The sequence below is a fragment of the Enterocloster sp. 210928-DFI.2.20 genome (assembly GCF_020554465.1).
In the GTDB taxonomy this organism is placed as follows: domain Bacteria; phylum Bacillota; class Clostridia; order Lachnospirales; family Lachnospiraceae; genus Enterocloster; species Enterocloster bolteae.
In genome coordinates, this window is sequence record NZ_JAJCHK010000034.1 from 1 (window position 1) to 56,736 (window position 56,736).

At 50.0% G+C, this 56,736-nt stretch carries 53 protein-coding genes, 8 tRNA genes and 2 pseudogenes (1 of these 63 only partly in view); 47 read left to right on the plus strand and 16 right to left on the minus strand.

What is annotated here, in order from left to right:
• Positions 1-88 precede the first annotated feature (88 nt).
• The 7 genes from LI015_RS22645 (at position 89) to LI015_RS22675 (ending at position 814) form a co-directional block, all read left to right on the plus strand.
• Positions 89-160, plus strand: a tRNA-Glu gene (locus LI015_RS22645).
• A gap of 19 nt (positions 161-179) precedes the next feature.
• Positions 180-252, plus strand: a tRNA-Thr gene (locus LI015_RS22650).
• A 42-nt stretch (positions 253-294) separates the two neighbouring features.
• Positions 295-368: transfer RNA gene (locus LI015_RS22655), tRNA-Ile, on the plus strand.
• Between the two features lie 45 nt (positions 369-413).
• Positions 414-487, plus strand: a tRNA-Asp gene (locus tag LI015_RS22660).
• 36 nt (positions 488-523) lie between these two features.
• Positions 524-596, plus strand: a tRNA-Val gene (locus LI015_RS22665).
• 41 nt (positions 597-637) lie between these two features.
• A tRNA-Leu gene (locus LI015_RS22670) sits at positions 638-721 on the plus strand.
• 13 nt (positions 722-734) lie between these two features.
• Positions 735-814, plus strand: a tRNA-Leu gene (locus LI015_RS22675).
• A 173-nt stretch (positions 815-987) separates the two neighbouring features.
• Here the strand turns inward: LI015_RS22675 and LI015_RS22680 are convergent.
• From LI015_RS22680 to LI015_RS22690, 3 genes are all read right to left on the minus strand, one after another.
• The gene (locus tag LI015_RS22680) at positions 988-1,329 is read right to left on the minus strand and encodes a sporulation initiation factor Spo0A C-terminal domain-containing protein (RefSeq protein ID WP_007038294.1); all 342 of its coding nucleotides are present in this window, start codon (positions 1,327-1,329) and stop codon (positions 988-990) included.
• Positions 1,330-1,761: 432 nt separating this feature from the next.
• Positions 1,762-2,643, minus strand: coding sequence for an aldose 1-epimerase family protein (locus LI015_RS22685; RefSeq protein ID WP_227126429.1), 882 nt, complete (start codon positions 2,641-2,643; stop codon positions 1,762-1,764).
• Between the two features lie 3 nt (positions 2,644-2,646).
• Entirely contained in the window at positions 2,647-3,717 is a 1,071-nt protein-coding gene (locus LI015_RS22690; protein ID WP_002570683.1) for a LacI family DNA-binding transcriptional regulator, read from the minus strand.
• A gap of 441 nt (positions 3,718-4,158) precedes the next feature.
• On the opposite strand from LI015_RS22690, the gene LI015_RS22695 reads away from it, so the two are divergent.
• From LI015_RS22695 to LI015_RS22810, 24 genes are all read left to right on the plus strand, one after another.
• Positions 4,159-5,322: an ABC transporter substrate-binding protein gene (locus LI015_RS22695; protein ID WP_002566091.1), complete on the plus strand. Its 1,164-nt coding sequence runs from the start codon at positions 4,159-4,161 to the stop codon at positions 5,320-5,322.
• 20 nt (positions 5,323-5,342) lie between these two features.
• Positions 5,343-6,176, plus strand: a complete 834-nt coding sequence (locus LI015_RS22700) for an ABC transporter permease (protein WP_002570681.1) — start codon at positions 5,343-5,345, stop codon at positions 6,174-6,176.
• Between the two features lie 15 nt (positions 6,177-6,191).
• Positions 6,192-6,977: an ABC transporter permease gene (locus tag LI015_RS22705; RefSeq protein ID WP_002566089.1), complete on the plus strand. Its 786-nt coding sequence runs from the start codon at positions 6,192-6,194 to the stop codon at positions 6,975-6,977.
• A complete protein-coding gene (locus tag LI015_RS22710; protein WP_002570680.1) occupies positions 6,965-7,726 on the plus strand; it encodes an ABC transporter ATP-binding protein in 762 nt (253 codons plus the stop codon). The genes LI015_RS22705 and LI015_RS22710 overlap by 13 nt, the downstream gene beginning before the upstream one ends.
• Before the next feature lie 13 nt (positions 7,727-7,739).
• On the plus strand, positions 7,740-8,498 hold the full coding sequence (locus LI015_RS22715) for an ABC transporter ATP-binding protein (RefSeq protein ID WP_002591231.1): 759 nt from the start codon (positions 7,740-7,742) through the stop codon (positions 8,496-8,498).
• Positions 8,499-8,525: 27 nt separating this feature from the next.
• Complete coding sequence (locus LI015_RS22720) at positions 8,526-9,542, plus strand: zinc-dependent alcohol dehydrogenase (RefSeq protein ID WP_118019620.1); 1,017 nt, start codon at positions 8,526-8,528, stop codon at positions 9,540-9,542.
• 13 nt (positions 9,543-9,555) lie between these two features.
• Positions 9,556-10,410, plus strand: coding sequence for a class II fructose-bisphosphate aldolase (locus LI015_RS22725; protein WP_002570678.1), 855 nt, complete (start codon positions 9,556-9,558; stop codon positions 10,408-10,410).
• A gap of 39 nt (positions 10,411-10,449) precedes the next feature.
• Positions 10,450-11,607, plus strand: coding sequence for a class II fructose-bisphosphate aldolase (locus tag LI015_RS22730; RefSeq protein WP_038294509.1), 1,158 nt, complete (start codon positions 10,450-10,452; stop codon positions 11,605-11,607).
• Positions 11,608-11,647: 40 nt separating this feature from the next.
• Positions 11,648-12,841, plus strand: a complete 1,194-nt coding sequence (locus tag LI015_RS22735) for a diphosphate--fructose-6-phosphate 1-phosphotransferase (RefSeq protein ID WP_117626811.1) — start codon at positions 11,648-11,650, stop codon at positions 12,839-12,841.
• Complete coding sequence (locus tag LI015_RS22740; RefSeq protein WP_002570676.1) at positions 12,838-13,677, plus strand: triose-phosphate isomerase family protein; 840 nt, start codon at positions 12,838-12,840, stop codon at positions 13,675-13,677. The genes LI015_RS22735 and LI015_RS22740 overlap by 4 nt, the downstream gene beginning before the upstream one ends.
• A 40-nt stretch (positions 13,678-13,717) precedes the next feature.
• On the plus strand, positions 13,718-15,220 hold the full coding sequence (locus tag LI015_RS22745) for a lactate racemase domain-containing protein (protein ID WP_195633310.1): 1,503 nt from the start codon (positions 13,718-13,720) through the stop codon (positions 15,218-15,220).
• Positions 15,221-15,488: 268 nt separating this feature from the next.
• Entirely contained in the window at positions 15,489-16,565 is a 1,077-nt protein-coding gene (locus LI015_RS22750) for an ABC transporter permease (protein WP_227126430.1), read from the plus strand.
• Positions 16,565-17,347: an ABC transporter ATP-binding protein gene (locus tag LI015_RS22755; protein ID WP_002570674.1), complete on the plus strand. Its 783-nt coding sequence runs from the start codon at positions 16,565-16,567 to the stop codon at positions 17,345-17,347. The genes LI015_RS22750 and LI015_RS22755 overlap by 1 nt, the downstream gene beginning before the upstream one ends.
• Before the next feature lie 85 nt (positions 17,348-17,432).
• The gene (locus tag LI015_RS22760; protein ID WP_002566078.1) at positions 17,433-18,686 is read left to right on the plus strand and encodes an ABC transporter substrate-binding protein; all 1,254 of its coding nucleotides are present in this window, start codon (positions 17,433-17,435) and stop codon (positions 18,684-18,686) included.
• A gap of 442 nt (positions 18,687-19,128) precedes the next feature.
• Positions 19,129-20,877: an ABC transporter substrate-binding protein gene (locus LI015_RS22765; RefSeq protein ID WP_227126431.1), complete on the plus strand. Its 1,749-nt coding sequence runs from the start codon at positions 19,129-19,131 to the stop codon at positions 20,875-20,877.
• A gap of 39 nt (positions 20,878-20,916) precedes the next feature.
• Positions 20,917-21,897, plus strand: coding sequence for an ABC transporter permease (locus LI015_RS22770; RefSeq protein ID WP_227126432.1), 981 nt, complete (start codon positions 20,917-20,919; stop codon positions 21,895-21,897).
• Positions 21,894-22,730, plus strand: a complete 837-nt coding sequence (locus tag LI015_RS22775; RefSeq protein WP_227126433.1) for an ABC transporter permease — start codon at positions 21,894-21,896, stop codon at positions 22,728-22,730. The genes LI015_RS22770 and LI015_RS22775 overlap by 4 nt, the downstream gene beginning before the upstream one ends.
• Before the next feature lie 44 nt (positions 22,731-22,774).
• The gene (locus LI015_RS22780; RefSeq protein ID WP_002566074.1) at positions 22,775-23,707 is read left to right on the plus strand and encodes an oligopeptide/dipeptide ABC transporter ATP-binding protein; all 933 of its coding nucleotides are present in this window, start codon (positions 22,775-22,777) and stop codon (positions 23,705-23,707) included.
• Positions 23,704-24,312, plus strand: a complete 609-nt coding sequence (locus tag LI015_RS22785) for an ABC transporter ATP-binding protein (protein WP_227126434.1) — start codon at positions 23,704-23,706, stop codon at positions 24,310-24,312. Before LI015_RS22780 ends, LI015_RS22785 begins: the two co-directional genes overlap by 4 nt.
• A gap of 85 nt (positions 24,313-24,397) precedes the next feature.
• Positions 24,398-25,141: a nickel pincer cofactor biosynthesis protein LarB gene (larB, locus tag LI015_RS22790; RefSeq protein ID WP_002566072.1), complete on the plus strand. Its 744-nt coding sequence runs from the start codon at positions 24,398-24,400 to the stop codon at positions 25,139-25,141.
• Position 25,142: 1 nt separating this feature from the next.
• A complete protein-coding gene (gene larC, locus LI015_RS22795; RefSeq protein ID WP_227126435.1) occupies positions 25,143-26,555 on the plus strand; it encodes a nickel pincer cofactor biosynthesis protein LarC in 1,413 nt (470 codons plus the stop codon).
• Positions 26,556-26,587: 32 nt separating this feature from the next.
• Positions 26,588-27,454, plus strand: coding sequence for an ATP-dependent sacrificial sulfur transferase LarE (larE, locus tag LI015_RS22800; RefSeq protein WP_002566070.1), 867 nt, complete (start codon positions 26,588-26,590; stop codon positions 27,452-27,454).
• 328 nt (positions 27,455-27,782) lie between these two features.
• Complete coding sequence (locus tag LI015_RS22805; RefSeq protein ID WP_002570667.1) at positions 27,783-28,841, plus strand: inorganic phosphate transporter; 1,059 nt, start codon at positions 27,783-27,785, stop codon at positions 28,839-28,841.
• Positions 28,842-28,858: 17 nt separating this feature from the next.
• On the plus strand, positions 28,859-29,482 hold the full coding sequence (locus LI015_RS22810; protein WP_002565636.1) for a DUF47 domain-containing protein: 624 nt from the start codon (positions 28,859-28,861) through the stop codon (positions 29,480-29,482).
• A 130-nt stretch (positions 29,483-29,612) separates the two neighbouring features.
• On the opposite strand, the pseudogene LI015_RS29070 reads toward LI015_RS22810, so the two are convergent.
• Positions 29,613-31,136, minus strand: a pseudogene (locus LI015_RS29070) (serine hydrolase).
• 257 nt (positions 31,137-31,393) lie between these two features.
• On the opposite strand from LI015_RS29070, the gene LI015_RS22825 reads away from it, so the two are divergent.
• Complete coding sequence (locus LI015_RS22825; protein WP_002565634.1) at positions 31,394-32,209, plus strand: NPCBM/NEW2 domain-containing protein; 816 nt, start codon at positions 31,394-31,396, stop codon at positions 32,207-32,209.
• Positions 32,210-32,414: 205 nt separating this feature from the next.
• Here LI015_RS22825 and LI015_RS22830 read toward each other — a convergent pair whose 3' ends face one another.
• The 5 genes and pseudogenes from LI015_RS22830 to LI015_RS22850 form a co-directional block, all read right to left on the minus strand.
• A complete protein-coding gene (locus LI015_RS22830) occupies positions 32,415-33,731 on the minus strand; it encodes a C69 family dipeptidase (protein WP_227126438.1) in 1,317 nt (438 codons plus the stop codon).
• Positions 33,728-34,624: a DMT family transporter gene (locus LI015_RS22835; protein ID WP_117626820.1), complete on the minus strand. Its 897-nt coding sequence runs from the start codon at positions 34,622-34,624 to the stop codon at positions 33,728-33,730. The genes LI015_RS22830 and LI015_RS22835 overlap by 4 nt, the downstream gene beginning before the upstream one ends.
• Positions 34,617-35,953 (minus strand): annotated as a pseudogene (locus tag LI015_RS28295) (MFS transporter). The gene LI015_RS22835 and the pseudogene LI015_RS28295 overlap by 8 nt, the downstream one beginning before the upstream one ends.
• A gap of 256 nt (positions 35,954-36,209) precedes the next feature.
• Positions 36,210-36,341, minus strand: coding sequence for a helix-turn-helix domain-containing protein (locus LI015_RS28880; protein WP_227126439.1), 132 nt, complete (start codon positions 36,339-36,341; stop codon positions 36,210-36,212).
• A gap of 8 nt (positions 36,342-36,349) precedes the next feature.
• On the minus strand, positions 36,350-37,852 hold the full coding sequence (locus LI015_RS22850; protein WP_227126440.1) for a sigma-54 interaction domain-containing protein: 1,503 nt from the start codon (positions 37,850-37,852) through the stop codon (positions 36,350-36,352).
• A gap of 109 nt (positions 37,853-37,961) precedes the next feature.
• Between LI015_RS22850 and LI015_RS22855 the strand changes: the two genes are divergently transcribed.
• Positions 37,962-38,207 carry a helix-turn-helix domain-containing protein gene (locus LI015_RS22855; RefSeq protein WP_002565629.1) on the plus strand — a complete coding sequence of 82 codons (246 nt, stop codon included), beginning with the start codon at positions 37,962-37,964 and terminating at the stop codon, positions 38,205-38,207.
• Between the two features lie 45 nt (positions 38,208-38,252).
• On the plus strand, positions 38,253-38,642 hold the full coding sequence (locus LI015_RS22860; protein ID WP_227126441.1) for a DUF6933 domain-containing protein: 390 nt from the start codon (positions 38,253-38,255) through the stop codon (positions 38,640-38,642).
• On the opposite strand, the gene LI015_RS22865 is transcribed toward LI015_RS22860, so the two are convergent.
• The gene (locus tag LI015_RS22865; RefSeq protein ID WP_002565627.1) at positions 38,615-39,013 is read right to left on the minus strand and encodes a hypothetical protein; all 399 of its coding nucleotides are present in this window, start codon (positions 39,011-39,013) and stop codon (positions 38,615-38,617) included. The two genes, LI015_RS22860 and LI015_RS22865, sit on opposite strands and share 28 nt — an antisense overlap.
• Positions 39,014-39,160: 147 nt before the next feature.
• Between LI015_RS22865 and LI015_RS22870 the strand changes: the two genes are divergently transcribed.
• On the plus strand, positions 39,161-39,394 hold the full coding sequence (locus LI015_RS22870; protein ID WP_038281423.1) for a helix-turn-helix domain-containing protein: 234 nt from the start codon (positions 39,161-39,163) through the stop codon (positions 39,392-39,394).
• A gap of 233 nt (positions 39,395-39,627) precedes the next feature.
• Here the strand turns inward: LI015_RS22870 and proC are convergent, their stop codons facing one another.
• Positions 39,628-40,461 (minus strand): pyrroline-5-carboxylate reductase, encoded by an 834-nt coding sequence (proC, locus tag LI015_RS22875; protein WP_227126442.1) that lies wholly within the window; start codon positions 40,459-40,461, stop codon positions 39,628-39,630.
• A 284-nt stretch (positions 40,462-40,745) separates the two neighbouring features.
• Between proC and LI015_RS22880 the strand changes: the two genes are divergently transcribed.
• The 4 genes from LI015_RS22880 to LI015_RS22895 all read left to right on the plus strand — a co-directional run bounded on the left by LI015_RS22880 (position 40,746) and on the right by LI015_RS22895 (position 44,978).
• A complete protein-coding gene (locus LI015_RS22880; RefSeq protein ID WP_002565623.1) occupies positions 40,746-41,741 on the plus strand; it encodes a dipeptidase in 996 nt (331 codons plus the stop codon).
• Positions 41,742-41,780: 39 nt separating this feature from the next.
• Entirely contained in the window at positions 41,781-43,217 is a 1,437-nt protein-coding gene (locus tag LI015_RS22885; RefSeq protein WP_227126443.1) for a YfcC family protein, read from the plus strand.
• A 241-nt stretch (positions 43,218-43,458) separates the two neighbouring features.
• Entirely contained in the window at positions 43,459-44,013 is a 555-nt protein-coding gene (locus LI015_RS22890) for a helix-turn-helix domain-containing protein (RefSeq protein WP_002565621.1), read from the plus strand.
• Between the two features lie 32 nt (positions 44,014-44,045).
• Positions 44,046-44,978, plus strand: coding sequence for a DMT family transporter (locus LI015_RS22895; protein ID WP_002565620.1), 933 nt, complete (start codon positions 44,046-44,048; stop codon positions 44,976-44,978).
• Positions 44,979-45,703: 725 nt separating this feature from the next.
• On the opposite strand, the gene LI015_RS22900 is transcribed toward LI015_RS22895, so the two are convergent.
• A tRNA-Pro gene (locus tag LI015_RS22900) sits at positions 45,704-45,777 on the minus strand.
• Positions 45,778-45,855: 78 nt separating this feature from the next.
• On the opposite strand from LI015_RS22900, the gene LI015_RS22905 reads away from it, so the two are divergent.
• The 4 genes from LI015_RS22905 (at position 45,856) to rlmD (ending at position 52,294) form a co-directional block, all read left to right on the plus strand.
• Positions 45,856-46,656 carry an HAD hydrolase family protein gene (locus LI015_RS22905; protein ID WP_227126444.1) on the plus strand — a complete coding sequence of 267 codons (801 nt, stop codon included), beginning with the start codon at positions 45,856-45,858 and terminating at the stop codon, positions 46,654-46,656.
• 102 nt (positions 46,657-46,758) lie between these two features.
• Complete coding sequence (gene lpdA, locus LI015_RS22910; protein WP_002565618.1) at positions 46,759-48,183, plus strand: dihydrolipoyl dehydrogenase; 1,425 nt, start codon at positions 46,759-46,761, stop codon at positions 48,181-48,183.
• 174 nt (positions 48,184-48,357) lie between these two features.
• Entirely contained in the window at positions 48,358-50,187 is a 1,830-nt protein-coding gene (locus LI015_RS22915) for an aminopeptidase P family protein (protein WP_227126461.1), read from the plus strand.
• Positions 50,188-50,653: 466 nt separating this feature from the next.
• Positions 50,654-52,294 (plus strand): 23S rRNA (uracil(1939)-C(5))-methyltransferase RlmD, encoded by a 1,641-nt coding sequence (gene rlmD / locus LI015_RS22920; RefSeq protein WP_227126445.1) that lies wholly within the window; start codon positions 50,654-50,656, stop codon positions 52,292-52,294.
• A gap of 74 nt (positions 52,295-52,368) precedes the next feature.
• Here the strand turns inward: rlmD and LI015_RS22925 are convergent, their stop codons facing one another.
• The 4 genes from LI015_RS22925 to LI015_RS22940 form a co-directional block, all read right to left on the minus strand.
• On the minus strand, positions 52,369-53,574 hold the full coding sequence (locus LI015_RS22925; protein WP_227126446.1) for a tyrosine-type recombinase/integrase: 1,206 nt from the start codon (positions 53,572-53,574) through the stop codon (positions 52,369-52,371).
• 188 nt (positions 53,575-53,762) lie between these two features.
• Positions 53,763-54,698, minus strand: coding sequence for a hypothetical protein (locus tag LI015_RS22930; protein WP_002566861.1), 936 nt, complete (start codon positions 54,696-54,698; stop codon positions 53,763-53,765).
• A 21-nt stretch (positions 54,699-54,719) separates the two neighbouring features.
• Positions 54,720-55,421: an ImmA/IrrE family metallo-endopeptidase gene (locus tag LI015_RS22935; RefSeq protein ID WP_227126447.1), complete on the minus strand. Its 702-nt coding sequence runs from the start codon at positions 55,419-55,421 to the stop codon at positions 54,720-54,722.
• Positions 55,422-55,426: 5 nt separating this feature from the next.
• Positions 55,427-55,750: a helix-turn-helix domain-containing protein gene (locus tag LI015_RS22940; RefSeq protein WP_002589185.1), complete on the minus strand. Its 324-nt coding sequence runs from the start codon at positions 55,748-55,750 to the stop codon at positions 55,427-55,429.
• A gap of 160 nt (positions 55,751-55,910) precedes the next feature.
• Between LI015_RS22940 and LI015_RS22945 the strand changes: the two genes are divergently transcribed.
• The 4 genes from LI015_RS22945 to LI015_RS22960 form a co-directional block, all read left to right on the plus strand.
• Positions 55,911-56,120, plus strand: coding sequence for a transcriptional regulator (locus LI015_RS22945; RefSeq protein WP_002589184.1), 210 nt, complete (start codon positions 55,911-55,913; stop codon positions 56,118-56,120).
• Between the two features lie 88 nt (positions 56,121-56,208).
• A complete protein-coding gene (locus tag LI015_RS22950) occupies positions 56,209-56,409 on the plus strand; it encodes a helix-turn-helix domain-containing protein (RefSeq protein WP_118019323.1) in 201 nt (66 codons plus the stop codon).
• Positions 56,406-56,672, plus strand: a complete 267-nt coding sequence (locus tag LI015_RS22955; protein ID WP_227126448.1) for a hypothetical protein — start codon at positions 56,406-56,408, stop codon at positions 56,670-56,672. Before LI015_RS22950 ends, LI015_RS22955 begins: the two co-directional genes overlap by 4 nt.
• 15 nt (positions 56,673-56,687) lie before the next feature.
• Positions 56,688-56,736, plus strand: partial view of a hypothetical protein gene (locus LI015_RS22960; protein ID WP_227126449.1) — the start only. It continues 173 nt past the right edge of the window; only the first 49 of its 222 coding nucleotides appear in the window; its start codon is at positions 56,688-56,690; its stop codon lies off the right edge, out of view.

Consider the following 56,736-nt stretch of genomic DNA (forward strand, 5'->3'; position numbering starts at 1 on the left):
AGCACGCGGCTGTTAACCGCGCTGTCGTAGGTTCAAGTCCTACTCGGGGAGTTTTAGTGGAAGTCCATGGCGACCACTACCTTATTCAGGCCCCATGGTCAAGCGGTTAAGACATCGCCCTTTCACGGCGGTAACACGAGTTCGAATCTCGTTGGGGTCATTTGACCAGTTTATGATACGCCGATGTGGCTCAATTGGCAGAGCAGCTGATTTGTAATCAGCAGGTTATCGGTTCGAGTCCGATCATCGGCTTTTACTGTAAAACAGTAAACAATGTTAGAGATTATATAGTTCGGACCTTTAGCTCAGTTGGTTAGAGCAACCGGCTCATAACCGGTCGGTCCTGGGTTCGAGTCCCCGAAGGTCCACTCTTCCTAACTAAAGCAGAATGAGAACTATATTATCTAAATAATGGCCCGGTGGCTCAGCTGGTTAGAGCGCCGCCCTGTCACGGCGGAGGTCGACGGTTCGAACCCGTTCCGGGTCGTTTGCATTTTATAATGCGATACAACATATGCAATTTGGGGTCTTAGCTCAGCTGGGAGAGCATCTGCCTTACAAGCAGAGGGTCACAGGTTCGAGCCCTGTAGGCCCCATTTGTTTTATATCTGCATATAGCTGTGTCATGTAACAATCTGCGGGTGTGGTGGAATAGGCAGACACAAGGGACTTAAAATCCCTCGGTAGCGATACCGTGCCGGTTCAAGTCCGGCCACCCGCATTTTTTTATATTTGCGGCTGTGGTGGAATTGGCAGACACGATGGGTTTAGGTCCCATTGGGAAACCGTGCAGGTTCGAGTCCTGTTAGCCGCATACGTAAGAGTCCTGTGTTTGCAGGGCTTTTTTTATTTCTAAAAAGACACTATATAGGAGCGCAGCAAACAGACCCGATGGTCACCGGGCCTGGCCTCCCTTCTCTTTTTATGATTTTGTAAAATTATGCCCTTAGAATAAGCAGACGGATACCCTAAATATATTTTACAGAATCAGTCGTAATAGTGTTCTACAACATAGTGAGAGAGCGCATCAATGAAGGCGCCGTTTCGAGGCTTCTGTTCCAACTCAAAGCCGAAGACCTGATTCAGAAGAGTACGGTCTCCATGCAGCCATATGGTGCTGATGATGGTGCGGATATTGCGTTCCACACAGCCAATGGATGTATGATATTCCGCGGATATTTCCACGTAAAGCCCTTTGGAAATGTAGATAAGCAGTTCCGGATTGGCAATAGCGCGGATGACACCATAAACTGTGTAGCGGAACCCCACGTAGGAGTTGTTGACGCCGAGGCGCCGGAGCAGGTTGCAGGTTTCTCTTTCGTATTTCATGATGATTCCTCCAGATATCGTTTGACTCCTGTAAAGTTAAACCGGGTATGGGGGTTTTATCAAGTTAGACAGGACGACAAAAAACGATAAATTATGTCGCTAAATGTCGAATGATTAGCCGGGGAAATTCGCAGGTTAAATAGTAGGGGATAAAGGGCGGTATGATATAACTGAGTATAGCAAAAGTAAGGGTTTAAATCCATCTCTTATGACAGCTGCGCTCCCTGCATATGACAGCATACGCAGGTGCTGTGTCCATTGTGGAATTTTTAAAAATTCTGCTTGTGGGATGACGTAGAAACTGCTTAGTTTCAGAAGGGGTATCCGCGGAATAGGGCGCGTACGCAATTCAAAGGATAAAACCGGCTCTGCACTTAGGGAAATGGACTGCAGAGCCGGTTTTATAGTATGATTATTTAATTTGGAGAAAATTTATCCCAGGATTCGTATGGTCATGATATAGCTGCAGCTGTCCCCTGGACAGAGACGCTGTATGTGGTGCCTATGGGAGAGCTGGTCGTCCTCATTCTCATAGATGCCGGAGCCGTTCCAGGGCTCTACGCAGAGGTATGGGGCCGGCTCCGGATATAAGGTCCAGAAAGCAACGGTTTCAAAGCCGGGAAACCCCACCTCCACGCCGTGGCCGGTGGCAGGATTGAGGATGGATACCGCCCGGGAATTCAGCTTGTCAAAGAATACGGCATCATTTTTAAACATTTCGCGCTTCAGCGAAAGGGTACGGCCCCTCAGCCTGGTTCCTGGTTTGGAGGGAGAAAAGTGCAGCTGCTCCAAATCGTAAGGGATGCTGACGGTGTTTTCTTCCTTTTCAAATACCAGCTGGTAATCCTCAAAGGCAAAGCCTTCCTCCATGGGACAGTTAAATCCCGGGTGTGCGCCGATGGCATACCACATGTCGCGCTGGTCTCTGTTTTCCACCTGATATTCCATAAACAGAATGCCGTCCTTCAGCTCATATGCCAGGGAGAGGCAAAAGGCGTAAGGGTATGCCCTATGGGTGTCCGGTGTGTCATCCATGGAAAATATGGCCTTTGCTGGGGACTTCTGTGACACATCAAAGTCCCTTTCACGGCAGAATCCGTGCTTTTCAATGGCGTATATGCGGTCCTCCAGTATAGTCCTGTCATTCCGGCAGTTGCCTACTACGGGAAACAGGAGAGGGGAGCATTTTTTCCAGTATTTCGCGTCACGCTGCCAGATGTATTCACAGCCGGAAGCATCCTTCAGGGAAATGAGCTGGGCGCCCGTGGAGTCAATGACAGCAGTTGTTTTGGAATCCGTAAGTGTAATAAGCATGGTTTAGTCCTCTTTTCTTGGCATTGTATGTTCATGTTCCGGGCCCTGCGTCTTTTCGGCGTAGGGGGCACAGCTTTCCCTGTTTGCCAGATAGAAGGGAAGGTTCATCTTGATAGGAAGCTTGTGGCCTTCCTCAATCCGGTCAATGAGGATTTTTGCTGTCATCTGTCCCATCTCTTCCACGGGTATGTGGATTGTGGTGAGCATGGGGGACAGATACTGGGCTGTGTCTATGTCGTCGATGCTGATGACGGAGAGGTCGTCCGGAATCACCAGACCGGCTTCCTTGATGGCCCTCATGGCGCCTATGGCTGTGTTGTCATTGCAGCAGAATACGGCGGACACGTCGGTTTTGCGGGACAGAAGCTCCTTGGCCCCCTTGTATCCTCCCTCGGAGGACAGGGGAACGTTGACGATGTAGGACTTGGCCGGCCTCAGATTATGGGCGCTAAGGGCAGCGCAGTAGCCTGTGTACCTATCCTCAAACTGTGTTTCCCCTATGAAGCCGATTCTCGTATGGCCCAGTCCAAGGAGGGTATTCATGGCGGCCAGGCTGGCCTGGTACCCGTCGCAGATCACCTGGTCGTACTTGGCTTCCAACAGGTTGAGCCCTGTATAGGCCACGCAGTTAAAGTATTTCTTTAAAAAGCTCAGGGTCTGTTTATCGCACCGGCCAAGAACCACCACGCCGTCCACATGGTTATCCGTTATGAGGCGGAACGTATTGGGGTGGTGAATGTCAATGCCGGTAAAGGAGTACTTTAACACGTAGTTGTGTTTGAAGGCTTCCTTTTCGATGCTGCGGGCCAGTGTGGAGAAAAACAGGTCTGAGTTGGAATCTTCGGCCCTGGCGTAAAGGCAGGCAATGGAGCGGGTGGGGGAGTCAGCAGCTTTAGCTGCGCCTGTCTTCAGACTGCGGGCCGTGGCGTTGGGGGTATAACCGGTGCGGCGGACAATCTCCCAGATGCGGTCCTGGACTTCCTTGCTGGCAACATTGGTGCTGTTTTTGTTTATGACCCGGGAAACGGTGGAGATGGATACCCCTGCTTCCCGGGCGATTTCTTTTAAAGTCATGTCTACCCTCCTCTTACGGGGCATTGAAGGCAAATGTTTCAATCTATTTGCCTTTAGTATACAAAAAATGGACATGGAATACTATAAAATAATACACAAACGTTTGCGTAAAAAAATGCCCGGGAAAAACCAGGGAAAGAAGGGCAGAATCATGGAATATCAATGTTTTTTTAAAGGGTTTTGGTACGCAAACGTTTGGTTTGAATTGCCTTGCCTTGAAATGGTCATATTGCTATAATGACTTTGCAAGTTGGGTAATAAATAGTCAAAAATAAATAGTGTACCGCAAATACATGCTGCTTGATTGATGTAAATGTTAACTATTTAACTAAAATAATGATAAAAATATGCAACTTTTATAAAGGATAAAGGCGGCTGTTTATTACGCAAAAACATGTAGCAAAAATAAGAGAACCATTTGGGGACAGGAGGTCAAACGTTATGAGAAAATCATTAGTAAAGACATTGGCAGTCACAATGGCAGCAGTCATGTGTGCCGGGATGGTATCAGGCTGCGGAGCTGGTTCAGAATCCAAGAAAGCGGATACACAGGCTGAGGCATCGGGAACAGGTGACAGCAAAACAGCGGACAAGAGTTACGAGCTTACGGTCTCAGGCATTGGGGGCAGCCTTAATTATCTTCCTATCTACATTGCGGAGCAGGAAGGCTGGTTTAAGGAAAAAGGACTGGATATTGAGGAGGTGCTGTTCACCAACGGCCCGGTACAGATGGAATCTCTTTCATCTGACGGCTGGGATATCGGCTGCACCGGCGTGGGCGGCGTGTTTGCCGGCGTTCTGGGATACGATGCGCTGGTCCTTGGATCCAGTAATACGGACGACGGAACACAGTATGTATTTGCCAGAAATGATTCAGATATCGTGAAGGCCGGCAAGGGACATAACAGTCTGAGCGATGAGATCTACGGGGATGCGGACAGCTGGAAAGGAAAATCCATCCTGTGCAACACGGGCAGCGTTACCCAGTATGTGCTGATTAAGGTACTGGAAGGCTTTGGACTTACGGTTGACGATGTGAACTTTATCGCCATGGACCCGGCTACGGCTTACAGTGCATTCCTGGCAGGCGAAGGCGACGTGTGTGTGCTGACAGGAGCAGGGGGAACCTTCAAGATGCTGGCTGAATCCGATAAGTATATACCTGTGGCCAGCGGTCCCATGGCGGATTCCGGTCTGATGTGCAGCTTTGTGGCAAATAAGAACAGCTATGCCGATCCGGATAAGTATGAGGCCATGAAGGTGTTTATGGAAGTGTACTTTAAGACCATGGACTGGATGAAGGAGAACAAGGAAAAGGCCATTGACTACTGCGTGGACATGAACGATGAGAACGGAAGCTCCATGGACAGGGAGACAACCGCAAAATATCTGGAGGCCGATACATATTACACACTTCAGGAGGCATGCGGCATGTTAAATGACAAGGCAGAGGGTTCCGACCATTCAGTTATGGACCAGAGGCTTTTAGACGTACTTGATTTCTTCATCAGCGTGGGCAACTATAAGGAAGGCGACCAGGAGAGATTCGTGGGACATACAGATGGAAAGCTGTTAAATGAGGTTCTGACCGAAACCGCAAATTAAAAAGGAGTTGAGATACCGATATGGCAACTGGAAATGAGAAATTAGAGGCTGGCCTTTTGGCGTGGAAAAAGCAGAAATCAAAGGAAGGCCTGAATTACGCCCTGTTAAGCGCGGCAGGCATCATCACGCTTCTGGCCGTGTGGCAGCTGGTAGTAAGCCTGGGTCTTGTCAATGAAAGGATGCTTCCCGCACCCACTCAGATTTTTGAGACCCTGATGTATAAGTTTGCGAATAAGGCCCCGGACGGCAACGTCCTTTGGGTGAATATACTGGCCAGCCTCCAGGTTGCCTTATCCGGTTTCCTGGCAGCCATCATCATCGGCGTTCCCCTGGGGCTGGTCATGGGCTGGTGGACCTATGCGGACCGTTTCATCCGTCCCATCTTTGAGCTGGTGAGGCCGGTTCCCCCCATTGCCTGGATACCCCTGGTAGTGGTGTGGATGGGAATTGGGCTGAAGGCAAAGGCTCTCATTATCTTTTTTACCGCCTTTGTGCCGTGCGTCATCAATTCCTATACAGGCATAAAGCTGACCAACAAGACGTTAATCAATGTATCCAGGACCTTCGGGGCCTCCAATGCGGAGATATTCTGGAAAGTGGGGGTGCCTTCCTCCCTTCCCATGGTATTTGCCGGAATCCGTGTGGCATTGGGAAATTCCTGGTCCACCCTGGTGGCGGCAGAGATGCTGGCAGCCAGCGCGGGACTGGGATATATGATTCAGATTGGCCGTACAGTGGCCCGCCCGGATATTGTAATCGTGGGTATGGTGGTGATTGGCGCTATCGGAGCCATTCTTTCAGGATTTTTGTCCAGGGCGGAAAAATATTTCCTGCGCTGGAAGGTAAACAGGTAGGAGGGAGTAAGGAATATGGATGTAGCAAGCAAACAGCAGAAAACACTGAAAAACGTCCTGTACTACGGCCTGCCTGTACTGGCAATCCTGATGATTGCCGTGGGTTGGGTCCTGTTTTCGGGCAGTCACCCGGAGCTGATGCCCGCCCCGGCCGACGTATGGGCGCGTTTTGTGAAAACATTTACCAAACCCATTGCAAAGACCTCCCTGGCAGGACATGCATGGGCCAGCTTAAGGCGTGTACTCATGGCACTGCTTATCGCATGGGCCTTTGGTATTTCCTTCGGCATTCTCATTGGGTGGAATAAAAAATGCAAGGCATTCTTCGGCAGTATATTTGAGGTCATCCGCCCCATTCCACCCATTGCCTGGATTCCCATTGTAATCATGTGGTTCGGCATCGGAGAATTTCCAAAGGTGCTGCTGGTGTTCATCGGAACCTTTGTGCCGTTAGTCATCAACACCTCCACGGGGATTGAGATGGTGGATAAAATCAATCTGGATGTAGGCCATGTATTTGGCGGAAATAACAGGCAGATACTGACGGATATCGTTATCCCCACAGCCCTGCCCTCCATCTTTGCCGGAATACGGACCTCGGTCAGCTCAGGCTGGACAACGGTGCTGGCGGCTGAGATGTTAGGAGCCCAGAAAGGACTGGGAGCATTGGTGACCAGAGGCTGGCAGGGAAGCGATATGGCCCTGGTACTTGTCTCTGTCATAACCATTGCAATTATTGGCGCCCTTTTGTCACTGGGGCTTCAGAAACTTGAGAAGGTGGTGTGCCCGTGGAACAACTAAATAAGCGAATGGAAATAAATGGGATATCCAAGACGTTTTACAGCGATAAGGGATATTTTACAGCCATAAAGGATGTGAGCTTTGATGTAAACGACGGCGAATTCCTGGTAATCCTGGGACCGGGGCGCTGCGGCAAGACCGTGTTACTCAACATCATTGCAGGACTGGAGCAGCAGACCGAAGGAAAGGTTGTGTACAACGGCAGGGAGTGGAAGGGCGTAAACCCGGAAATCAGCATGGTATTCCAGAAGCTGGCCCTGATGCCCTTTAAGACGGTTATGGAAAATGTGGAGCTGGGTCTTAAATTCCGCGGCATGTCCAAGGGACAGCGCAGGGAGATTGCACAGCATTACATAGAGCTGGTGGGCCTTAAGGGATTTGAGAAATCCTATCCCACCCAGCTGTCGGGCGGCATGAAGCAGAGGGTGGGAATCGCCAGGGCGTATGCGGCGGATCCCAAGCTGTTAATCATGGACGAGCCCTTTGGACAGCTGGACGCCCAGACCCGCTATCAGATGCAGGAGGAAATCTTAAGAATCTGGGAAAAGGAAAAGCGTACCGTCATATTTGTCACCAACAATATAGAGGAAGCCTGCTATCTGGGAGACAGAATCATCCTGCTCAGCGACTGTCCGGCCACGGTAAAGGAAGTATATCCCATCAGCATACCCAGGCCAAGGGATATGGTGAGCGGGGAATTCCTGAAGCTGCGTACGGTTATTTCCGACAACACTGATTTAGCAATTTAATAGGAGGACAAAAATGCCTGAAAGAGAGGATACCCGGCCCATAAAAGTCGAGGTCAGGAATCTTACAAAGCGATTCGGCGACCTGCTGGTGCTGGACGATATGTCATTTAATATCCGTAAAGGCGAGTTCGTGTGTGTAGTAGGGCCTACAGGCTGCGGAAAGACCACATTTTTAAACTGCCTTACCAGGATTCATATGCCCAGCGAGGGCGATCTGTATATAGACGGGGTCCCTGCGGACCCGCGCAAACATAACATTTCTTTTGTATTTCAGGAGCCAAGCGCCCTTCCGTGGCTGACCGTGGAGGACAACCTGGCCTATGGACTTAAGATTAAGAGAATTCCCAAGGCTGAAATCGACCGCAGGGTGAACCAGATACTGGATCTGATGGGACTTCAGGAGTTCAGGAAGGCTTATCCGGGCGAGCTGTCCGTATCAGCGGAGCAGAGAATCATCATCGGACGTTCCTTTGCCATGCAGCCCGACCTGCTGCTGATGGATGAGCCATATGGACAGATGGATGTGAAGATGCGTTTTTATCTGGAGGATGAGGTTATACGTCTGTGGAAGGAACTGGGGAGCACAGTGGTATTCATCACCCACAACATAGAGGAAGCCGTGTATCTGGCGGAGCGCGTGCTGATTCTCAGCAACAAGCCGGCGAAGATAAAGGAGGAGGTACGGATTGACCTGCCAAGACCCAGGGATATCACATCCTCCCAATTTATCGAATACCGCAACTATATAACTGACAAGATTAAATGGTGGTAGAAATATAGAATCAGGAGGATTGAAAACATGAAGGTATTATGTCTGCCGGAGCCAGGAAACCTGGTGATAAAAGATTTGCCTATGCCGGAGCTGAAAGAAGGACAGGCAATCGTAAAGATGGAAATGTGCGGTATCTGCGGTTCGGATGTGACTGCTTACAGGGGAGTGAACCCCACCATGCGCTATCCCATTAACGGGCTGGGCCATGAGGGCGTGGGCATCATCCAGGAAATCGGGGAGAATGACAAGGGGTTAAAGCCGGGAGACCGTGTGGCCCTGGAACCCTATGTACCCTGCAACAAGTGTCATATGTGCGCGGCAGGGCGTTTCAATAACTGCGCGGATCTCCATGTGTGCGGCGTACATAAGGACGGCATGATGTCCGAATATTTCCTTCATCCGGTGCAGCTTTTATATAAGCTTCCCGATGAACTGACCTTTACCCATGCAGCCCTGGTGGAGCCCTTAACCATCGGCCTTCACGGGGCCACCAGGGCCAGAGTATCAAGGGGAGAGCATTGTGTTGTGTTCGGCGCCGGTATTATTGGCCTTATGGCTGCATTTGCCTGTATTAATTACGGCGCAACCCCCATACTGGTGGATGTGCTGCAAAAGCGCCTGGATTACGCAAAGGAGCTGGGAGTACCATGCACCTTTAACTCCAAAGACGGAAATGTGGAGGAATATCTGCGGGAGGTGACAGGCGGTAAGCTGCCTGAGGCCATGATTGATTGTACGGGAGCGCCGGTGATCCTGGAGAACATGCATAATTATGTGTGCCATGGAGGACGGATTGCCCTGGTGGGATGGCCCCATGACCCGGTATTGATTAACACGGTGCGCCTGATGCAGAAGGAAATCGACGTATGCCCGTCCAGAAACTCCAACGGGAAATTCCCGGAGGCCATCAGTCTGGTAAACGAGGGCAAGGTACCCACAGACGCCATCATAACAAAAATGATTGAACTGGACCAGGTGGAGGATACCATAAAGGATATGATTCAGTCCCCGTCCGATTATCTGAAAGTCATCGTGAACATCTGAGAAGGAGAAAAGCATGCTGACAACCACTTATGAAATGCTTCAGAAGGCTTATGAAGGACATTATGCGGTTCCCGCCATCAATACCCAGGGGGGAACCTATGACATCATACGGGCCGTATGTATGGCTGCGGAGGAGCTTCGTTCCCCTGTTATATTGGCCCACTATGTGAATACCGGGGCCTATTCAGGCCATGACTGGTTTTATGAGACGGCAAAATGGATGGCCGGCAAGGTATCTGTGCCGGTTGCAATCCATCTGGATCACGGGGACAGCTTTGAGCGCTGCATGGAGATGCTGAAGCTGGGATTCACCTCTATTATGTTTGACGGTTCCGCCCTGCCTGTGGAGGAAAATGCGGCTGCCACAGAGGCAGTGGCCAGGGTGTGCAGGTCCTTTGGCGTGCCGCTGGAAGCGGAAATCGGCGAGCTGTGCCGCCTGGATGACAGGGGAAACAAGATAGGCGCATCCAATATTGCGGATCCGGATGTGGTGAGGCAGTATCTTAAGCTCTGCCATCCCGATTCACTGGCCATCGGCATCGGCAATGCCCACGGGTTTTACAACGGCCCTGTGGATATCCGGGTGGAGGTGCTGGAGGAGTGCAGGAAGTTTACAGATATACCCTTTGTTCTTCACGGCTGTACGGGTATGGATGAGGAGCTGGTGAAGCGCTCCATTGACAGCGGAGTGGCCAAAATCAATTTCGGCACCCAGGTGCGCTGCCAGTATGTGAACTATCTGAAAGAGGGGCTGGCTGAGGGGAAGGACCAGGGCCATGCCTGGAAATTATCACAGTACGCGGAACTGCGGCTGCGCGAAGATATAAAAGACATTATCCGGCTTGCAGGTTCTAAGGAAAAGGCATGACGCTGCAGGGGATGAAACGTCGGAAAAGGAAGGTAAAATATGACATTGATTCCATTGAGGCCTCTCATGGAGGCTTCTGTTAAACATGGATTTGCCCAGGGCGCTTTCAACGTCAATGCGGTGGCCCAGGCAAAGGCTGCCATCCAGGTCCATGAGATGTTCCGCTCCGCTGCCATACTGCAGGGGGCCGACCTGGCAAACGGCTTTATGGGGGGAAGATGCGACTTTATGAACGCGACCCTGGAGGATAAGAAAAAGGGCGCTGAAAATATTGCCGGGGCCGTGAAAAAATATGGGGAGGATAGCCCCATACCCATTGTCCTTCATCTGGACCATGGGCGGGATTTTGACTCCTGTGCGGCCGCCATAGCAGGGGGATATACCTCTGTGATGATAGACGGGTCGTCCCTTGCCTTTGATGAGAATGTGGAGCTGACCCGGGAGGTGGTGAAATACGCGCATGCAAGAGGCGTCAGCGTGGAAGGGGAGCTGGGAGTGCTGGCCGGGGTGGAGGACCATGTGTTTTCAGAGGGATCCACTTATACCAATCCCTTAAAGGCAGTTGAATTTTTCAGGAAGACCGGCGTGGATGCCCTGGCCATATCCTACGGAACCATGCACGGGGCTTCCAAGGGAAAGAATGTAAAGCTGCGCAAGGAGATAGCGGTGGCCATCCGGGAGTGCCTGAATCATGAGGGTATTTTCGGGGCACTGGTATCCCATGGCTCGTCCACGGTTCCGGCCTATATTGTGGATGAAATCAACGGGCTGGGAGGCACGCTGACCGGCACCTATGGAATTGCCGTCAGTGAACTGCAGGAAGCGGCCAGATGCGGTATCAACAAGATTAATGTGGATACGGACATCAGGCTGGCTGTTACCCGCAATATGAAGGAGTTTTTCGCAGGGAACCCGGAGAAGAGAAACAGCAGCTCCATCGGGGCCATCTATGAGCTTTTAGAGTCTAAAAGAGAGCAGTTTGACCCAAGGGTATTCCTGACTCCAATCATGGATACGGTGATGACCGGCGTCATACCGGATGAGGACACGGCAGCCATAACGGACTGTATTGAACGGGGCGTGAAGGAAGTGGTGGGAACCCTCATCGTACAGTTTGGCTCTTACGGCAAAGCTCCCCTGGTGGAACAGGTTTCCCTGGAGGAGATGGCTGAGCGCTATAAGAAAATGCAGATTTAATAAAATCCAGATTGAATCAACAAGAAAGGTGGTAGAGGCAATGTCGGCAAATGTTCTGGTGGTCCATGGCGGCGGCCCCACAGCTGTTATCAATGCTTCCCTGTATGGCGTAGTGGAGGAAGCCAAAAGCTCCGGCAGCATAGGCAGGGTGTACGGGGCAATTGGCGGAAGTGAAGGAATCCTGAAGGAGAGTTTTCTGGATTTGATGCAGTATCCGGAGGAAAAGCTGAGTCTTCTGCTTCAGACGCCGGCCACCGCAATCGGATCCTCAAGGTATGCCCTTAAACAGGAGGACTACAATGCCATGGCGGGAATCTTCCGGAAATATGGAATACGGTATGTACTCCTCAACGGGGGAAACGGAACCATGGATACCTGCGGCCGCATCTTTGAGGCGTGCAGGGGAGAGGACATCTATGTGGTGGGAATTCCCAAGACCATTGACAATGACATTGCCATAACAGACCATACTCCGGGATATGGAAGCGCGGCCAGGTTCATTGCCGCGTCCGCCGCAGAGGTGGGAGCGGATGTCAAAGCCCTGCCCATCCATGTGTGCGTCATGGAGGCCATGGGACGCAACGCAGGATGGATTACAGCTGCGTCTGCCCTGGCCAGGAAGAAGCCGGGGGATGCGCCCCATCTGATTTATCTGCCGGAGCGTCCCTTTCATGAGGAGGAATTCCTGGAGGATGTAAAACGCCTTTACGATGAAAAGGGAGGCGTGGTGGTGGTTGCCAGCGAGGGGCTTAAAAATGAAAAAGGAGAGCCCATTGTGCCTCCTATTTTTAAGGTTGGGAGAGCGACTTACTATGGGGATGTCAGCGCTTATCTGGCGAATCTGGTCATTCAGAAGCTGGGAATCAAGGCCAGAAGCGAAAAGCCCGGTCTTTGCGGAAGGGCGTCCATTGCCTGGCAGTCTCCTGTGGACCGGGACGAGGCAGTTCTGGCCGGCCGTCAGGCGCTGCGCACAGCCATGGCCGGCCGCAGCGGCGTCATGGTCGGCCTTATACGGGATGAGAAAGAGGACGGCGGGTATCATGTCCATACCTCGGCCATACCCATCAAAGAGGTGATGCTTCATGAGCGGGTTCTGCCGGATGAGTACATAAATGACAGGGGCAATGATGTGACGGACGCGTTTCTGAAATGGTGCAGGCCTCTTATCGGACCAGAACTGAGGGATTTTGTGGATTTTAAAGAAGAGTATGAAAAGATGGGAGTGGGAAAATGAAACACATATTTCTGAACCTGAAACGGTTCGATATACCCAGGGAGTACGGAGGGGTCAACGGTGTGGCGCCCATGGAGGAATGGGGGAGCTATATTGTTCAGAACACCCAGGAAAAGCTGAAGGCGTACAGCGCAGAGGATGTGGAGTTCGTCATGTATTTCCCGGAAGCCCATCTTATTCCGGCAGTAAAAGCCCTGTGTGAGCACAGTCCGGTTAAGATTGGCTGTCAGGGAGTGTACAGGGATGATACGGCTGAGAACGGCAATTTCGGCGCATTTACCACCAACCGCACGGCCAATGCAGCTAAGGCAATGGGATGCAGTTCTGTCATTATCGGACACTGCGAGGAGCGCAGGGATAAGGCCGGAATCCTGGAAGAAGCCGGGGTCACGGATGAAGACGCAATAGGAAGGCTGCTGAATCAGGAAATCAAGGCAGCCATCCAGGCCGGTCTTACCGTTCTTTACTGTATCGGAGAAACAGCCGGTGAACAGGAACACTGGCAGGAAGTACTGAAATCGCAGCTGGAAACAGGGCTTAAGGATGTGGATAAGGAGAAGGTGGTCATTGCTTATGAACCCATATGGGCCATCGGGCCAGGCAAGACGCCGCCGGATGAAGCATATATCACGAAGATTGGTACCTATATTAAGGAGATGACCGGAGGGATGGATGTGGTCTATGGAGGCGGACTTAAGACGGACAATGCCAGGATGCTGGCTTCGGTTCCTGTCATGGACGGCGGCCTGATTGCCCTCACCAGGTTCCAGGGACAGATTGGATTCTATCCTGAGGAGTATCTGGAGATCGTGCGCACCTATCTGGAGCGAGACTGAATATTACGAACCCAATTGAAAATCACAGGAGGATTATCATATGAAGTTATCATTTGAATATGGTGCGGGGCTTATGGCGGCAGAGCTTCCTGACAACACCGACGTGTTCATACCCGGCGAGACTGTGGCAGACCCGCCCTGTATCCCGGAGGACCAGCTGGTGGAGAAAACCCTGGAATCCATACGAAACCCCATGGGAATGGAGCCACTGTCCAAACTGGCCCATAAGGGCTCCAAAGTGACCATCATTTTCCCGGACAGGGTAAAGGGAGGGGAACAGCCCACTTCCCACAGAAAAATATCCATTAAATTGATACTTAAGGAGCTGTACGGCGCGGGAGTGGAGAAGAAGGACATCCTTTTAATCTGTTCCAACGGACTTCACAGGAAGAACACGGAGACGGAAATCCACAACATCCTTGGGGATGAGCTGTTTTATGAGTTCTGGCACACACATCAGATTATCAACCATGACAGCGAGGATTACGAGCATCTGGTGGACCTGGGCACCACGGACCGCGGCGATCCGGTGCTCATGAATAAATATGTGTATGACAGCGATGTGGCAATCCTGATCGGACACACCCAGGGCAACCCCTACGGCGGCTACTCAGGAGGGTATAAGCACTGCGCCACGGGCATCACCCATTGGCGATCCATAGCCTCCCACCATGTACCTGAGGTCATGCACCGGAAGGATTTTACTCCGGTCAGCGGAACGTCGCTTATGAGGACAAAATTTGATGAGATTGGCCAGTACATGGAAAAATGCATGGGAAAGAAGTTTTTCTGCTGTGACGCAGTGCTGGACACCAGGTCCCGTCAGATAGAGATTAACAGCGGATATGCAAAAGTCATGCAGCCCCACTCCTGGATTACGGCGGATAAGAGGACCTATGTGCCGTGGGCTGAAAAGAAGTATGATGTAATGATATTCGGCATGCCCCAGTTCTTCCATTACGGCGAGGGCATGGGCACCAATCCCATTATGCTGATGCAGGCCATCTCGGCCCAGGTCATCCGGCATAAGCGTATCATGAGCGATAACTGCGTGATTATCTGCTCTTCCCTGTGCAACGGCTATTTCCACGATGAGCTGTGGCCCTACACCAGGGAAATGTATGAGATGTTCCAGCACGATTTTATGAATACCTTGCCGGACATGAACCGGTACGGCGAATACTTCGCCACCAATGAGGAATACATCAGAAAATACCGTTACTGCAATGCGTTCCACCCATTCCACGGCTTTTCCATGATTAGCTGCGGTCATATCGCGGAAATGAATACCTCCGCCATCTATCTGTGCGGCGCCCAGGAACCGGGCTATGCCAGGGGGATGGGCCTTAAGACCAGGGCCACCATCGAGGAAGCGCTGGCTGACGCCAGAAAAAAGTTCGTGGGACAAAATCCCAATATCCTGGCCCTTCCCCAGACCTTTAAGCTGGGCGCCGTCCATCTGATGATGAAGGATGAGGCGTATGAAGGTAAGGGACAGGAGGACTGCGGGTGCGCGTGCCATATGCATGGTAAGCTGATGTAAACCTTAGGAAAACAGAATAAGAGGCAATGTACACTGCCGTATCAACACCCTCCCTTTTATGGTATTGCGTTTATTTTGCGCAAACATCCATAAAACGGGAGGGTTTTTTGCCGGTTTCTGATGACTCATAAAAACTGGTATAGAATTAAGCTATAAACCCGGCTTCCATCTTAGTTATTTTAAATTGTACAGTCCGTTGAATTTGGATTAAAATAAAAACGCGATATTTTAATGCTTTAATATCCATCACATGCAGAGGAGAAGGACTATGTCAACTACTATGGAGGAAAAGCCTGTCTCTGGCAGCAGCCAGATAAATCCGCTGGGACATCTGACGAGACAGCAGCTAAAGGAACTGGAGCAAAAGGAAAAAACACGCGGTCAGAAAATCCTGGACCTCGTTATTATGCTGCTTCCGGTTATCTGCGGTTTTATCGCTGTTATCGAGTACTGGGAGGTCCCAAACGGAAGTCCAAACAGCCATCCTTACACCTATGTGTGGGCAGTGGCAGCCTTTATGACTGCATACGCACTCTATGCCCTTGCAGCCGGGATTAAATACTGGAAGGGGGACAGGCGGACTGCGGAGGACCTGCGCTACCGAGCGCCTTTGTTTTCTGCTTTTTTTCTCCTGCTTACCTTTTATGATTATCTGACTCTGAAAACTGGCATCCTGTCCCAGCCCTTTGTTCCGTGTATGAACAGCATATTGAACATTGCATGGGAGGACCGGGCTTATCTGCTTGAATGTACGCTTCACACGCTGCGCCTGCTGTTTTTGGGATATTTTATCGGAATTGCCCTGGGATTGGTTACGGGAATTACCTGTGGTTATTCTGAGAAGGCGCGGTACTGGATTAATCCCGTTATCAAATTTCTGGGACCTATTCCCACCGCAACCTGGATTCCCATTATCATGGTTGTGGCAGCCTCCCTGTTCAGGGGAGCCGTGTTTATCATCGCCCTTGGCTCCTGGTTTGCAGTTACCGTGGCATCCATGTCCGGCATCCAGAATGTGGACAAGGATTTCTTCGAGGCCGCAAGGACCCTGGGGGCAAGTGAGGGGCAGCTTGTATTCCGGGTGGCGATTCCTCATGCAATGCCCTCTATTTTACAGGGCTGCACCCAGGCCATGAGCTCCTCATGTGTTGCAATCATGATTGCGGAGATGATGGGGGTAAAGGCAGGACTTGGATGGTATATGAACTGGGCTAAATCCTGGGCGGCCTACAACAAAATGTTTGCAGCGCTGTTTGTCATCTGTTTTATTTTTACTATTGTGACAAAGGTGCTGGATTTGATTAAACGCCGGGTTCTCAGGTGGCAGAACGGAGTAGTGAAATAATGGCAGAAAATACAGTTATCCTTCGGTTGGACAATGTATCAAAAAGTTTTGCAAAGGTGGAGCACGACGAGGTTACCCACGCGTTAAACGAGGTGAATCTTTCCATGAAGAGCGGTGAATTTATCAGTCTTGTGGGGCCGTCGGGATGCGGAAAATCCACCATACTCCGCCTTGTGGCCGGGCTGATTCCGCCTACCACCGGCTATCTGACCGTAAATGGGGCGCAGATTACAGGGCCGTCGCCGGAGCGGGGAATGATGTTTCAGAAACCCACCCTTTTTCCATGGCTGACAGTGGAAAAAAATATTTCCTTCAGCTTAAAGCTGCAGGGAAAGCTGAAGGGGAATGAGGAGAAGGTAGAGAGGATGCTTAAAATTATCGGTCTTGAATCCTTCAGGAACGACTACCCGGGACAGCTTTCCGGCGGCATGGCACAGCGGGTTTCACTGGTGCGGTCTCTGATTAACGAGCCGGATATACTGCTGTTAGACGAGCCCCTGGGAGCGCTGGACGCATTCACACGTATGAATATGCAGGATGAAATCTTAAAGGTGTGGCAGGAGAAAAAGCAGCTTGCGCTCATGGTTACCCATGATGTGGATGAAGCTATTTATATGGGAACCCGGGTCATTGTCATGGACGCGCATCCGGGGCGGGTGGTTTCTGATATTAAAATAGACCAGGCCTACCCCAGGGAGCGCTCATCGCAGACCTTTGTGGCCTGCCGGAATGAAATCCTCAACCGCCTGCACTTCGGCGGAAAAAACAGAGGTCAGCGGTAAATGGGACAGGACCCTGCAAAGAAAAAAACGCAGACCCCATGGTTTGTGTACATAAATAACTATTAAAAGCAAAAAGGAGAACAGTATGATGAAAAAGACAAATGCGAAACGCATTCTGGCGGCAGCGCTTGCGGGAATGATGGCCTTATCCCTGAGCGCCTGCGGGGAACAGGGGGGAGGCTCTCCCACAGAAGGCGCAACCACAGAAAGCGCATCCACAGCAGCTGTGGCAGCGGAGACAAAAGCGGAAGCAGGGTCAGCGGCAGAGCCACAGGATTCCGGGAAAACCGGTGAGGAGGCAACCGGAGGCGCCGCCCGCCCGGAGGCTGTGTCCCAGGAGGATTGGGAGGCCATGCAGAAGGAGCCTGCCTTCGGAACAACATTAAATTATCTGTTTAACGGAGGGGCCTGCGTGTCTGCGGTATACCTTGCCGAGGCACTGGGCTATTATGAGGATTACGGTATTAACGCGGAATACATTGAAGGAGAGTCTGTTGTGATCACGGTTGGCACAGGGAAGTGCCTGTGGGGAACAGACCATATCGCAACCATGCTTGTGCCGGTGACAAACGGTGTAGATATGACATTCGTAGCAGGAGCCCACATGGGCTGCAAATCTATCTACGTATTCAATGACAGCGAGATAAAGACGGCTGAGGATTTAAAGGGAAAGACCATTGCCATCCATGACGGCATCGGAAACTCCGACCAGAATATTATCTACCGAATGCTGGACGGGGAGGGGATAGACCCTACCTCTGAGGTGGAATATCTTGATATCGCAGACAGCGCGGCCAGCGTTGCGGCTATGGAGAGCGGCGAGATAGACGCTTCCATTTTCTCGGATTATTTTGTAATCGCCAATTACAGAGATAAGATGCGCAAGGTATGCTCCATTACCCCCGGCGATGAGTTCGAGGGAGAGGTGTGCTGCGCAACCGCCATGAACAATGATTTTCTTGCGAAGAACCCGGTTCACGCAAAATACATTGTTATGGCGATTAAACGTGCAGGGCAGTATGCCCGTCTCCACTCTGAGGATGCCGTGCAGTTAATGTTTGACACCAATAAGATGACAGGTGAGTTTGAAAATCAGCTGGAGTTCTGGGATTCCCTGGATTTCGGCCTGTCTGACGCAATCACAGAGGAGGCCCTTGGCAATATTGCAGCCGACTACATCCGCCTGGGAGTGATCCAGAAGAAGGAGCTGACAGCAGACGATGTCATGAAGCTTGCATGGACAAACGCGTGCCCGGATGAGGAGGTCCCGGGACTGACCGTGGGAGACCCGAAAGACGTGGAGGGACGTACCGTAGAGGTTCAGCAGAAGGGGGAATAAATTAAGAGACTGGTAAGAAAGGCGCATAGATACGCTTAAAAGTTCCCGGGGCGGTGTTGGTTCCCCGGGAACTTTTCTCCTCATGGGGATGGTTCAGGCAGACTGTTTAATATATGGGCAAACGTTTGGCAAGAAAAGCGTTGATTTTTTGCGGACTTTTGCGTATAATTTTCTTAACGGCTGACAGAAGTCAGCATCCAGAATGAACCAGACAAGCGCATTTTAGTGAGATTGAATAAGTTTTAAGAAGTAAGGGATACCAGGAAGGTAGGATGTATTCTCAAGGAATACACTTATTCTGGTATTTTTTTATGCTTTTGCGCCGGGGTGCGGATTGAGTTCATGGCGTCTGCGCTTACAGGAATAGGATGTGAGTGTATGGAATGTAAGTTTATGGAATCCAGGCATACGGACAGGGCATGAAAAAGAAATGGAGAGGAAAATGAGACGAGGAATGAGAACGGGAATGAAATATGCCGTGGCAGCCATGGCGGCCGTGTCCATGGCTGTGACGGGCTGCGCAGGCAGCGGAACAGGAAACAGCGCTAAGGACAGCGGAATATCTGCGGCTGCAGACAGTGCAGGGAGCAGTGCGGGAAACCGTGCAGGAGATATTGCTGGGGACAGCGCGGGAAACCGTGCGGAAAACAGTGCGGGAAAGGGCGCCGGGGAGACGGGGAATAATGGAACAAGGGACGACGTGGTGGTTGTCATGGGACCAACCTCAGAGCCGGAGGCCGGATTTGATCCTGCCTACGGATGGGGGGCGGGCGAACATGTCCACGAGCCGCTGATTCAGAGTACGCTGACCGTGACGACTGCTGACCTGAAAATAGGATATGACCTGGCAACCAGTATGGAGGTGAGCCAGGACGGGCTTACCTGGACCGTGAATATACGGGATGATGTTAATTTTACAGACGGAGAGAAGCTGACTGCCCGGGACGTGGCATTTACATACAATACCCTGCGGGACACCAGCTCTGTCAACGACTTTACCATGTTAGAGAGTGCTGAGGCGCTGGATGATACCACGGTGGTATTTCATATGAAACGGCCCTACTCCATCTGGCCCTACACCATGGCAATTGTCGGTATCGTACCGGAACATGCCTATGGGGCGGATTACGGTTCACATCCCATTGGATCCGGCAGATATATCATGAAACAGTGGGATAAGGGACAGCAGGTCATATTTGAGGCGAACCCGGATTATTACGGGACAGAGCCGAAAATGAAGAAAGTGACCATACTTTTCATGGAGGAGGACGCGGCTTATGCAGCTGTCATGTCCGGGCAGGTGGACCTGGCCTATACGGCTGCGTCCTATTCAGACCAGACCCTCCCCGGATATGAGCTCCTTTCCTTCGAGACAGTGGATAACCGGGGCTTTAACCTTCCGGCTGTAAAGTCAGGCACTGTAACTGACGGCAAAACCGTTGTGGGAAATGATTTTACGTCGGATGTACAGGTGAGAAGGGCTGTGAACATTGGAATTGACAGGAATGAAATGATTGAACATGTTCTGAACGGCTACGGAAGCCCGGCATACAGCGTGTGTGACAAGATGCCCTGGTACAATGAGTCTGCGAAAACAGAGTATGACCCGGAAAAGGCAGCAGAGCTTTTGGAGGAAGCCGGATGGAAGGCTGGAGCGGATGGAATCAGGGAAAAGGATGGTGTCAGGGCCGGATTTACACTGATGTACCCGGCCAGCGATTCCGTACGCCAGGCTCTGGCAGCGGACACGGCCAACCAGCTTAAGGAAGTGGGAATTGAAGTGAAGATAGAGGGTGTTGGCTGGGATGACGCCTATGACCGCGCCCAGACAGAGCCGCTTATGTGGGGCTGGGGCGCCCATACGCCTATGGAGCTTTACAATATTTACCATACCATGAAGGATACCGGCCTGGCGGAGTATTCTCCCTATGCCAATGACAGTGTGGACCGGTACATGGACGAAGCCCTGGCCAGCGGGAATCTGGAGGATTCCTACGAGCTGTGGAAGAAGGCCCAGTGGGACGGGACCGCGGGAGTGACCCAGGATGGGGATATCCCCTGGATTTGGCTGGTTAATATAGACCATCTGTACTGGTCCAGGGACGGACTAAAGGTGGCGGAACAGAAAATCCATCCCCATGGACACGGATGGTCCATTGTAAATAATGTGGACCAGTGGAGCTGGGAATAAAATCAGACAGAATTGTATGTGGGCAGGAAGGATAAAATCATGAGTTGGAAACAGGCGGGTGTTAATTTCATACGGATGGCGGTTCTGCTGGTGCTGGTGAGTATGGCGGCGTTTTTCCTGGTGTCGGTTTCTCCCCTGGATCCGCTTACCACCAATGTGGGGCAGGCGGCCCTTGGAAGCATGAGCAGCGAGCAGATTGCCAGACTCCAGGAATACTGGGGCGTCAACACGCCGCCTGTAACCCGTTATCTGGCCTGGGCCGGTGATTTTCTTAAGGGAGATATGGGTATCTCCCTTTTGTACCGCAGGCCTGTTGCCCAGGTAATCGGGGAGAAGCTGGCCAATTCCCTTTGGATTATGGCGGCGGCATGGATTTTGTCGGGATTGATTGGATTTCTCATGGGAATCATTGCCGGGGCAAAGAAGGGAAAGACTGCGGACCGAATTATCTCTTCCTATGCCCTGGTAACTGCCAGTACGCCGGCCTTTTGGGTGGCTCTGGTACTGCTTGTCGTGTTCGCGGTCTGGCTTAAGTTGCTCCCCATAGGACTTTCTGTTCCAATCGGGGTGGAGGCGTCGGCTGTGACCATGAGGGACCGCCTGATTCATGGCATACTGCCTGCGGCGGCATTGTCCATTACAGGCATCTCCAACATTGCCCTTCATACAAGGGAGAAGATGGCGCAGGTCATGGAAAGCGATTATGTGCTGTTTGCCAGGGCCAGGGGAGAGTCAGAATGGTCCATTATCCGCAGGCATGGAATCCGCAACATCCTTCTTCCTGCCATGACGCTCCAGTTTGCCTCAGTCAGCGAGATATTCGGAGGATCCGTGCTGGTGGAGCAGGTATTTTCCTATCCGGGCCTGGGACAGGCGGCTGTGACAGCCGGATTAGGCGGGGATGTGCCTCTGCTTATGGGAATTACAATTATCAGCGCGGCCATTGTATTTTTAGGGAATTTCACCGCCAACCTCCTGTACGGAACGGTGGATCCCAGAATCAGGAGGAGCAGGGAATGAGCGCACAAAGACACAGATGGAACCGCCGCAAGGCCATGGCTGCGCTGCTGGCGGTATCGGTCCTCCTGCTGGCAGCCATTGCCATTGCCGGCCAGGTATTAAGGGAGCAGGCCCTGGCCACGGATTTCACCAGAAAAAATCTGCCGCCCAGCCTGGCCTATCCCTTTGGGACAGACTGGATGGGGCGGGACATGTTTGTCCGCAGCCTTACAGGGCTATCCATCAGCATACGCATCGGGCTTTTGACAGCATGCATCAGTGCGGTGGTGGCTTTCATCCTGGGAACCATGGCCGCCTGTCTGGGCAGGGTCACGGATGCTGTCATAGGAGGAATCATTGATCTGGTCATGGGAATACCCCATATCCTGCTTCTGATGCTCATTTCCTTTGCAGTGGGAAAGGGATTCTGGGGTGTACTGATTGGGATTTCACTGACTCACTGGACTTCCCTGGCCAGGCTTCTCCGCGGGGAGGTCATACAGCTTCGTGAGAGCCAGTACATACAGATTGCAAAGAAGCTGGGAAAGGGAAGGTTTTATATTGCCTTCAAACATATGACGCCCCATCTGCTGCCCCAGCTTTTTGTGGGCATGGTTCTGCTGTTTCCCCATGCAATTCTTCATGAGGCAAGCATAACCTTTCTGGGCTTCGGGCTGCCGCCGGAGCAGCCTGCCGTGGGTGTTATCCTGTCTGAGAGCATGAAATACCTGGTCATGGGGAAGTGGTGGCTGGCCCTGTTTCCCGGTCTTTTGCTGGTATTTGTGGTGGTCCTGTTCCATTTTATCGGAGATACGCTGAGCCGTCTGCTGGACCCGGCCCAGGCCCATCTGTAAAATCGCCTGTGCCGTGGCAGAGGTTTGTTGTGTAGGAGGTTGTTTTGGAGGAAAAACAAGTCATATTGTCGGTGGAGCATCTGATGATTTCATTTTCCCAGTATGTGGGGGGATGGCGCCAGAGGGAGCTTCCTGTGATTCGGGATCTGAACATAAAGGTACGGGAACATGAGGTGGTGGCCGTAGCCGGATCCAGCGGTTCGGGAAAGAGCCTGCTGGCCCATGCGGTCATGGGACTTCTGCCGCAGAATGCCGCCTGTCAGGGGACGGTTTCCTTTGAGGGAGAAATCCTGACCCAGAAGAAAAAGGAACAGCTTCGGGGGAGCCGGATGGTATTGGTCCCCCAGAGCGTGTCGTATCTGGATCCGCTTATGAAGGTGGGAGAACAGGTACGAAGGGGACAAAAAGACAGGGAGAGCGTGAAGCGCTGCCGCCAATCCATGGGGCGCTACGGGCTGGGAGAGGATACGGAAGAGCTGTATCCTTTTGAACTGTCCGGGGGAATGACCAGAAGGGTACTTATTTCCACAGCCGTGATGGAGCATCCCAGACTGGTTATTGCAGATGAACCCACGCCGGGCCTTCATATCAGCGCGGCCAGGCGTGTGCTGTCCCACTTCCGGGAGATAGCGGACCAGGGGGCAGGGGTCCTTCTTATCACCCATGATTTGGAGCTGGCTTTGGAGGTGGCTGACAGAATCGTGGTATTTTACGCAGGTACCAATGTGGAGGAGGCCCTGGCAGAGGATTTTGAGGATGAGCAAAGGCTTCGCCACCCCTATACCAAAGCTCTATTCCGGGCCATGCCCCGTCACGGATTTAAGGCAGCATCCGGGACCCAGCCCTATGCGGCGGATATGCCCGCGGGATGTCCCTATGGGCCCCGCTGCCCGGACATGGATGAAGGCTGTCTCCAGGAAATTTCTTATCGCAGTTTTCGCGGCGGCATGGTAAAATGCAGGAAGGCGGGAATATGAAGCTGGAAGCTATGAATATTTCTTTCCAATACGACAATGGGAACAGGAAAATACTGAACAATGTCAGCATAAGCCTGGAGAGCGGGGAACGTGTGGGGCTGACAGCTCCCAGCGGTTTTGGAAAGACGACCTTTTGCAAGATACTGGTTGGTTATGAGAAACCGGACCATGGGACTGTGGTGTTAGACGGGAAAAATATTTCTTCCTGTGCCGGTTACAATCCGGTGCAGATGATATGGCAGCATCCGGAACTGTCAGTAAATCCCCGCCTTAAGATGCGGGAAGTTCTGAGGGAAGGGGATTTTGTGGAGGAACGGGTGGTCCGCGGTCTGGGAATTGAACCGGACTGGCTGAACCGGTATCCGGGTGAGCTGTCCGGAGGAGAGCTGCAGCGGTTCTGTATAGCCAGGGCATTGGGGAAGCGCACCCGGTTCATTCTGGCGGATGAGATAAGCACCATGCTGGACCTTATCACCCAGAGCCAGATCTGGGGATTCCTTTTGGAGGAAGTGAAGACGCGGGACCTGGGCCTGCTGGTGGTCAGCCATTCAGAGGAGCTGCTGGAGCGTGTTTGCGGCAGGGTGGTTGATTTGAGGACGGATTAGGGACGGAGCGGCCGGATGATTTGTATGTGGAAGGATTGGAAACGGGACGGCCAAGCCGTATGGATTTGAGAGAGGAGAACGAAAGATGGATGTCAGGGAATTACTGGAGCAGGTAAAGTCCGGCGGTGTTAACATAGAAGAAGCAGAGAAGCAGCTTAAGAACCTGCCTTATGAGGATTTGGGATATGCCAAGCTGGACCATCACAGGAAGCTGCGATCCGGTTTTGGGGAAACTGTATTCTGCCAGGGAAAGCCGGATGCGTATTTGCTGGAAATATATAAGAAATTTTATGAGAGGGACGGGGAGGTTCTGGGAACCAGGGCTTCTGAGAAGCAGGCTGAGCTGGTGAGAACAGCGGTGCCGGAGGTGGTGTATGATCCCATATCCCGGATACTTAAGGTGGAGAAGCCGGGAAAGGAGCGCAAGGGGTATGTGGCAGTGTGCACAGGAGGCACGGCGGATATACCGGTGGCAGAGGAAGCAGCCCAGACAGCTGAATATTTCGGATGCAGGGTAGACCGTATATTTGATGTGGGAGTTGCCGGAATCCACAGGCTCCTGGCCCAGAGGGAGCGTCTGGACAAGGCCAGCTGCATTGTGGCAGTGGCCGGAATGGAAGGAGCGCTGGGCACGGTGATAGCAGGCCTGGTGGAATGCCCTGTAGTGGCAGTCCCCACCTCCGTGGGATACGGAGCCAGCTTCCACGGGCTGTCGGCCCTTCTTACAATGCTTAATTCCTGTGCCAACGGGATATCGGTGGTTAATATTGACAATGGATACGGCGCCGGCTACCTGGCGACCCAAATAAACAGAATGGCGGTGAGATAAAATGGGGAAGATTTTATATCTGGAATGTAATTCGGGCATCAGCGGGGATATGACGGTAGGAGCCCTGCTTGATCTGGGAGCGGACAGGCAGGTGCTGGAGAATGCGCTGGAGAGCCTGGGAGTGGATGGATACCATCTGCATTTTGGACGGAAGGTTGTGAGCGGTCTGGATGCATTTGATTTTGATGTGCATTTGGAGGAGCATGAGCATGGTCATGAGGAAGGCCACGGTCATGAGGAAGGCCACTGGCATGAGGAAGGTCACCGGCATGAAGATGGTCACGGCCATGAGCATGAGCACGGTCATGAGGCTGGTCACCGGCATGAGGCTGGTCACGGTCATGAGGTTGGTCACGGTCATGAGCATGAGCACAGTCATGAGGCTGATCACGGTCATGAGCATGAGCACAGTCATGAGGCTGGTCACGGTCATCCGCATCCCCACATTCACAGGAACCTCCACGACATTTATCATATCATAGACCGTCTGGATTCCAATGAGAGGGTGAAGGAAATGGCCCGGACCATGTTCCGCATTGTGGCAGAGGCGGAATCCAAGGCCCATGGGCTTCCTGTTGAACAGGTTCATTTCCACGAAGTGGGGGCCATTGATTCTATAGTGGACATTATCAGTGCGGCAGTCTGTATCGACAATCTGGGTGTGGATGATGTGGTGGTTTCTGCATTGTCTGAAGGTCACGGCCATGTCCACTGCCAGCACGGCGTACTGCCGGTTCCTGTTCCGGCTACTGCTAATATTGCTTCCTCCTATGGACTTAAGCTGCATTTTACAGACAATGACGGGGAAATGGTTACACCTACCGGGGCAGCAATTGCCGCCGCTCTGCGGACAAAGGACCGGCTGCCTTCTTCCTGCCGTCTGCTTAAGGTCGGAATGGGTGCGGGGAACAAGGTGTTTAAACAGGCGAATGTGCTTCGGGCCATGCTGCTGGAGACTTCACAGGAAGAGGACCGTACCATGTGGGTATTGGAGACGAACCTGGATGACTGTACAGGGGAAATGCTGGGCCTTGCCATGGAGATGCTCCTTGATGCCGGGGCCGCGGATGTGTGGTATACCCCTATTCACATGAAGAAAAACCGTCCCGCCTACATGCTGTCTGTGCTTTGCCGTGAATCATCCATAGAGGCCATGGAGGAAATCATTCTTACCCAGACCACTACCATTGGAATCCGCCGTTATCCGACGGAGAGGACCATTCTTGATCGGAGTGAAATCCAGGTGGAAACCAGTTACGGGCCGGCGGATGTGAAGGTGTGTGCTTACAAGGGCAGAACGTTTTTTTATCCGGAATATGAAAGCATCCGGCGGATTTGTAGGGAACAGGGTGTGGATTTTCAGACCGCATATCATCAGGCACGTATGAAGGCAGAGGAAAGCCGGCAGGATTAAATGTATGGATAATGTCAGATTAGGAGATTCGTATGAATACGGTAAATAACAGTTTCAGTGATGAAATGTCATCTCCGGACCAGATGAAAAAGTGTCTGGAGGCCAGGATGGAGCAGCTGGCCAAAGAGGATATATGCCTTGCATTTTCCGGCGGAGTTGATTCAAGCCTGCTTTTAAAGACAGCAGCAGACGCAGCCGCCCATACGGGAAGAAAGGTGTACGCCGTTACGTTTGACAGCCGCCTGCATCCTTCCTGCGACCTGGAGATTGCCAGGCGCGTGGCAGGGGAGCTGGGAGGAATCCATGAGGTTATTACCGTGGATGAGCTGGAGCAGGAGTCAATAAAAAACAACCCGGTAAACCGCTGTTATCTGTGTAAGCGCCATCTGTTCTCCAGACTGGCAGAGCTGGCAGAGGCCAGGGGAATCAGGTATATCCTGGACGGTACAAATGAGGACGATATGCATGTATACCGCCCCGGAATCCGGGCGCTTAAGGAGCTGGGAATCATTAGTCCCCTGGCAGAGCTGCACATAACCAAGGCTCAGGTAAAGGCCCTGGCGTCAGAGTACGGAATATCGGTGGCATCCCGTCCGTCCACTCCCTGCATGGCTACCCGCCTGCCCTACGGCGCTGCTCTGGACTATGAGGTGCTGAGAAGAATTGGGGAGGGAGAAGCCTATGTCAGGACTATGGTTCCCGGCAATGTACGTCTCAGGCTTCACGGAGATATCGTGCGCCTGGAACTGGATCCGGAAGCCTTTGAGGTATTTATGAAAGGCCGGAAAGAAATCGTCAGCCGTTTGAAGAAAATGGGGTTTGTGTATATAACCCTGGATGCAGAAGGGTTCCGTTCCGGGAGCATGGATGCAGGGCTGAACGGACCGGAAGTCCAATAAAAAAACAGAGTTCCAATAAAAACCGAATATACAAATGAAGGACAAAACATTATCAATAATTGGAGTATGTTTCTGCTGAGAGTGTACAAAGAGTATGAAACCATATTTGTCCTGTCTGCTTCGCCTGTATTATCTATATATAGATAATACAGGCGTTTTCCATTTTATCCCATAACATTTCTATTATCCAAAAACGAATATTTTCCTTTGTTTCTTAACGAAATTGAACTTTACTACCATAAAAAACCGTGTTAGAATTAAAATCGTGAGTTTGTAAATTTTACGTAAAGATAAAGTAAATAATTAAGAGAGTAGGTAAAAAAGAATTATGGACATGTCGTTTTCCTTTTTCCTGCGGCAGCTGGTGACAAATCCGGCATTGTTGATTACAGTCCTTCTGACTCTTGGGGTCATCTGTGTCAATGGTATCACGGATGCGCCAAATGCCATTGCCACCTGCGTGTCAACCAGATCGCTGGATGTGAATCTGGCCATTGTTATGGCGGCAGTATGCAACTGCGCAGGGGTGGTTGTGATGACCATGGTGAATTCCACGGTTGCCATGACCATTACCAATATGGTCAATTTCGGGGAAGATACTTCAATTGCTCTGGTTGCCCTGTGTGCCGCGCTTTTTTCCATTGTGGTCTGGTCGTCCTTTGCTGTTTCCATTGGATGTCCCACCAGTGAGAGCCATGCGCTCATAGCTGGCCTTACCGGCGCTGCCGTGGCTATCCGCGGAGGATTTTCGGCCATTAACTCGGCAGAGTGGATGAAGGTGGTCTATGGTCTGATTTTTTCCGTTGTGTTGGGATTTTTAAGCGGTTATCTTTCATGCAAGCTGGTGGCCTGGACTTGCCGGGATATGGACCGCCGGAAAACCACCGGATTTTTCCGGTATGCCCAGATTGGCGGAGCTGCCGCCATGGCATTTATGCACGGTGCACAGGACGGACAGAAATTCATGGGAGTCATGCTGTTAGGTATCTGTATGGTCAACGGGTCCAGCAATACCCAGGGAGTACAGTTCCCTCTGTGGATGCTTTTGCTGGGATCCGCAGCCATGGCCCTGGGAACGTCCATCGGAGGAAAGAAAATCATCAAATCCGTGGGCATGGATATGGTACGGCTGGAGAAATACCAGGGCTTTTCTGCGGATATGGCGGGAGCTGCCTGTCTACTTGGATTTTCCATTTTCGGTATTCCCGTCAGTACCACACATACAAAGACCACAGCCATTATGGGTGTGGGAGCGGTGAAACGTCTGTCAGCCATTAACTTCAGCGTGGTTAAGGACATGGTGATGACCTGGGTCATGACATTCCCCGGCTGCGGCATCATCGGATTCCTGATAGCGAAGCTGTTTATGATGTTGTTCCACGGATAAGTAAAGGAGAAGATAAGATGTCTAAGAAAAGTGATAGTTACTATTTTCAGAATTTCATAGAGTGCGTTGAGTGCGGATGCCAGGCAGCCAAAATGCTGGAGGATAATTTAAACCATTTTGATACAGGACTTTTACAGGACAAGCTGGACGAGCTGCACCGGATTGAACATGACGCGGACAAGAAAAAGCATGAGATGATGGCTGTGCTGGTCAAGGCGTTTATCACCCCCATTGAGCGGGAGGATATTATTCTTTTGAGCCAGAGTATCGACGAGGTGACGGACAAGATTGAGGATGTACTGATTCGTATTTACATAAACAATGTTCAGCAAATCCGTCCCGAGGCCCTTGCCTTCATAAAGGTCATCATCCGCTGCTGCGAGGCGCTTAAGGAGGTTATGGAGGAGTTTGCGGACTTCAGGAAATCCAAGACACTTCACGGCCTGATCATCGAGATTAACGCTCTGGAGGAGGAAGGCGACCGGCTGTTCATTGAGTCCATGCGCAGGCTTCACGCCGAGGTGACCGATCCCATTGAAATCATTGCCTGGAGGGAGATTTACGTATACTTAGAGAAATGCTGCGATGCCTGCGAGCATGTGGCAGATGTGGTGGAAAGCGTTATCATGAAGAATACCTGATGTCCGGTGCTGTCTGAACAGCCCTGGAGTGTATATATAAGAATAAAGGCAGAATGTGAGAAGGCACCGTTCCCGGATTGCGGGGAGCGGTGCCTTTTTATGGGTTGGTTTTTGCGGTGTGGTTTTCTGGTTAATAGATGCTGCCTCCTATATGCACCAGCTGTTCAAGAAGGTTCTGCATCTTGGGGACAGCGGGATGGTTTTCCAGTCCGTATTCACCGAATACCTTGTCCAGGCGTGGGAAGGCCAGCCATGTGCTTCCGGCTTCATCCTCCCATACACTGATGCGCAGGGGCAGTTCCAAGGATACGCTCTGATCTTCTTCCATGAGTCCGGTGCCTACCTGGGGAGAGCCGAATACCAGTACTGTGGTGGGACGGAGGAAAAGCCCTGCACCGGCAGCGTTCTGTCCATGGTCAAATTTGGCAAATACAGGGATACCGCGGTCTTTTAAGGCTGATTCCAGGCGTGATACTGTTTCTGCCGCAGGGAACTGGCCTTCCAGAAGATAGAGACGGTTGTCATCGTACCCGGTGGACAGAAGGTCGCCGTATGCGCCGGCTATCCTGCGCCCCAGATTGGTGAAGTCCACCCCTTCCTTGTTGCACATGAGGGTGACGCAGACCAGCTCGGAGGCGTCTGTGAAGCGGCTCAGGAAGGAAGAATAGCCATGGACGGATCCCTTTATATCCATAAGTCCCCGGTGATGGTAAAACTGCTAGCCGGATGCGGCAGGTACTGTCCTCCCGTCGGGAAGATTCCAGGGAGCATATATAAGGGCGCGGTTTTCCGGCTGATGAATCAGGACAGAGCCGGCCAGGCCGATGTCCCAGAAGGAAATATCCTGGGCAGAGGCCCAAATATCGGAAAAGCCCCGGAGCGCCGTAGTTTCTGCCGCCGTGATGGGAGTACCGCTGCTGTCATAGGATACGGCTGGCTCCGTGGGATTGATATAGAGTCTGTCCATTTTGAATAACTGGTGGATATCAGCGGTGCGGGATATGTCTTCGTGATGGAACTGGCCTAAATCCTCCTTGAAGCCCGTGTGCCCAAGGCCCAGGAACTCAATCTGCCTTTTGGTTACAAAATCGTGGTAACTTAGGCCGCTGACCCGTTCGACGATTTCGGTCAGCAGCAGGAAATTGGTAGCGCTCTGCTCCACATCTGTACCAGGAACAAAGTGCAGGGGATTCCTGGCAGCCAATTGGAGCAGGGCATCAAATGTCCACGGTGTGTCCGGGCTGAATTCAGCCGCCCGGCGGTAATCCGGCAGTCCCGATGCATGGCGCAGAAGCTGAAGAACGGTGATGTCATTCCATGTATCAGGAAGTTCCGGTATATGTACGGAAGCCCGGCGGTTTACATCCAGTCCGCCGTCCTCATGAAGCTGCATAACGGCCACTGCCGCAAAGGCCTGGGAGATAGGGCCGGCGGGCCACATGGTGTTGGGGGAAGCCAGGCGCCGCCGCTGGCTGTCCGAATAGCCGTATCCGGCTACCCTTGGTATGTAGGGGGCTTGTACAATGGCTAAGGTAAGTCCGTCAATTTTTTCCTGTTCCATAAAGCTCCAAATCATCTGATCAACGGTATGTCCCAGATAGGAGATATCCGGGTTTCCTCTCATCTTCATGGTTGTGTGTTCGCGGGTGTTCATAGGTAAGCTCCTTTCTCGATGCTGTTAACAGACAGGTAATAACTGTAATTCTAAAAGATACATTTTATACTGTAACTATAATACTTACAGATTAATTTGTCAAGGTATTTCCTGGAAGTATTTAATCTTTACAGTTTAATTACAGTTTGAACACACAGTTGCATAAAAATAAAGAATGAATTATAATGTAACAAGTGCAGGATGAATAATATCTGTCTGTGACAGGGCAGCCAGGGGAGAATGAAAGGAGATTCAGAATGAAGAAACGTTTGGCGGTTACATTGGCAGCAGTGGCTCTGAGTGTGGTTATGTCGGTTCCGGCCTATGCAGGTACATGGAAATACGTAAATGATCAGTGGAAGTATCAGAGAGGCGCCAATAAGTTTGCCTACAAGGAATGGATTGAGGATAACGGCAACTGGTACTATATGGATAACAACGGTGTCATGACCACAGGCTGGCAGCAGATTGACGGCCAGTGGTATTACATGGACCAGGCAGGGGTCATGCAGAAGGGCTGGTTTAAGGATAACGACAAATGGTACTTCCTGCTTCCAAACGGAGCCATGGCCACGAACACAGTGATTGACGGACGCCAGATTGGTGCGGACGGCGTATGGATTGCAGCGGAGGGAGAGGTGGAACCGGCCAATATTACAGACCTGTCCACGCCATATCTGGTGCAGAACCTGTTGGACGGCCTTTCCACCAAGGGATACAATATCATTACATCGGGCAAAACATCCACCGGCGAGCGCTGGAATAATGCCATCCGTCTGAAAGGAAAGGGAAGCTATGTAAAATATGCTGCCAACGGACAGTACAGGCTTTTATCCGGCGTCATAGCCCCATCATCCCAGTTCAGCAGCGGAATCATGGCGAAGGTAACTGTATACGGTGACAATGATACTGTACTCTATACATCACAGGATATCCATTACAATGAAAAGCTGATGCATTTTGGCGTGGATGTGACAGGACAGAATGAGATCCGCGTGGAGGTTTCTCTGGTTACGGATAATGAGTGGGATGATCCCATTATACTGATAGACGGTCTGTCGCTGTACAAGTAGGCAGGATGAGGACGCCTGGAAACGGAAAACCCAACAGAATGATAAGATAAGAAAACAGGCTGGGGACCGCACCCTTTGGTGCGGAGACCCGGCCTGTTATTTTTTTGTCATCTTTTGTCAGCAGCCCACGGTCTGCGTATAGTCTCTTGTAAACTGATTTCCCGGAAGATGCGCCCTATAGGCGGTTATACGGCAGAGGCGGCGGTTATATAATGCCGGCCATGGTGCGTGCTGCTTTCAGCGCTGCCTTTCTCTGGGGCTGGCTGCTGGAGGCATTGGCGTCACGCAGCACAAGATACATTTCATCCGCTGCTTCTTCCAGCCTGGAAGCCATCTCACAGAGAAGGCTGTCGTCCAGCCCTTTTTCCGCCAGGGAACAGATGTACTCCTGCAGCCTTTCCTTTACAGGATTCCAGAGGGCGGTGTTGCGGGGATAGTCCTCTTCCAGCTCATAGGAGAGCCGTTCTAATTTCCACCAAAGGGAATCATCGCTGTACCGGGCGCTGCCCTGGGACACCTTCTGAGGAATGGCGGTTTCCATGGTAAAAGGCAGGAAAACCGAGATACAGGGATTGGACATACAGCTCCACCAGACAGGCGTTTTATCCTTTGACAGTTCCACCACGGAACCGGCAGCGGTTTTGCTGGAGGATTCATCCATATTGTGCATGCAGACAGATGCCAGGATTCCGTCTGCGGGACTCCAGCGGGGCTCAATGATTTCGCCTTCAAAATGGTCCTTCAGTATAGTTCCCATGTAGTCCGGCGTCAGGATGCCTTTTTTCCTGTCCAGAAGCTGGTTAAGCCTTTTATAGCGGGGATAGGCTGCGCGCAGTTTGAGGTTTACGGCGCCGTAAGCCCTGGCAAAGTCAAAGGTCTGTCCTCTGTCCGCGTAACCCATCTCATAGGCATGTTCCTGGATGTCTCCGGAGTCCTCATCCCAGTGTTCTCCCGTGCTGTAGCAGTTGGATATGCCCTCCGCATTTTTAACCCGTCTGGCAACCCAGCGTCTGTTAACCGTGTCCAGAATCCAGGCTTCACAGGTATCGGCAATCAGGAACGAATTGTGGTAGCGGAAATCCATGGTCACAGAGGTGTTGCCGCCCTGTCCGTAGGTTTTAAGAAGGTCTGTGATCACGTGGAGGGCCTCATATGCGGTTTTGGACCGTTCCAGTCCCAGGCGTACCAGGTCCATGCCCAGAAGGCCGTTTTCGCGTTCCTCCTCCTCACGTGACCACACGGCTTCATTTCCAATGGCTACGCCCCACTCGTTCATGCCGTGTTCAAATCCCCATATCCAGTAAGGCTTTGAGCCCAGAACCTTATAGGTGCGGCTCACCTGGGGAATGGATATGTAGGTGCATGATAACAGCTCCTGGTCCGGGTAGTCCTTAGCCTCAAACAGGCAAAGGGGCTGGGATTCCCCCAGGGGCCGGTCGCTGTTTTTGGCAAATATTACATTGCCGGACTTTGTACTGTTCCCAAGGGCGACCATGGTATCACATGACAATAATTCATTCATATTTTCTTGCCTCCATCTTTGCGGCTGTCCCTGGCCAGGACCGTAATCAGGGTGGATACCAGTATGCAGGCACAGCCAATCATTATTTTTAACGACAGTTTTTCTTTAAATAGTATGACGCCAAACACCACTCCGGTTGCAGGCTCCAGCATGTTGATGACGGATGCTTTCGCAGCTCCCAGAATCCGTACGCCGGTCATAAGGGTACAGAATGCAAAGACCGTGCACAGAAGGCTGACAGCCATCAGGCATCCCCACTGGTATAGGGAGCAGGGAGCCTGCAGTGTGCCTGTAAGAGTACAGCTCAGTCCGAAGAACAGACTGGCTGACAGACTGAACGCGAAGAGACAGAGCATAGGACTCAGACTGCCATAACAGGCCTTTTTGTTGGAGACCACGAAGGCGGAGTAGGTGACGGCGGACAGCAGGGCATATATAACGCCGCCCGGGGAGAAACCGCCTTTTAGATCCACCATCAGGCATATGCCTGCCAGGGCGGCAGCGCATCCCCACAGCCTGGCCGGAGCTGGCTTTTCACCATAAACAGCCAGCATGATAAGGGTTACGAACAGGGGGTAGGCGAAATGCAGCACGGTGGCCAGTCCAATGGGAATATACTGGTAGGAGATGGTCAGAAACTGCATGGTAAAACCGAAGCCCAGTATGCCGAAGAGCGCCAGCAAAACCGCCTGTGGAAGGGTCACGGCCCTAAATCCCCTAAAAGCAGCCAGAATCAGAGCCGAGAACAAACATGTGAGAAAAAAACGGTAAAACACCACACTCTCTGAGTTCATTCCCGACAAAAGCAATAGCTTGGATACCACCGGCATTACACCATATGCCAACGATGCCAGGATGACAGTTCCATATCCTTTGCGGATCTGCTTAGTCATTGGTTTCCAGGCGCCTCCTTACCTCCAGCTCGGCCACAATTTCATGCATCCTGCCTTCATCCAGTTTCCATAGCAGCATGAAGGCCGTCATGATGAGATAGATGGCAGCCGGTATCAGGCAGTATATATTGAGGATGCCCCGCAGTGCGGCGTCTGTCTGCTGCTGATTGGGAACATAGCCGGCCATGTCCAGCAGGATTCCTACAATGGTGCCGGAGAATGCCATTCCAATCTTCTGGCAGAAGGTGTAGAAACCATAGTTTACAGCCCTTACATTCTTGCCCGTGAGCCACATGCCGTAATCGGTGGTGTCTGCTATCATGGTAAAGAAGATGGCCAGGGTAGCGCTCATGACGAACATGCCAATCCAGCAGGTGACTGCCACCACAGCTGTGTTTAAAGGCATAAAATAACGGATGACGCTGGACAGGGCAAAGATAACGCCGCAGCCCATCAGGGCCTTTTCTTGCCCATGTACCTGGACACAGGAGTCACGCAGAGAGCCGCCACCGCGGAGATGGGGGCCGATATGCCCAGGATAATTCCCATCAGCTTGGCAGAGCCCAGGTAGTAATTGAAATAATAAGCCATGGACGAGGAGTAAATATAATATCCAAGTGTCCTGCAGAAGAAGGCCGCGCTGACCACCAGGAGCTGGCGGTTTTTGAGGATGGCCTTAAAATATTCTTTGCCCGAGGTGCGCTGTCTGGCAGTGGGGGCCTTGGCACGCTCCACGATACCGGCAACGCAGATTAAGGTGCAGACGGTCGCAATGACTGCGAATACCAGCGCGATATTGCCATAGGTGCTGTTGCTTTCCTGTGTGCCGCTTTTCAGGTAAGGCGTGGCGAGGGATATAATCAGGGACGGAACCGCCACAATGGCAAAGCGGATAGAATTGAGGAGAGTCCGTTCCTCTGTATTCTGCGTCATGGTAGACGCAAAGGCGTTAAAAGGAATCGCGTAGCACGTATACATCAAAGTCCAGAAGCAGAAAGCGGCCAGGGCGTATACAGACTGCATTTTCGTGCTCAGATGAAAATTCGTGAACATGATGACAAAGGCCACGGCCGTGGCAATAGAGCCGTATAGAATCCAGCGCTTATAGTGACCGTACCGGTCAGAGATGTAACCCACCGCAATGTCGTTGATGCCGTCAAAGACCCGGCTTCCCATGAAAATCAGGCCGGCCAGGGTGGCGGAGATACCCAGCACATCGGTGTAGAACACGATGGCAAACAGGGCGATGAACTGAAGATACACGTTGGCGGTGATGTCTCCGATACCGTAGCAGATCATTTCCCTCATGGTCAGTTTCTTGTTTTCCATTTTCAGTCCCCCTTATTTTATAAAATTTTGGGAATTGTGCAGGCTGCAGGATGCAGGTCCGCAGTTCCCCCTTCTGTACATGTACAGTAATATTAAAAGCAAATTATATGCCAGAATGAGGGACATCGGTAAAAGAACGCTTTTATGAGGGTTAAAGGGTGCTTTTGGGGCGGAATATGGATAAAACAGGAAAATCAGGAGGGACGTGTAAATAATTTTGGCGCAAATAAAATTGTCACTGCCAGGATATTATACGCTATAATCCATATTTCCTGATTTTGTGCTGGAGCGCCTGCCGGGTAATCTGGAGGGAGCGGGCGGTTGCCGTGATATTGTTGCTGTGGCAGCACAGGGCCGCTGCCAGGAAATTCTTCTCACAGGAATCCATGTAGGCTTTCAGGGGCTGGGGGTTGCAGGGAGAAACGGGGCCTGGGGCGGCCTGGCTGCCGGAAACAGCTTCCGGTTTGCAGGCAGTAAAAATTCCCTGTAATAGTGGGAGAGATGACCAAGCTGCAAAATCTCCATATCCTTTCGGGAGACAGAGAATGCGCTTTCCACCACATGCTGGAGCTCACGGACATTACCAGGCCAGGGGTATTCCAGAAAACGATCCATCAGTTCAGGATCTATCCTGTGGATATGACGGCCGTATTCCTTATTGAAATGCTTGAGAAAAAAGCTGCACAGCAGAGGAATGTCACTTTTTCGTTCCCGCAGGGGTGGTATATACAGAATACAGGAGGACAGGCGGTAATACAGGTCCCGGCGCAGCTTTCCGTTCTCTATACATGCCAGGGGGGCTTCGTTTAAGGCACAGAGAATACGGCACCGGATTTCCCGCTCCTTCATGTCTCCGATACGCCGCACGGTTTTATTTTCTATGACCTTTAAAAGCTTTGCCTGCAGGGAGATGTCCATGCTGTTGATTTCATCCAGGAACAGAGTGCCGTTCCGGGCCTGTTCAAAGAGTCCGGTGGTGTTGACGGCGCCTGTATAGGAGCCTTTTACCGTGCCGAAAAACATACTTTCCAGCAAGGTGGAAGGTATGGCGGCGCAGTTGACCGGGATAAAGGGGCCGTTCTGATAGGGGCTTGCGTTGTGAATGCTCTGGGCAAATAATTCCTTTCCGGTCCCTGTCTCGCCGTATATGAGCACGGTGGTCTGGTTCCGGGCTACGCACTTGGCGTCCGAGATTGCCTCCACAAACCGTATATCGCTGCCCACAATGCTCCGGAAGGTATAGCGGGTACCGTTGTGGGGAGTGTTTTCCCTGAAATAATCATAGAGCTCCAGGCTCTGTTCCATGGACTTCTGTATGACAGGCAGGTTCTTAATCAGGGAGAACACAGCCATGGTGCGGCCATGGATATTGACCGGATACATGCGTTCCACCACATTCATTATCTTGTGTGATGACTTTACAACATATTGGTTTAGGTGTTCGTTGGGAGCGATGCCTGTGTTTAGGACAGCGGCATGGCTGTTCTTCTTTTTTCCGTTTCCCACAGGGAGATAGAGCTCCTCCATGCGTTTGCCCAGGGACATCCGGGCATCCACGCCTTCAATGGCCTCTGCCGCGCGGTTGATGAATATGACCCTGTTCTCATGGTCTGATATCACAACTCCCTCCTCCACCTCGTTGAGCACGGATTCATATATTACAGGCAGCCTGTCATTACCCTGGGAAAACCCGGAGGCAGAGGCGGTCCGGGAAAATGTAAACATGCAGCAGGTGTATGGTCCGAGAGGAAATACCTGGTATCCCGGAAAGCGGCTTGCAGCCTTTTGGGCTGCTGCAGGTGATTCCGTCCCGGGAACCTGCTCCCGGAAAAATTTCAGACAGTCATCATTACAGTAAAGGACAGATGTGTCGTCACAGGCAAAAAAGCAAACTGGCATAGCGGGTTGACCTCCATTTGGACTGATACTGGTCCCATTATATCATAAATTTTGAATAAGATTAAGAGCAAAAAGGACTAAAATCAGTCCAGATATTCAGGGTGGAAGAATGGATATAATTAAAAACGATGAGAATACGAATATAGGAATGAATATCCGCAGAATCCGAAAGGAAAAAGGGATTGGACAGACAGAGCTGATTCAGAAGATTGACCTGGAAGAGTGGGACTTTGAGGTAAATCTTACCAGGGAGGCCCTGGTGAAAATAGAGCGGGGCATCCAGCATATCAAGGTATCCCAGCTAAAGGCCATCAAGGTCATACTGGAGACGACCTATGATGAGCTGTTAAAGTAGGCGGCGGTCAATGCCGGCAACCGTTTTGCAGTGGTGCTGTGCGGAATGGACGGCAGTGCATGGAATCATTACCGGGAGCATTTTCTGGAAGGACTGGAGCAGGCCATGGAGTCGGAGGGATACGGCAGGGAAGAAAACCATGCCTATCTGGAGCAGGCAGGGGGGATCCGGGTCACAAAGACCCATGGCAGGCGTTCTGTGACCGGGCTTAACCAGATGGACAACTGTCTGTGGAAAATCCCGGCCCTGGTAAAGAAGGGGCAGCTGTTCCAGCCGGTCCACTGTTATGAGGTGAACCGGGAACGCTGCCGGATGGCTGGATATGAGGGGTATCAGTATCCAGTGCAGTGCTTTAAGGCGGATATGGAGCGGATGGTGGCCGGGCGGCAGGATGAGCTGGCATCATTTCATGATACAATCCTGCAGCAGTCATAGGTCAGGGCCAGAACCGCGTCTCCGGCGTCTGAATCCATGAATATATGTACAGCTATCATGAGCGCCATATACATCCCCTTACAGTTCTCTGTGATGTCCAGACCGCCGCTGTTGCGGAATAGGACGTCGATGGTCCCGTTATCCCGCTCAATCTGCAGCAGGGAAGAGGTCATCTGGGCATATTCCTTGAAGATGGGGAGAAGGGTGTGGTCGAACCACGCATTGTACCGCTCGAATTGGGCCAGCTGCGCGGTTTCACGGATGTTTCGAACCGCCTCCCTGGCCATCTCCAGTTCCTTTTCCGACATGCAATCCAGTAATCCGTAGATATCTTTGGCATTGCCGGTGTCTGTAAAGTCATACTGTTCCATAGGGTTACCTCATTGAATTCTTTAAATGATGGACTGGTTTTGGTCCCATTATAACATAAAATCTCCATAATATGAAGGGTGAAATGGACTGAAATGGGTTCATGAAGTGAGTTTATGGAATGGAATTATGCGTACGGGGGAAGGGTAATGGATGTGATAAAAAATGATAAAGGAACCAATGTTGGCGCCAACATACGCAGAATCAGGCTGGAATCTGACATCGGCCAGACGGACCTGGTCCGTATCCTGCAGCTGATGGGGGCAGACATTACAAGAGAGGCTTTGGTGAAAATTGAAAAAGGGACGCAGCATATAAAGGTTTCTCAGCTGAAAGCCATTAAAGCAGCTTTGGGAACCTCTTATGAGGATTTGCTGGAATAAGAAGGAGGGCCGTACACCCAACCCAAGGTGTACGGCCCTCTTAGCGTGCGGGCAAAAGAACATCCACATGGCATCAACAGAAGATTAACAGGATATCCACAAAGTTATCCACATTATCCACCGAAAACACTAGATATTTCATGTAAATCGTCTGAAAATACCAGGTCTGGTGTTGTGTATAACTGAATTGAAGGAAGAATGATTGTGGATAAAATAGGAGGGAGGTCCTGCTCTTAAGCTTTATCCCCCACATTCTGCATCCGCCGGATGCTTTCTACCACTGCATCCATCACAACGCCGCGGAATTTTCCTTCTTCCAGGGTATGTACGCCGGCTATTGTGCCGCCTCCGGGGGAACATACCCGGTCTTTGAGAATACCGGGATGTGTATTTGTCTTTAGTACCATTTTACCGGCTCCAATGAGACACTGGGCTGCCAGGTTCAGTGCTACGTCACGGCTGAGTCCCATCTCCACACCGCCGTCAGCCAGGGCTTCAATAAAGAGATATGCAAATGCAGGACCGCACCCGCTGATTCCGGTCAAGGGGTCGATTAGTGATTCAGGCAATACATAGCTGCTTCCGATTACATTAAAAATTGAGGTTACCAACTCCTCTGTTTGGGAAGTGCAGCGGGCGCCCAGGGCAATACCCGCGGCACCTTCCATTACCAGCATAGGTGTATTAGGCATCACCCGTACCACTGCCGCGTTTTTGATATACTCTTCTAAAAAGGAGAGTTTTACCCCGCCCATGATTGAAATTACAGTCTGATCCGGCCGGAAGAGCATGCCTGCTTTAGAGAGTGTTTCTCTGGCATCCTGGGGGCGTACCGACAAAAACACAATATCTGCCCATGATACCAAATCTTCATAGGAATGGGCGGAAGGCATGAGGATGTTTGTGCGGTAACGGGTTTGCAGGTCTGTAAGCCGTGATTCATTTACATCATACAACAGGATATGCTCCGGTAAAATGGCTCCGGAACTGATAAGACCACTAAAAATTGCTTCGCACATCTGGCCTGCGCCAATATATGCGATACGTTTTTGGATAGCTTGGCTCATAATATTCCCTCCGATTTTGAAATTATACTATAATTTTATTTCATTTTATATTCAAGACAGTATAAAGTCAAGGAGAGAGCCTTTAAAAAACAATTCTTGTGAAAAGTATACAAAATATACAATAAAAAATTGATATAGTCATAGAATTTGTGATTATGTGGAAGAACTGTCTTGTAAATAACATGTATATATGATACTCTTATGGCATGAACAAAAGCCTGGATGAGGTTGCGAACAAGACCGAATTATACTTTTGTTAAATAAAATTTTAGTGGAGGTAAAAAATGAAAGAAGATTTAATCATTGATGGTTGCGCGTTTACCGAGACCGAATTTACGGGTGTCACCGAGGATGTACTGCATTCTAAAATGGACGCGTTTTTTCTGACCATTCCCGGGGAGGGAAATGGGTATGTTGCCAGCACCAGGAGTATTGGTAAGATATACAATATGCTGGACAACCCGAAATATGGCCTCATGATTGCAAAGTCTGTAGCCGATATCTATAAAGCAAAGGAAGATGGAAAAAAGGCTCTTATTTTAGCGTTCCAGAATCCTAACTCAATCGAGAATTCACTGGAGCAGCTCCGTGTTTTTTATGAATTGGGAGTGCGGGTGATCCAGATGACTTATAATGATGCTAACTTCATAGGCACGGGTTGCTGCGAGTCTCAGGACGGCGGACTGACTGACTTTGGCAAACGGGTCCTTAAGATGATGAACCGTCTGGGCATGCTGGCCGATCTGTCTCATGTGGGTAAAAAGACCACCATGGATATTATCCGGCTAAGTGAAAAGCCTGTTGCCGTTACCCATGCCGGTGTTTATAACATCACACCCAGCGTACGCACCAAAACCGATGAGGAAATGCTTGCTATCAAGGAAAACGGCGGTGTCATGGGGATTTCCCCCTGGGCTCCCCTGATTTGGAAAAAAGAGAAGGGCTGCCGTCCGGATGTGAAGGATTATGTAGACCATGTGGATTATGTGGTCAATCTTATTGGTATTGACCATGTGTCGTTCGGCGCTGACAATACCCTGGATGGTAATAAGGATGACAAGGGAACCGCAGACCAGGCTGTGCTTTATCCGGCAGTGGTAGGGGCGTATAACAGCTGTGTGGGCACCCGGTCGGATGAACGCCATGCCAAAGGGTTTGAAGGCTGCTGGCAGCTGGAAAATGTGATTGATGAAATGAAACGGCGTGGTTACTCAGAGGAAGATATTGCAAAACTGACCGGCAAAAATCTGCTGCGCGTACTGAGGGCGAATTGGAACTGATACATCACAACGAATATGTTCGATTAAGGAGCAATGTATATGCAAAAGAATAAAAATGTACACACCAATGGCGGAACTGCGGCCACTGCACGCAAGCCCATTAAAATACCGCATGTCTATGTTATTATCTGCGCTATCATTCTGTTTGTGGCAGTCTGTACCTGGTTTGTTCCGCCGGGGCAGTTTGATACCCAGACAGTGGAAGTGGAGGGAGTAAGCCGCACACTGGTTATTCCCGGCACCTTCCACACCCTTGAGGAAAAACATCCGGCCGGACTGGTGACCATTCTCAGTTCTCTCCACAGGGGCCTTGTCAGCGGTGCGGAAGTAACCATGCTGATATTCCTTGTTAACGGTGCTTTTAGCATGGTGCTTAAAACCGGCGCATTTAACGCATTTCTCGGTTCGCTGCTGCGGAGATTTTCGTCCAGGGCAAAGCTGGTAATCCCGGTTTTCTTCCTGACATTTGCTGTACTTTCTTCAACCTTTGGTATGTGGAATGAGTATAATGGATTGATTCCCGTGTTTATGGGGCTTGGTGTGGCGCTGGGCTATGATGCCCTGGCAGGATTTGCCATACTGGAGCTGGGCAAGGGAATTGGCTGGTCTGCCGCCACGCTCAATCCGTTTTCAGTACCCGTATCTCAGGGAATCGCAGGAGTTCCCATCTTTTCGGGAATGGGAATCCGTGTGGTATCCTTTGTGATTTTCAGCACACTGGGAATTGCTTATATTTTCTACTATGGACAGAAAGTAAGCAAAAATCCTTCCAAGAGTCTGATTCTTGGGGATAAGCTGGATATTAACTTTAACCGTGAGGAAATCATAAACACAAAGACCACGAAAAAGCAGATGTGGATTCTTCTGGAAATCCTCGTATCCCTGGTTGCCATTTTTTACGGCTCTCTGAAATTAGGATGGGGCAACGCGGAACTGGCTGGTATCTTTGTGCTGATGGGCGTATTTGCAGGCGCGGTCAGCGGATGGGGACCAAGCAAAATGGCTGAAGAATTTCTTGAAGGCGCGTCCTCGGTTGTGATGGGGGCTCTGGTTGTGGGCTTTGCAAAGGCAATCCTGGTTATCCTTCAGGGCGCCATGATTATTGATACAATCGTGTTTTACGCCTCCCAGGTGCTTCAGGGAATGCCGCCAATCATTGCAGCTCAGGGAATGCTGATTCTGCAGACACTGATTAACTTCTTTATTCCATCCTCCACCGGACAGGCTGCCACTGTGATTCCGATTCTGGCGCCTCTGGGAGATCTGCTGGGAGTCAGCCGGCAGGTAACCTGCCTTGCATTCCAGTTCGGCGACGGTTTCTCCAATATTCTGTGGCCCACATGTTCCCTTGCCATTTCCATCGGTATCAGCGGAATTCCAATGCACAAGTGGTGGAAGTTTTTCATGCCCCTGTTCGGCATCCTATATATTGCGCAGGCACTGATTTTGTCAGCAGCTGTTTTAATGGGAATATGATTGATAGCTCCGTTTTTCTATTCAAAAAGAAGAACGTGACTCCAGCGATAATCCTTTTTGCTAAAATTTGCAGTCAGATACTGTCGGAGTTTTCGGAAATATGGTAAGATAAGCTATGGCATGTGGAGACGTTATCTGTCCTGGCCTGTGAAAGACGCATTTGCTATGGGACAATACTTGTTTGTATAACAGGTTCTTGGGGAATTGCCGTCGCTCAACGAATTCTAGTAGAGGTTGCATTATGGTTGGAGAAAAAATTAGAAAATTAAGAAAAGAAAAAAAACTGACGCTGAAGGATATTGCAGAGGCCACAGGACTTTCCATTGGATACATTTCCCAGTTGGAACGCGGAGCGGTTGAACCGTCCCTGTCCTCTCTCCGCAAAGTGAGTGAGTTTCTGGGGGTTTCACCGTATTTGCTGGTGGACCAGTCGGAACATCATCCTGCCATGGTAAAGAGCGACCAGAGACCAATTATCAAGTTTCCCAAAAGTGAGATATTTTACGAGATTGTTTCTCCGATGTCAGCACCGGAATACACACCGTCATCCATGGTGATTCAATTTCAGATTGAACCGGGCGGCCATGACTCCGAAGAATTTTTGACTCACCCATCTGAGGAAATTGTCATTCTGCTGCAGGGGGAAGCCGATATGGTACTGGGAGAGACAAGTTATCATCTGAATGCCGGTGATTCACTGGTGGTGAGGCCCAACATGCCTCACAGAACCATAAATACAGGTGAAACACCTGCAATCGGTTTCTGCGTGATGACACCCATGGGGTGGACGACCTAGCGGTTCTTTCGGCGGTTTTAGAGGGAACAAATATGAAAAGCGATTCTTCTCTGCGCAGGCTGCTTCCCTTTGCCGCCTATTTTAACATCTGTTTTTTCTGGGGGACGGCCGGCGTGGCAAATAAGCTGTCCTCCAGCATAATTCATCCGTTTTTTGCCGGCAGCCTGCGTTTTCTGATTGCGTCTGTATTGATGGCGCTGTGGGTGGGCTTTCGGCATGAGTCCCTTGCTGTCGGCTTACGTGACGGAAAGACCCTGGCAGTGGGAAGTGTCCTTATGTATTTTTTGAACACGGTGCTGCTTTTATTCGCCTCCCGGCGTGTGGATGCGGGAATAAGCACGGTTATGGTCAGCCTGATTCCCATTACGATTTTGCTGGTGGACTCCCTTGCCGCCCGTAAACTGTGCGTCAGCTGGGTGGGGATTGGGGGGATTATCGGAGGTTTTGCCGGTATCGCTGTGGTGGTGGTGGGCAGTGTTTCCGGCGGAAACGCCGACCCTATTGGAATCGCGCTGCTGCTGCTTGCTGATATCGTGTGGTCGGTGGGAACCGTCTATCTGAAATATCAGTCAATTAGCGCCTCCGTACAGGTGCAGATTTTTTACCAGTCCGCGATTCCCGCAATCCTGTTTTTTTTCTGTGCAGTTTTAACCGGAAATTTTGACCTGGGGAAGTTATCGTGGCGCGGCGCTCTTCCCATGGCATATATGGGAATTGCAGATTCCATTGTAGGGTTGACCTCCTATCTGTATCTGCTGCGCAGGTGGAAAACCTCTGTTGTTTCCACGTATGCCTACATCAATCCGGTGGTGGGAATCCTCTTAAGCGCCCTGCTCCTGTCCGAGGAGATTACCATGGCTAAGGTGGGAGGGATGCTTCTTATCCTGGTGTCTGTGTTCGTGATCCAGAGAGAGGATTGGCTGAGCGGATTGCTGACGCGAAAGGTAAAAAGGATAGCTGATTAAAGGAATGCATAATAAATGCATAATATAAGCGGAATCTGAGCTGCTGCGGCATGATGTTGAGCTGCGGCAGCTCTGATTCTGTTTAGAGTCAATGGATTTGTTTCTGCTGAGTCAGGCGGCACATTTCCCCATTATCTGATTTTCTATTGAGCTGCGTCCATCCATTGAGAGGACCGGCATGCTTGAAGAAAAGGTTCATATATTTGTTATTCTGTCAAGGCTTAAAAATCATATCTTACTATCTTTTTCAGTTCATCGTTGTATTTTATCGGAATTCTGATAGTATCCTCCTGTGTTTTGATTACCTCCTGTTTATTCATTTCCATTTCCGGGGCAGCAATAAGCCTGATCCTTCAACGGTCATGCTTATTCCCTGATTATGAGAAGTCAGCGCAGGAATCAGCGCAGGAGTCAACGCTCACGCTCATAGAAAATGGATGGAATAATTTAGCAGAACGTGGTATAATCAATCGGGACACGGTGCTGCTGTTAATCACTTTGATGAAAGAAAACGCTGTACGGCAGTACGCCGGGACAAAACGGCTCTTTTTCAGAAGATTGCGCAGGAATTTGTGCACCGGATGTATATGGAAATGTTTTGCTCGGAGTTTGGGTGAGTATATTCTTAAGATATAGTTTGGATTCAGATGGAAGCCTGCGGGTACAGGGTACAAAAAAATGCCAGAATCCTTATAAGATAAAGATTCTGACATATAACAAGTGAATCGGAGTAACAGGATTTGAACCTGCGACCTCTCGGCCCCCAGCCGAGCGCGCTACCAAGCTACGCCATACTCCGTTCTCGAACCTCAATTATTATATCAGATAATTTTCATTTTGAAAAGACCTAATTTTAATTTATTCGGAGAATTTAAAAATGACACAGAAACCAAGTAAGAAAAAGCGGATTGTCAGCTTTGATCTGGATATGACACTGCTGGACCATAAGACCTGGAAAATTCCGGACAGCGCCATGAAAGCACTGGAACTGCTGCGGAAGGACTCGGTCATTGCCATAGGAAGCGGCAGAAACATGGACCATGATATGAGTGTGGTATACCGGGATATGATTATGCCGGACGCGGTGATACACATGAACGGAACGCGGGTTGTGGCTGAGGGAAATGTCCTGTTTGAACATCTGATGGACAAGGAAAGGCTCCGGGCATTGCTGGAATACGGGGATGTCCACGGAATTTCCCTGGGCGTCAGCCAGGAGGGAAAGGATTATTATATCCACCCGGAGGGCGTGGTCCGCATGGACCGGCTTCGCTGGGGTGTTTCGGAGCGCAATTTCATGGATGGATGGGAATTGTTGGATATGCCAGTGAGGACATTGGTTTATATCGGCGGTCCGGAAGGTGCCAGGGAGCTGGAAGCCCATTTTCCTGAATTCAAATTTCCTATGTTCTCCGGGAACATGGGGGCGGATGTGGTGGAGCAGGAGGCTTCCAAGGCAGAGGGGCTGAAACGGCTGTGTCAGTACTATGACATTGGCCTGGAGCAGACAGTGGCCTTTGGAGACAGCATGAATGACTATGAGATTGTCCGTGAGGCAGGTATCGGCATTGCCATGGGCAATTCCGTGGAGGAGCTTAAGGCTGTGGCGGATTACGTGGCAGATGATATTGACCGGGATGGGGTATGGAAGGCATGCAGGCATTTGGGGCTGATTTAGGCTTGCCTTCTTTGAAGAAATGCTTGGAAGAAATTAATTGAAATATAATGTAATCATGATAATTTAAAAGAATAATTTATAAGAACATAAGGGAGAACGGGTATGGCAAGAGAATTTGACGTAGTGATTATAGGAGCCGGGCCAGGGGGCTATACGGCAGCGCTTAAAGCAGCGGAATTTGGCCTTAAGGTTGTGGTGATAGAGGCAAAGAAGATTGGAGGCACATGCGTAAACAGAGGATGCATTCCAACCAAGGCGCTGCTTCACGCCTCTGATATGTTTCATATGATGCAGAGCTGCGATGAATTTGGCGTGTCCACGGATTTTATTTCCTTTGATTTTGGGAAAATGCAGAAGTATAAGAAAAGTGCGGTGGTCAAATACAGGGACGGCATTAAGTACGGCTTTGAGAAGCTGAATGTGGAAATTGTTTACGGAACAGCGGTGCTTCGCAGGGACAGGACCGTGGAGGTGGAGCTAAAGGAAGGCGGCCGCGAATTCTTCCGCGGAAATGCTGTCATTATAGCTACAGGCGCAGTGCCCTACATGAGCCGGATTCCCGGCGCGGACCTTACGGGTGTATGGAACAGCGACAGGCTGCTGGCAGCTGAGAGCTGGAATTTTGACAGGCTGACAATCATGGGCGGAGGCGTTATCGCGGTGGAGTTTGCCACCATGTTCAACAACCTGTGTTCCCATGTGACGATTGTGGAGAAGCAGAAGCATCTGATGGCGCCTATGGATGATGTGATGTCCGCGGAGCTGGAAAAAGAGCTGCGCCAAAAGGGTATTGACGTGTACTGTGATGCCACGGTTACTGAGATATTGGAGGATGAGGGCGGGCTAAGCTGCGTCATCACTCCCAACGGGGAGGGAGAACCCATCAAAATGAGGGCAGGCCAGATACTCATGGCCATCGGACGCCGGCCCAATGTGGAGAAGCTTTTAGGCAAGGATATTTCTCTGGAGATGGAAGGCGGGAAGATTGCCGTAAACAGCGATTTTGAGACAAGCGAGCGGGGAATCTACGCCATCGGGGATGTGTCCGCCAGGACACAGCTGGCCCACGTGGCAGCGGCCCAGGGTACATATGTGGTGGAAAAGATAGCCGGAAGGCCCCACAGCATTAAGCTGGAGGTAGTGCCTAACGGTATGTATGTGTCCCTTCCGATTGTGCCAAACTGTATCTATACGGACCCGGAGATTGCCACTGTCGGCATCACGGAGGAAATTGCCAGGGAAAAGGGGCTGAAGGTGCGCTGCGGTCATTTTTCCATGAGGGAAAATGGAAAATCCATCATAACCGGAGGGGAAAATGGATTTATCCGTCTGGTATTTGAGGCATATTCAAATACCATCGTGGGTGCACAGATGATGTGCCCCAGGGCTACTGATATGATTGGGGAAATAGCCACGGCCATAGCCAACGGACTGAGCGCAGAGGAAATGTCTTTTGCCATGCGGGCACAGCCTACGTACAATGAAGGTATTGGGGCGGCCATAGAGGATGCCATGAGGAAGAAATAAGTGCAGGGAGACGGATGATAAGTTGGGGATTTGAGATAGAAGGATTGGTGGGATAGGGATTGGTGACACAGGGGGAGTGGAATAGAGGTAGTGGAATAGGGATTAGAAGAAAAGGGGTTAGAAGGAAAAGGGTTAGAAGGAAAGGATAGAATGAAACGGAAGGATGGAAATGTTATGAATGTGATTCGTGACAGGTTGGATGCATTGCGGAAATTGATGAAGGAGCGGGGCATGGATGCGTATATGATACCCACGGCAGATTTCCACGAATCCGAATATGTGGGAGAGCATTTCAAATGCAGGGAATATATGACCGGATTTACCGGCTCGGCCGGTACGGCTCTGATTACAATGGACGAAGCATGCCTTTGGGTAGACGGGCGTTACTATGTACAGGCAGCGGCCCAGTTAAAGGATTCCACAGTGACCATGATGAAAATGGGGCAGGAGGGCGTCCCCTCACTGAGAGCATATCTGGAAGATAAGATGCCTGAGGGCGGATGCCTGGGATTTGACGGCCGGGTAGTCAATGCAGCTGAAGGGCTTGCTTTGGAGGAAATGCTTAGGGAGCGGGGAGCGCGTATTTCCTACGGGGAAGACCTGGCAGGCATGATATGGCAGGAACGGCCTGAGCTGTCGGCGGAACCTGCATGGGTTCTGGATGAGAGGTATGCGGGAAAGAGCGCATTGGATAAGATCGCGGATGTGAGGGAGGCTATGGAAAAGGTACATGCATCTGTTCACGTGCTTACCTCCCTGGATGATATAGCGTGGCTGTTAAATATCAGAGGCAATGACATTCTGTATAATCCCGTGGTGCTGTCGTACGCTCTGGTGACCATGGACCAACTGTATCTGTTTGTCAACAGCAGTGTGCTGGAAGGAAAAGCTTATCCGTATCTGGAGGATGAAAAGGGCATAAGCGTGAGGGAGTATCTGGAACGGACGGGCGTCACAGTGATGCCTTATGACGGGGTATACGACATGGTGGAGGGGCTTAAAAACGAGAAAGTCCTGCTGGAGAAATGCCGTATCAACTATGCTGTATACCGCCTGATTGACGGGTCCAATAAGGTGATCGACAGGATGAATCCCACTGCTTCCATGAAGGCGGTTAAAAATGATGTGGAGATAGAGAATGAAAAGCGGGCCCACATCAAGGACGGCGTGGCAATGACCAAGTTTATTTACTGGCTGAAGAAGAATACGGGGCGTATTCCCATGGACGAAATCAGCGTGTCGGATTATCTTGGGAAGCTGCGCATGGACCAGGAGGGATGCATTGGCCTGAGCTTTGCAACCATATCCGCATATGGAGCACATGGAGCCATGTGCCATTACTCTGCCACACCGGAGAGCAGCATCCCTCTGGAGCCCAGGGGACTGTATCTCATTGATTCCGGCGGCCAGTATTATGAAGGGACCACCGACATTACCAGAACCATTGCCATGGGGCCTGTGACTGATGAGGAAAAGGAGCATTTTACCTTGGTGCTTATGAGTATGCTGCGTCTGGGAGATGTGAAGTTTCTTCATGGCTGCCGCGGACTCAGCCTTGATTATGCGGCCAGAGAGCCGCTGTGGAGACGGGGGCTTAACTATGAACACGGTACCGGACACGGGGTGAGCTACCTGTCCAGCGTACATGAACGTCCCAATGGAATCCGCTTCAAAATGGTTCCGGAGCGCCAGGACAATGCGGTGATGGAAGCGGGTATGATTACATCGGATGAACCTGGTGTGTATATTGAGGGAAGCCATGGAATCAGGACCGAGAATCTGGTTTTGTGTGTTGAGGATGAGAAGAATGAATACGGCCAGTTCCTGCGGTTTGAGTATCTGACGTACGTTCCCATTGACTTGGAGGTAATTGACAGGGAGATTATGTCTGAGCGGGATGTGGAGCTGCTGAACCGGTACCATGAGCAGGTGTATGAGAAGATTAGCCCTTATTTGGATGAGGATGAGCGAGTGTGGCTGGCGGAGGCTACGAGAGCAGTTTGAGAGATGAGGAGGATTGAGAAGCGGGGAGAAGCCTTGAGATAAAGCAGGAGCGGTTGATGATGGCCGGATTGGAATAAAGGCTGGACAGATAAAGATAGTAAATGGATGAAAAAGGCTGGGTAATCCCGCGGCATTGCAGAATGCAGAGCAGTGCTGCGGGAAATATCCGGTCTTTTTTGCGGGAAAGGGTGTGGATTTGTGGCGGGGCGGCTGGGGATGTGGGGACAGGGCATTCATAACAGGTATGGCAAAAATTTATGTTATCCTGTTATTGACAGCAGGGAGATGTGATTTTTAGGATGTAATTTATTCGGTTTATATGGTTATACATTAGGGGAAATATATGGTAGAATGGCCATATGGATTTTGATATAGAAAAGGTTAAGCATGTTTGAATGAAGCTGACAGTAACTTGGAATTTGCTGTAGGCGCATAAAATTATGGATGAATACGAGGAGATAGAAAGATGGATAAAAGAGCGGATAGAGGAATGTCCGGTAAAATGGCTGGAAAGACGGTTAAAAGAGTGGGGACAGATTCGGGTATAGGAAGCAGGAAAGGCGTAAAGGGAGATAAGGGCGGAGTGAAGGGCGGAGTGAGAGACAGGGTGAGAGGCAATGTGAAGGACGGAGTGAAAGACAGGGTGAGAGACAACGTGAAGGACAGAATGAAAGACAATATAAAAGACAACATAAAAGACAGTAAACACAAGGTGAGGGACGGAGAAGGTAAAAATGGTGCAGGTGAGAGCGGGAAACGGTTTGATGGGTATGAGGGCGCATTTTCCAGGCAGCGCAGTGGAGAAAAACGCAGGGATGGCAGTTCACCAAGGGTACGCAAAGGGGCGGAAGGATTGTCAGTCTCTAAAAAACAAAATGGAGGGGCTCTTAATGCTGAAAAGCGAAGAGAGGATTCCAAAAGAGGAGGCTCATATGGGGGACGGGGAAGCAGACGGAGCAACAGTATCTGTCCGGTGCTGAATCTGTGCGGAGGCTGCCAGCTGCTGGATATGGAGTATGCCAAGCAGCTGGCGTTCAAACAGAAGCAGGCGGAAGAACTGCTAAAAGGACTCTGTCCTGTAAAGCCTATTATAGGCATGAAGGATCCCTTTCATTACCGCAATAAGGTACATGCTGTATTTGACAGGGACAAAAGAGGAAATATCATTTCCGGAATATATGAAGAAAATACACACCATGTAATTCCTGTGGAGAAGTGCCTTATAGAGGACCAGAAAGCAGATGAAATCATCGGTACTATACGCGGAATGCTCAAATCTTTTAAAATCCGGACCTATGATGAGGATACGGGCTTTGGGCTTCTCAGACATGTTTTAATCCGCAAGGGGTTTTCCACAGGGGAAATTATGGTAGTGCTGGTTACAGCATCTCCGGTGTTTCCGTCTAAGAATAACTTTGTTAAGGCTTTGCGGGAGAAACATCCGGAAATTACCACCATCGTCCAGAATATTAACGGAAGAGGAACAAGCATGGTTCTGGGGGATAAGGAGCATGTGCTGTATGGCAAGGGATATATTGTGGACGAGCTGTGCGGATGCCGGTTCCGTATATCATCAAAGTCATTTTATCAGGTGAATCCGGTGCAGACGGAAATTCTTTATGAAAAGGCATTGTCACTGGCCGGTCTTACCGGGCAGGAACTGGTGGTGGATGCGTATTGCGGTATCGGAACCATTGGGATTATAGCAAGTAAGGCGGCCGGGAAGGTTATTGGCGTGGAACTGAATCAGGATGCAGTCAGGGATGCTGTTAATAATGCGAAGATGAACGGAATTGAAAATATCCGCTTTTATTGCAATGATGCAGGACGTTTTCTGGTGAATATGGCTGAACAGGGTGAGAAAGCGGATGTGGTTATCATGGACCCTCCCAGAAGCGGAAGTACGGAGGAGTTTATGGACGCCGTAGGGAAGCTGGGAGCCGAGAAGGTGGTGTATGTGTCGTGTAATCCGGAGACGCTGGCCAGGGATGTAAGGTATATGAAGAAAATGGGGTATCGGGCGGTGGAGGCTTGGTTGGTGGATATGTTTCCGGGGACGGTGCACGTCGAGACCGTCGTGGAACTATCACGCAAAATCAAGGATTGACGGACTATCTGACATCTTTATTGGTTGCCCTGCCTACCTCTTGCCTACGCTTTTTTGAGTGGTAGGCAAGGTTGCTATGATATAGCATCTGCCAGGATTACAATGGCATCGTTCTGCATTTTTTCCGTGTTAAACACATAACGGTCCATGGTGGTCTTGATGTCCTTGTGGCCCAGACGCTCCATGACGGTCTTGGGCTGGGCGCCATTCTCCGCCAACAATGTGCCGTGAGTATGACGTAGACAATGGCTGTGGAACAGAGGATTTCCCAATTCTTCATGGATGACCTTGGCACAGTACTTGAAAGAGTATGGCGTCAACAACTCGCCGTTTTCTTTGGCGCTTATTGGCATTATTTCTTTGCCAACAATTTTGACGTTGGCAGGAGCCTGAAAGATTAAGCTATCGTCCATTTGATACGTCTTTGTAAAATACTGGCCGTACCGGAGCATGTTCTTTTTGCGATTATGGATTTCTGTTTTCAGAATTTTTTCATATTCCGGGAGTATTTTTATCGTCCTGACAGAGTCATATTTTGGTGGCCGGTAATACCACTTTCCGCCCTCGTTGGCAAGCTGGTGCTGGATGGTTATGGTGTGGCGTTCGAAATCTACGTCATGTAGCAAGTCGATGCCGTAGGCCTCTCCCAGGCGCGTGCCACAATGGTATCCGGTCATGAGCGGTATGTAAAAATTACTGTCCGGCCCAAAACGCTCAATGATGGCCGCAAAGTCCTCTTTGACACAGATATATTCTGTGTGTGCCTTGGCCTCATCAGACATAACTATCTTCGGTATTCTGGCATAATCACAGGGGTTGTACTTGATGTATTTACAGGGATATACCGCATATCCCAGGGCACCAGACAGGCAGGATAAGGTATTTTTAACCATGCTCCTGGAATAGCCTTGACGCTTCATTCCGTCAATCCATTTTTGGATAACATCTGTCTCCAATGATGCCAGCCGGTATTTTCCGAATGCCGGTTTTAGATGCACACGGATTTTCTTTTCATAATCCTTTTGTGTATTGTAGCTGAGATTGGTTTTGACATAATTATCATACCAATAATCCAGATAATCAGATACGCTGATGTCCGAAGGGGTAAACCTGCGGCCAGCAGAGTCATATTCCGCCTTAGCTTGGGTGCCGGCAGTGATGGCCTCAGCCTTGGTACGGTATCCACCATGGCTGATAGGGTTGCGTTTTCCGTTGATTTTAGCGCCTTCAAAGGACCATTCCCAGGTGGAGCCGCGTTTTCTTGTTCTTAGCTGTCCCATATATCATTCCTCCTTGTGCTGTTGCGATATCGCAACAAAATTTGGGTATAAAAAATACGCCCCTTGTCAGGACGCTCCAGGAATGATATAATCCAATTGTCTGTGTTGGATTATCTTTCTGGGGTAGCCTGGTAAGAGAAATCTATGTGAAAAGCTCTGGGAGTTGCAACTCCTGGGGCTTTTTGTATTCAAAGCTCGATATCAATTCCAGCTTCTTCTGCTATTTGCATGAGTTCTTGAAAGTTTTCTGTATTATTATATTTCATTTCTTGATATGACTTAAAACTTTTTGGTTGCAATAGAGATATGAAATCACATATTTGGCAGTATTCAAGATAGTCAGTAGCATAACGTTCTTCAAGTATCCTTTGTTTTGAGAACTGCTTATAATTCTCCTTTTCTTCGTCAGTTCTATCATCAATAAAAGGACGATTATTATATTCAATTATATTATCAAGACTACAATATTTTGGCCGACTGATTCCTTCTATGAATGGGAAAAATATTAATCCAGAATTGTATACTTCATTTGTCATGGCAGGAAATCGTTTATCCTTACCAGATATACTATATATGCGCTTTCGATACTTAGCGCATATTTCATCACAGTTAGGTGCATCATCTGCCTCAACTAAGTCTGTTGCTTGCTGATGAATTGAACCTAAAGTTTTTTGTAGTACAGTTTCATGCATTGAAGAAAAATCATATCCGACAAAATAGTTATCTTCTATAAAGGCTTTCTCTTTCTTAGCTTCTTCATATCTGCCGACACGTGCAAGTTCTAAAACAATATCCATGTAATCTTTCTTTTTCCAATGGATAGGTGATTGGCTCATAATTTGGTTTGCTTTTCGTAAGCAGACTATAGAATGGTCAAATAGACCATTCTTACTCAAATTACCAGCTTTCCGTTTTAGAACATAATCTAAAGAATGAGAAATATTTGGAAATCCACATAACTTTTTATAATTAGGAATAGGGATATTGCTTATATCCAATGTGCTTTCTAAGTCAAAAGTCAATCCATCGGATACCAAATATCGCGCTTCATATTGATTGCAATGTTCCGCTGGTAGTATTTTTACAAGTAAACCGTTTTCAAAGTATACAGTAATAATTTCCATAGTGTGTTTATTTCGTAATAATTACGCATTCATGGCACCTAGTACTCTGTTTTCAAGTGATAGTAAATCATTAAATGGATATGGTTCCTGGCTGGCCTTAGCATCGCATATAGGACAGATACAGTCACCAGGTCGGTTATAAAAAGTTCGTCCACAGTAGAAACATTCGGTCTCAGCACAAATAAACTTTTTAGACTCGGATTTATAAAAGTAGCTATACATTTCCCAATCAACCGGATACATTTTATGTGTGGCTCTACGATACCATCTGCGGTAAGCGGCAAAGGCATTATGAGCAGCTTCGTCCGACAATCCGAAATGTCTATGCACATCCCAAGCACTTTCACAATGGCAATAATGGATTACCATACTGGGAGCCAATACGTAGCTTGCAAAACAATTGGCCTCTTTCTCATAATAGTCCGCTTTATAAGGATGCTCAAGTACTATATGCCCCAACTCATGGGCCAGTGAGAAGATAATCCTATCTAATGGCTTTTCCTCATTGTAAGCAACTGTCCTGCTAAATGGTTCAGTGTATGCCTCGTCAGAACAGGAAGCACATAATTCATATACTTCTGGATTCTTTTCTTTCAATTCGCTGTATGTATAGACATGATATCCATACTTTTTTATGGCTGAAATACAGTCAAATGGAAATTTCTTAAATTCACAAAGGATATATGTTTCTAGTACTTTTTTCAGTATAAAATCGTGATTCAATCAAATCAGTCCTCATTATTTATTTCGGACAGTAGTTTGATTAGACGCATTTTCTGTTCAACAGACATCTGCTTACCATTTCTGGCCACAAGGCGTTCCACATCCGCATAAGTGGGTTCTGGAACCACCTTCTTTTCTCTATCATCAAAGTCATCAAGCGACAACCCAAGAACATGAGCGATAGACTTAAGCGTTTCAAGTTTTGGGTCTTTTGTGGCACCGCTTAATATCTTATTCAACGTTCCCAAAGGGACTCCAGATTTTTCAGATAATTCCTCCGTGGTCAATCCTAACTTTTTTTTGTATTCTGCAATTTTCTCCAGTCCCATCCTTAATCCCTCCTACGGTAATATTTTACCGCCAAACGGTTTTTAAGTCAAGCGAATTTTACCGTTAACGGAAAGAAAACGTAAAAAACGGGTTGACTTTTGCCGTTAATGGATATATACTTTCAATAAATAACCGTCAACGGATAGAAGGGAGGATAACATGTACTACCGTTTGAAGTTTGAAATTAGCAAAAGGGGATTTACAATAGAAAAATTCTCACTTTTGCTTAATATTTCAGAAAAATCATTGCGGAATAAAATTAAGGGGTCAACAGAGTTTTCCTGGTCGGAAGTACTAAGAATTCGGGATTTGATTGACCCTACAATGTCCTTAGAGGAATTATTTAAAAAAGAGGACAAAATTGCCTAAACAAACACATGTTCGATAGAGACAACTATACCACTATCATATGCGTGTGTCAATGGGAAGGGGTGGAAAAGGAAGGAGGATATAGATAATGGTAGAACCATACAAACCGTTGTACACGGTGGAGGAAACAGCAACCGTACTTATGACGAACACGGATACCGTGTATAGCCTGATTAGAAAAGGGAGCCTGCGAGCATTAAAACTGGGGAGGATAAAGATTCGGGGAAGCGATTTGGAGCAATTCATTGAAGATTACCCAGTATTCCAAGGGGAGGGACAAGCACAATGACAAAAGTAACTGAGTTAGCCATCCGCGCCAGAGCAGCGGTCCAGTATCCCGGCTGGCGTGTGGATTTTGTAGGACCGGCCACCATAGCACTGACCCATGTCATGGGCAGGGAACGGGTGATTGAGGTACGGCGACGCAAAAGGCGCCGGGACGGTCCCATAATGATGGCAGCTAAATGGATTGTGCCGGCGGTCATCTGGCTGTTGGGGATGTGGATGGTATCTATCGTGGTCATGGCGGTGGCCATGGGCGTGAGGATTTGAGGGGAGGATATGAGGATGAAATCATATAAAGTATTTTTAACAAGGAGTAGGGAAGCGTCCAGCC

What these genes read in the sequence shown, in the direction of transcription:
- LI015_RS22680 (WP_007038294.1), bottom strand. Translation starts at nt 1,329, where the DNA reads ATGAAATACGAAAGAGAAACCTGCAACCTGCTCCGGCGCCTCGGCGTC.
- LI015_RS22685 (WP_227126429.1), bottom strand. Translation starts at nt 2,643, where the DNA reads ATGCTTATTACACTTACGGATTCCAAAACAACTGCTGTCATTGACTCC.
- LI015_RS22690 (WP_002570683.1), bottom strand. Translation starts at nt 3,717, where the DNA reads ATGACTTTAAAAGAAATCGCCCGGGAAGCAGGGGTATCCATCTCCACC.
- LI015_RS22695 (WP_002566091.1), top strand. Translation starts at nt 4,159, where the DNA reads ATGAGAAAATCATTAGTAAAGACATTGGCAGTCACAATGGCAGCAGTC.
- LI015_RS22700 (WP_002570681.1), top strand. Translation starts at nt 5,343, where the DNA reads ATGGCAACTGGAAATGAGAAATTAGAGGCTGGCCTTTTGGCGTGGAAA.
- LI015_RS22705 (WP_002566089.1), top strand. Translation starts at nt 6,192, where the DNA reads ATGGATGTAGCAAGCAAACAGCAGAAAACACTGAAAAACGTCCTGTAC.
- LI015_RS22715 (WP_002591231.1), top strand. Translation starts at nt 7,740, where the DNA reads ATGCCTGAAAGAGAGGATACCCGGCCCATAAAAGTCGAGGTCAGGAAT.
- LI015_RS22720 (WP_118019620.1), top strand. Translation starts at nt 8,526, where the DNA reads ATGAAGGTATTATGTCTGCCGGAGCCAGGAAACCTGGTGATAAAAGAT.
- LI015_RS22725 (WP_002570678.1), top strand. Translation starts at nt 9,556, where the DNA reads ATGCTGACAACCACTTATGAAATGCTTCAGAAGGCTTATGAAGGACAT.
- LI015_RS22730 (WP_038294509.1), top strand. Translation starts at nt 10,450, where the DNA reads ATGACATTGATTCCATTGAGGCCTCTCATGGAGGCTTCTGTTAAACAT.
- LI015_RS22735 (WP_117626811.1), top strand. Translation starts at nt 11,648, where the DNA reads ATGTCGGCAAATGTTCTGGTGGTCCATGGCGGCGGCCCCACAGCTGTT.
- LI015_RS22740 (WP_002570676.1), top strand. Translation starts at nt 12,838, where the DNA reads ATGAAACACATATTTCTGAACCTGAAACGGTTCGATATACCCAGGGAG.
- LI015_RS22745 (WP_195633310.1), top strand. Translation starts at nt 13,718, where the DNA reads ATGAAGTTATCATTTGAATATGGTGCGGGGCTTATGGCGGCAGAGCTT.
- LI015_RS22750 (WP_227126430.1), top strand. Translation starts at nt 15,489, where the DNA reads ATGTCAACTACTATGGAGGAAAAGCCTGTCTCTGGCAGCAGCCAGATA.
- LI015_RS22755 (WP_002570674.1), top strand. Translation starts at nt 16,565, where the DNA reads ATGGCAGAAAATACAGTTATCCTTCGGTTGGACAATGTATCAAAAAGT.
- LI015_RS22760 (WP_002566078.1), top strand. Translation starts at nt 17,433, where the DNA reads ATGATGAAAAAGACAAATGCGAAACGCATTCTGGCGGCAGCGCTTGCG.
- LI015_RS22765 (WP_227126431.1), top strand. Translation starts at nt 19,129, where the DNA reads ATGAGACGAGGAATGAGAACGGGAATGAAATATGCCGTGGCAGCCATG.
- LI015_RS22770 (WP_227126432.1), top strand. Translation starts at nt 20,917, where the DNA reads ATGAGTTGGAAACAGGCGGGTGTTAATTTCATACGGATGGCGGTTCTG.
- LI015_RS22775 (WP_227126433.1), top strand. Translation starts at nt 21,894, where the DNA reads ATGAGCGCACAAAGACACAGATGGAACCGCCGCAAGGCCATGGCTGCG.
- LI015_RS22785 (WP_227126434.1), top strand. Translation starts at nt 23,704, where the DNA reads ATGAAGCTGGAAGCTATGAATATTTCTTTCCAATACGACAATGGGAAC.
- larB (WP_002566072.1), top strand. Translation starts at nt 24,398, where the DNA reads ATGGATGTCAGGGAATTACTGGAGCAGGTAAAGTCCGGCGGTGTTAAC.
- larC (WP_227126435.1), top strand. Translation starts at nt 25,143, where the DNA reads ATGGGGAAGATTTTATATCTGGAATGTAATTCGGGCATCAGCGGGGAT.
- larE (WP_002566070.1), top strand. Translation starts at nt 26,588, where the DNA reads ATGAATACGGTAAATAACAGTTTCAGTGATGAAATGTCATCTCCGGAC.
- LI015_RS22805 (WP_002570667.1), top strand. Translation starts at nt 27,783, where the DNA reads ATGGACATGTCGTTTTCCTTTTTCCTGCGGCAGCTGGTGACAAATCCG.
- LI015_RS22810 (WP_002565636.1), top strand. Translation starts at nt 28,859, where the DNA reads ATGTCTAAGAAAAGTGATAGTTACTATTTTCAGAATTTCATAGAGTGC.
- LI015_RS22825 (WP_002565634.1), top strand. Translation starts at nt 31,394, where the DNA reads ATGAAGAAACGTTTGGCGGTTACATTGGCAGCAGTGGCTCTGAGTGTG.
- LI015_RS22830 (WP_227126438.1), bottom strand. Translation starts at nt 33,731, where the DNA reads ATGAATGAATTATTGTCATGTGATACCATGGTCGCCCTTGGGAACAGT.
- LI015_RS22835 (WP_117626820.1), bottom strand. Translation starts at nt 34,624, where the DNA reads ATGACTAAGCAGATCCGCAAAGGATATGGAACTGTCATCCTGGCATCG.
- LI015_RS28880 (WP_227126439.1), bottom strand. Translation starts at nt 36,341, where the DNA reads ATGGATTCCTGTGAGAAGAATTTCCTGGCAGCGGCCCTGTGCTGCCAC.
- LI015_RS22850 (WP_227126440.1), bottom strand. Translation starts at nt 37,852, where the DNA reads ATGCCAGTTTGCTTTTTTGCCTGTGACGACACATCTGTCCTTTACTGT.
- LI015_RS22855 (WP_002565629.1), top strand. Translation starts at nt 37,962, where the DNA reads ATGGATATAATTAAAAACGATGAGAATACGAATATAGGAATGAATATC.
- LI015_RS22860 (WP_227126441.1), top strand. Translation starts at nt 38,253, where the DNA reads ATGGACGGCAGTGCATGGAATCATTACCGGGAGCATTTTCTGGAAGGA.
- LI015_RS22865 (WP_002565627.1), bottom strand. Translation starts at nt 39,013, where the DNA reads ATGGAACAGTATGACTTTACAGACACCGGCAATGCCAAAGATATCTAC.
- LI015_RS22870 (WP_038281423.1), top strand. Translation starts at nt 39,161, where the DNA reads ATGGATGTGATAAAAAATGATAAAGGAACCAATGTTGGCGCCAACATA.
- proC (WP_227126442.1), bottom strand. Translation starts at nt 40,461, where the DNA reads ATGAGCCAAGCTATCCAAAAACGTATCGCATATATTGGCGCAGGCCAG.
- LI015_RS22880 (WP_002565623.1), top strand. Translation starts at nt 40,746, where the DNA reads ATGAAAGAAGATTTAATCATTGATGGTTGCGCGTTTACCGAGACCGAA.
- LI015_RS22885 (WP_227126443.1), top strand. Translation starts at nt 41,781, where the DNA reads ATGCAAAAGAATAAAAATGTACACACCAATGGCGGAACTGCGGCCACT.
- LI015_RS22890 (WP_002565621.1), top strand. Translation starts at nt 43,459, where the DNA reads ATGGTTGGAGAAAAAATTAGAAAATTAAGAAAAGAAAAAAAACTGACG.
- LI015_RS22895 (WP_002565620.1), top strand. Translation starts at nt 44,046, where the DNA reads ATGAAAAGCGATTCTTCTCTGCGCAGGCTGCTTCCCTTTGCCGCCTAT.
- LI015_RS22905 (WP_227126444.1), top strand. Translation starts at nt 45,856, where the DNA reads ATGACACAGAAACCAAGTAAGAAAAAGCGGATTGTCAGCTTTGATCTG.
- lpdA (WP_002565618.1), top strand. Translation starts at nt 46,759, where the DNA reads ATGGCAAGAGAATTTGACGTAGTGATTATAGGAGCCGGGCCAGGGGGC.
- LI015_RS22915 (WP_227126461.1), top strand. Translation starts at nt 48,358, where the DNA reads ATGAATGTGATTCGTGACAGGTTGGATGCATTGCGGAAATTGATGAAG.
- rlmD (WP_227126445.1), top strand. Translation starts at nt 50,654, where the DNA reads ATGGATAAAAGAGCGGATAGAGGAATGTCCGGTAAAATGGCTGGAAAG.
- LI015_RS22925 (WP_227126446.1), bottom strand. Translation starts at nt 53,574, where the DNA reads ATGGGACAGCTAAGAACAAGAAAACGCGGCTCCACCTGGGAATGGTCC.
- LI015_RS22930 (WP_002566861.1), bottom strand. Translation starts at nt 54,698, where the DNA reads ATGGAAATTATTACTGTATACTTTGAAAACGGTTTACTTGTAAAAATA.
- LI015_RS22940 (WP_002589185.1), bottom strand. Translation starts at nt 55,750, where the DNA reads ATGGGACTGGAGAAAATTGCAGAATACAAAAAAAAGTTAGGATTGACC.
- LI015_RS22945 (WP_002589184.1), top strand. Translation starts at nt 55,911, where the DNA reads ATGTACTACCGTTTGAAGTTTGAAATTAGCAAAAGGGGATTTACAATA.
- LI015_RS22950 (WP_118019323.1), top strand. Translation starts at nt 56,209, where the DNA reads ATGGTAGAACCATACAAACCGTTGTACACGGTGGAGGAAACAGCAACC.
- LI015_RS22955 (WP_227126448.1), top strand. Translation starts at nt 56,406, where the DNA reads ATGACAAAAGTAACTGAGTTAGCCATCCGCGCCAGAGCAGCGGTCCAG.